Origin of the sequence: Geomonas propionica (assembly GCF_016458235.1) — a bacterium.
Lineage (GTDB): Bacteria > Desulfobacterota > Desulfuromonadia > Geobacterales > Geobacteraceae > Geomonas > Geomonas propionica.
This window is the reverse complement of record NZ_JAEMHK010000003.1, coordinates 230,687-288,357: the sequence shown is the minus strand read 5'-3', so window position 1 is coordinate 288,357 and position 57,671 is coordinate 230,687. Positions and strand designations below refer to the sequence as shown.

Below are 57,671 nucleotides of genomic sequence, written 5' to 3'. Positions count from 1 at the left end.
CGCCTGGTTGTAGAGGACGATGTCGGAAACGATGATCCTCGCCAGGCGCCTGGCCTTCACCTGCTCCTCGGGGAGCTGCGCCGGGGCAGCGGGCTGGGCAGGTGCTGCCGCAGCGGCGGGCGCAGTCGCGGCCTCCACGGGCGCCTCGACTGCCGCCGGAACGGGGGGCTCCGGTATCGCCGCGGCAGGTGCTTCGACCGCCTCGATGACGGGAACTTCCGCTGCGGCCACGACCGGTGCCGGTGCTTCGGGTGCCGGTGCTTGCGGCGCTTCGGCTGCCGCGACCACCGGGGTCTCCGGCGCCGGCGCGGGTGCCGCTACGGAGGGAGCGGCTTCCGGCATGGATGTCTCTTCGACCTCCACCTGCCTGATCTCGCTGCGGGTCTCCTCCTGGGCCGCCAGTTCGCTCTCGGTCGGGCGTACCACCGGGGGGACGTCGCCCGAGGTGAGACGGTAGATCATCGAGACCAGGGAGTCCGGGATGTGGTGCTTCTCAATATAGTCATCGGCTCCGTACAGCGAATTGGGGGAGCGCTTGTAGCGGGTCTTGTCGTAGATCGAGGCGATCAGGACGATCTTGGTCTTGGTGAGGGCGGGGTCCTGGCGCACCCGCTCGCAGACCTCGAACCCGAACATGGTCGGCAGCGCCACGTCCAGCAGCAACACGCCCGGCTGCACACGCTGCACGGTCTCGAGCGCCTCTTTGCCGTCGGTGCAGAGATAGAGCTCGAAGGGCTCGGCGGCGAGGACCTTCTCCACCGCCTTGCAGAAGGCGGCGCTCTCGTTGGCGACCACGACCTTTACCTTCGCCTGCGGCTCGGGCTGGCGCTCGCTCTTGCGCACCAACCGGAACACGGCCTTGCAGCTCGAGCAGCGCAGTTTCTTCGGCTCATCGGAGCTGCTGACGATAACATTGAATCTTTTCTTGCAGTTAGGACAGACTATCAGCATGCTGGGCTCTTTTTCGTCGTAGTAGTGGTCCCCTGGGGGGTAAGGTAGCCCAACTGGGCCTTCTCCTGGAACGTGAGCAGGGCGTCGATGTTGAGCAGCATAACGGGCACGTCACGCACCAGGCACAGCCCCACCATGTACTCCCCTCCCACGATCCGCACCCCGCGCGGCGGCGCTTTCAGATCCCGGAGCGGGATGGTGATCATCTCGGTCACCTCGTCGACCATCAGGGCCAGAGGCTGCCCCGAAATGGAGAGGATCAGAAGACGGGCGCTCTCCTTGTTCTCGGCGGCGGGAAGCCCGAAGCGTTTCCTCAGGTCGACCACCGGGATCACGGAGCCGCGCAGGTTGATCACCCCCTCCACGAAGGGGAGCGCGCGGGGGAGCGGGGCGAGCTTGGGTACCCTGATGATCTCCCTGATGCGCATGATGTCGACGGCGTAGAGCCCTTCATCCATGCGCAGGCAGGCCACCTGAATTTCCTGCAGTTCCTCCGTCATCAGACCGCGTCCCCCCCTGCTGCAGCGCTGTCGCCGAGGAGCCCTTCGATCACTTCGAGCACCTTGACCGATTTGAAGGGCTTGGTGATGTAGGCGTCGGCACCGACCTGCCGGCCGTGCTCGAGATCGCGACTGCTCTTCTTGGCGGTCAGCATCACCACCGGTATGGCCCGGGTGGCGGGGTTTTCCTTGATGCTGCGGCAGACCTCAAAGCCGTCCATGTCCGGAAGCATGAGGTCCAGGACCACGAGGTCCGGTGCATCCTGCGCAATCGCCTTGAGGGCGTCGTTTCCGCCGCGCACCCCGGTGACCTGGTACCCCTTGGAGGTGAAGAGGATGCTCTCCAGCTTCAGCAAGCTCTCTTCATCCTCGACCACGAGGATCCTGTTCTTCTCCATGCTCATCCCCCCTGCACCCCGGCGCTACAAAAGACCTACGTCCAATACCTTTTCCATGTCGAGCAGGATCAGCATCCTGCCGCCGACCCGGCCTATCCCCAGCACGAACTCGCGATCGATCCCCTCTAGGACCACCGGCGGCGGCTCGATGCCTCCCTCGGCGATGCGAACCACCTGCACCACCTCGTCCACCAGGACGCCGGCGTAGCCCTCCTGGCGCTTGACCACCACGATGCGTTCCCGGTCCGAGACCGCCCCGTCGGCGAGGCCGAGCCGGTTCTTCATGTCGAAGACCGGGATGATGTTGCCGCGCAGGGAGAGGATGCCGCGCACAAAGGAGGGAACCCGGGGGACCTCGGTCACCTCGCGCGGCTTGATGATCTCCTTGATGTCCATGATGCTGATGGCGTATTCTTCGCTCGCCACCCGGAAGCAGAGCAGTTCCACGCTGGCCGCTTCCACGACCTCCTGCTGCAGGCTCTCGCCATCGAAGGAGGCGGACTCGCGTCCCTTAAGGATGACCGCCACCGGATCGAACTCGTCCGGCTCGTCCTGGTACTGGTAGGGCGCGTCGAACTGCTCAGCCTGCCATGCGGGAGCCGAGGCGCGCGGCAGCGGGTCCGGGTCCACCGGTTCGGGCATGAAGGGCTGGGCAACGACGGGCTCGGGCGCGACCGGTTCGGCAGCGGACAGTTCCTCGGCGGCGAGGACCGCCTCGGCCTCAGCCGGCGTCGGCCACGACTCCGCCTGGGGCGCCTGCCCCCCCTGCTCCGGCGCCGTTGACCCTTGCGCCTCGCCGCGGGAAGCCTTCTTTCTGATCTCTGCAAGATTCATAAGACCTCAACATCCGTTCTACGTTGGTTAAGCCAGCAGCTCCGCCGCGGTTTCTTCGATTATGGCGGCGTCGATCAAGGTGGCATCCCTGCCGTAGCCGATCAAAAGCGCGTTGGTGGCCACCGCGTTGATGCGGCGCGGCACCCCACCGGAAAGCTCGTAGATCCTCTGCACCGCGTCCGGGGAGAAGAGGCCCGGCTCGCCTCCGGCCGCCACGATCCTGAAATCGAGGTATTCCAGCGTCTCCTCCAGCCCCAGCGGCGCCAGGTGGAAGTTGAGCGAGATGCGCTGCCGGAAGGGCTCGTACACCGGCGAGGCCAGCATCTCGCGCAGCTCGGGCTGCCCCATGATGATCACGCTGACCAGGTTGCGGTCGTCCAACTGGAAGTTGGTCAAAAGGCGCAGCTCGTCGAAGAGTTCCCGGTCCGGGATCATCTGCGCCTCGTCGATCACCACCACCGGGACTCGCCCCTCGCCGTGCAGCCGGTACAGCGCCGTGGTGATCTCCTTCAGGAGCAGGTCCTTCTGCAAGGAGGGCTCGTGCACCTGCAGACCGGAGGCGATCACCCGCAACAGCTCGTCGGCGGTCAGACGCGGGTTGAACACGAACATGAAGTGGTAACGATCCCCCATCCGGTCCATGAGGGCCCGCGAGATGGTGGTCTTGCCGCACCCGATATCGCCGGTCAGGAGGGCGATCTCGCTCTCCTCAACCGCGTACTCGAGCCGCGCCAGCGCCTCCTGGTGCCCCGAGCTCATGTAGAGGAAGCGGGGATCCGGGGTCTTGCTGAAGGGCTTCTCGGTGAGGCCGTAAAATTCCTTGTACATCAGGCACTCCCCCGGGTGGCCTCGGCGATGACGCTACCGACATCGAGGACCAGGATGGTGCGCTGATCCCCCAGGTCCGCGGCCCCGGAGATGCCCCGGAACCCGGCGAAGGTGTCGCCGATGGACTTGATGACGATGTCCTGCTGCCCCAAAAGGTCGTCGACCACGAGCCCCAGCCGCTTCTCAGCGACACCGACCACGACCACGTAGCAGCTTTCCGGCGCCGCCGCCCCCTTCAGTTCGAAGAGCTCGGAGAGGCGCAGCAGGGGGAGCGTGGTCTCGCGCAACTGGATCACTTCCTTGCGCTCGATGGTCTTGATCTCCTTCTGCTCCACGATGATGCTCTCGAGCACCGAGGTGATGGGGAGGGCGTAGGTGCGTCCTGCGGTGGAGATGATGAGCGCCTTGATGATGGCCAGCGTAATGGGGAGGGTGATGATGAAGCGCGCCCCCTGCCCCGGGAAGTTTTCGACGTCGATCATGCCGGAGAGCGCGGCGATGTTGGTGCGTACGACATCCATGCCCACGCCGCGCCCGGAGATCTCGCTCACGGTTTCGGTGGTGGAGAAGCCGGGGCGGAAGATGAAATCCAGCGCCTCGCGGTCACTCACCTCGTCCACCGAGCCGATGATGCCGAGCTTCACCGCCTTCTGCTTCACCCGCGCCACGTCGATGCCGCCGCCGTCGTCGTCGATCTGGATCACGACGTGGTTTCCCTTCTGGTAGGAGGAAAGGGTGATGTTCCCCTTCTCGTCCTTGCCCGCGGCCAGTCGCGCCTCAGGGGTTTCGATGCCGTGGTCGATGCAGTTTCTGACGATATGCATGACCGGGTCGGAGATGTCCTCGATGATCAGCTTGTCGAGTTCGGTGTCCACGCCATAGAGCTTCAGTTCGACCTTCTTCCCCTGCTCCCGGGCGATCTTCCTGATGATGCGGGTCATCTTGTCGAAGAGCTGCCCCACCGGGATCATCCTGATCTCCATGACCCCCTTCTGCAGTTCCGAGAGCTTCTTCTCCAGCCCCTTGGCCGCCTTGTTCAGGTCCTGGGAGGGGGCGATGAGTCCGTCGCGGCGCATGCGCGCGGCGACGTCGGCGATCATCGAGTGGGAGAGCACCAGCTCGCCGACGATGTTCATCAGGAGGTCGAGCTTGCCGATGTCCACGCGGACGGTCCGGCTCATGCTCTTGGCGCTGATGGCGCCGCCGTCGCCGGCCGCCGGGGCCAGGAACTCACCGTCGGCGCCGCCGGCTTCCCCGGCCGCGGCCACGGCCGCTACGCCGGGAGTCGGTGCCTGTTGCGCCGGTTCGCCGAAGGTGGTGATGTTCAAGTGCTCGCGGTCGATGATCGGGGTGAGTGCGCCCGCGGAGAGCTCGGAGCCGAACAGGATCTCGAAGTCGATGCCGGAGTCGAGCCCGCTGGAAGCGGAGGGGAGGGTGCTGATCACCTCGCCCGCCTGCTTCAGGGCGTCGGTCAGCTCCATGAGGTCCGAATCGAAGCTCGCCAGCAAGAGCGACACGCGGATGGAGTGGATGTGGCGTCCCTTCTTCACGTTTTCCAGCAGGCGGTGCTCTTCGTACTCGGTCATCGAGGAGAGCACCCGCTCGGGAATGTTCAGGCGGGCCAGGGGGGAATCCTGATTCGGCTTGGGACCGCGGGTCAGGCAGTCGTTGATGCGCTGCATGGCGCCGGAAAGGTCCGCCCCCTCGCCGCCGGTCGCGCTCGCGTTGCGCACGAGGTGCGCCAGCAATTCGGTTGATTCGAACAGGGTGCTCACCACGGCCTGGTCCAACTCCACCTTGCCCAGCCTCAGGGCGTCGAGCAGGTTCTCCAGGTGGTGGCCCAGCTCGGCGATGTCCGAGAGTCCGAACATCCCCGCCAGTCCCTTCAGGGAGTGCGCGCCGCGGAACACGGAGTTGACCAGGTCGGGGCTGCATTCCCCGCCGTCGGCGCAGTCACTCAACGAAACCAGGTCAAGGCTCAACTGGTCCAGAATCTCCTCGGCCTCGGCCAAGAAGTCCTTCAACGCTTTGCCAATGTTATCCTCAACGCTCATAGACTCTCTTTTTGAAGAAGACGTTCTACGTTCTAGTCACCCAGGTACTTGCAGACCAGTTCCTGCAGCTTCACCGGGTCGAAGGGCTTCACCAGGTACTCGTTGGCGCCCAGCGCGAGCCCCTTCTCCAGATCCTTCTCGCCGCTCTCGGTGGAAACGATGAACAGCGGAATGGACTGGTAATTGGGGTTGTTGCGCACGTAGCTGATCAGCTCCAGGCCGTTGATGTCGGGCATGTTGATGTCGGTGATGATCAGGTCCACCTGCTCACGCGGCAAAAGACGCAACGCCTCGAAGCCGCTGGCGGCCTCGACAATGGTATATTTTTCCAGCTCGTCTATGGTTGAAACCAGCATGGAACGCATGGTGTTGGAATCTTCCGCAATCAGTATCCTCTTCACGTCACATTTCTCCCCGTCCCTGATCCTGCAGCCTGCGCTGCAACAGGGCTTTTTCCATAGCTATGCCGGCCTGACTCAGGAATATCTCGAGCGAATCGGTGTCGCCGATCGGCTTGTCCTCGGGGAGGTTGTCCCCGTAGAGAATGGCGACCACCTTGCCTTCGCTCACTATCGGCCCCACGAAATACTCGGAGGGGCGTCCGCCCCCCAACTGCTCTAGGAAGTGGTGGGTCCACACCGAGGCGTCGGCCTCGCCGCGCACCGGAAAGCGCGTCTCGAGCACCTCCGTGAACAGCGACGGCTCTCCCCTGGGAATGGTGAGGTTGCGAACCCGCGCGTCGGCGCCGCCGTCCCGGTCCTGCAGCCCGAACTGCCCCAGCCCCTGGACGGTTTCCTTCTTGACCAGGAGCACCACGGCGCGGTTCACGAACTCGGCGGCGAAGCGCAGCACCAAGAGGATGATCCCTCCGCCAAGCTGCGGGTTGTTCAGTTCCTCGAGCATGCCGCGCAACTGCGAGATACCGGTGCTCTGGTTCAGCTGCGGGGCGTAAAGGGCCGGCTCCTCGCCCATCTCCAGCCTCAGCTCGTCGCCGATGTTGACGCTGGTAAAACCCGACTCGGCGCCGGCCGCCAGACTCTCCAGGGCCGCCGTGAGCCGCGGCGCGAAGGTCTCGCGGGATTCCTCGACTTCGCTCTTCAACGGCTTCATCAGCAGCCGAATGCCCAAGCCGCGCAACTTGCGCTGCGCCTCGTCGTTTTCAAAGTCGGAGACCCCCAAAAGCGGCAGCTCCGGGAAATTGTTGCGGACAAGCTCCATGAGCTCCAGGCCACCCAGTATGCCGGTGCCGTCCATGCGCGGCATGATCAGGTCGACCAGTACCGTCGGGCGCATGCCGTCGCGGTAGAGGGAATCGACCCGTATCAGCGCATCCTCTCCCCGCTCCATCGCCTCGACCCGGTAGCCAAGCTCCGCAAGGAGCCCAGTCATGACCGTAAGCGTCGCGGGGTCGTCGTCCACCAGCACCAACGGCTTGCCCTGCCCCAGGTCTGCGGGCGCGGCGCTCCAAACAGGGGCGGGCTCTGGCTTTGTTGGGGCGGTGGATGGGGGAGTTTCTGGCGTGGGGGATGGCGTGGCGGGAGCGGCAGCGGACGGCTCCTGCAGCAGGTCGAAGGCGAAGTCGACCGACTCGTCCTGGGGGGCGACATGGTCATCGTCACCCTCGCCTCGGTGGCGCTGTTCGTCGATGATGCGGGAACCTTCCATGGCCAGGTACTGCGGGTTGAGCCCCTGCTTCAGCATGAACTGCACCGGGTCCAGCCTGGTGTTATCGCCGTCCCCCACTTCCTGCAGTTCGAACTCGAAGGTCCCTTCGGCCCAGGCGAACAGCGAGTAGACCACGTTCTCGATCTGCTCGCGCACCACGGCCTCGATGGCGTCGGCGCTCACCCCGAAGCGCTCCACCATGATCACGCCCAGAAGCTGGGTGTACCCCTCGTCGGCCTGGATGCTGAGCGCGCGCTTCAGGATCCCCAGGTCGATGACTCCCTGCTGGATCAGCACCTCGCCCAGGTTCTGCTGGAAAGTCGTGGATGTGGCGCGGATCACCTGTCCGTTGCGGAAGATTACCCGCGCCTCCCGTCCCCTGCTTTGCAGGGCGAGCACGCCGGACCTCCTGCTCAGGCTTACGATCTGCAGGATCTCGCCTAAGCCGAGATCTTCCAAATTGCCGACTAGACTCATTGATGCCGCTCGCTGTTAGTAGGGGGTGGGTTAGAAATAGGCATCATACTAAACCATCGTATCGGCCAAGTAAAGAATGATTTAAGTATCTTTCTTGTCTCTGCCACGGAACATAAGCTTTAAAGGAGTTCCGCTGAAGCCGAATGCCTCTCTAAAACGGTTCATGATGTACCGCTCATAGGAAAAATGAATCCCCTCAGGACGGTTGGTGAAGATGACAAAGGAAGGAGGTTTGATCCCCACCTGGGTCGCATAGAAAAACTTGACCCGCCTGCCGCCGTCCAGCGGGGCGTGGTTCTCGTCCACCGCCTGGTTGAAGATGCGGTTCAACTCACCGGTGCTCACCCTCTTGCAGTACTGCTCCATCACCTGGTCCACCTCGGCGACGATCTTGCCGGTGCGCTGCCCGCTTTGCGCCGAGACGAACAGGATCGGGGCGAAGGGAAGGTACTTGAAGTTGCGGCGGATATCGTCGGTGAACTTACTTATGCTGGAGTTGTCCTTCAGCACCGTGTCCCACTTGTTCACCACGAAGATGCAACCGCGCCCGGCCTCGTAGGCGTAGCCGGCGATTTTGGTGTCCTGCTCGGTGACCCCCTCCTCGGCGTTCAGGACGATGAGCACCACGTCGGCGCGGTCGATGGAGCGCAGGGCATCCACCACCGAATACTTCTCGACCGCCTGCACCGTCTTTCCCTTCCTGCGGATGCCGGCGGTATCGATCAACAGGTAGGGCTTCTTGTTCACCATGAAGCGGGTATCGACCGAGTCGCGGGTGGTGCCGGCGGTGGGGTTGGCCACCACGCGCTCGTAGCCCAGAAGGCGGTTCACCAGGGTGGATTTGCCCACGTTGGGGCGGCCCACCACGGCGATCTTGGTGATCTCCTCCTCGTCGTCGGGGTCGCGGTTGTAGGGGAGCGCGCCCAGCACCTCGTCCATCAGGTCGCCCACGCCGCGGTTGTGCTCGGCGGAGATGGTGTGGATCTGGTCCACCCCGAGGGCGTAGAAGTCGCCCGCGTTGGCCTCCTGCTTGTCGCCGTCCACCTTGTTGATGATGTAGAAGACCGGCTTGTTGATGCGCCTGAGCATCAACACCACGTCGCGGTCGGCGGGGGTAAGCCCGTCGCGGGCGTCCATCAGGAAGAGGATGACATCGGCCTCCTCCATGGCGAAGCGGGACTGCTCGCGCATCTGCTGCAAAAGCTTGTCGGAGGTTTCCGGCTCGAAACCGCCGGTATCGACCAGGATGAAGGGGAGGTCGAAACGGTTCACCTCGGCGTAGTTGCGGTCCCGGGTCACCCCGGGCATATCGTGGACCATCGCCTTACGGCGCCCCACCAGCCTGTTGAAAAGGGTGGATTTCCCGACATTGGGGCGACCGACGATGGCAATAATAGGTTTCATGATTTTCCAGCGGGAAGGCGGCCAATGGTAACCAACTAAAATGGCGCAGCTTTCCGTTTTAATGTATTTGACAGCTAACCGGTATGTGTAACATTTTGCCGAGCAATACGCAACATATACAATATAGGCGGGATTTCCCGGGCAGAGCCGGAGGTTCCCGCCGATGGACGCAGCAGCGGCTGTGTGCCCCTCTCCCGCGCCGCCTGATCGCCTCATTTTGTGTTACAAAACCAGGACGTGAGAATTGACATCGACGGCGTAATCTGCTAGCTTGGCGATCCGCCTGCAGCAGGCTCGCGCACCGCGTGCACCTTCGCGTTGCGCCCCTTCCCCACCCCCTCCCCGCCGCACGCTGCCGGCAGAAAAAGCTTGAAACGGAGCCTACATGCACAAGAAGCTGTATATCCCCGGTCCGATAGAAGTGAGCCCGGAGATCCTAGAGGCCATGGCTACACCGATGATCGGCCACCGCATGCCGGAGTACGCGCGCCTGCACAAGGGCGTGACCGACAAGCTGAAGCGACTCATGTCCACCAAAGAGAAGGTGTTCCTCTCCACCTCGAGCGCCTTCGGCGCCATGGAAGGGGCGGTGCGCAACCTGGTCGGCAAACGCTGCGCCAACTTCTGCAACGGCGCCTTCTCCGACAAGTGGCACAACGTGACCCTCGCCTGCGGCAAGGAAGCCGACGCCTTCAAGGCGGAATGGGGCCAGCCCATCACCCCCGAGATGGTGGACGCGGCACTGGCCACCGGCAAGTACGACGCCATCACCCTGATCCACAACGAGACCTCCACCGGTACCATGAGCCCGCTTGCCGAGATCGGCCAGGTGCTCAAGAAGTACCCGGACGTGGTCTCCATCATAGATACCGTCTCCTCCATGAGCGCGCTCAACATCCCGATCGACGAAATCGGCATCGACTGCTGCGTTTTCGGGGTGCAGAAGGCGTTCGCGCTGCCGCCGGGCCTGGCCGTCTTCACCGCCAGCGAGAAGGCGCTCGAGCGCGCCAAGAGCGTCCCGGGGCGCGGCTACTACTTCGACTTCCTCGAATTCCTGGCTGCCGACGAGAAGGACAACACCCCGTCCACGCCGTGCATCTCGCTCATCTACGCCATGGACCTGCAGTTGGAGCGCATCTTCGCCGAGGGGCTCGAGCGGCGCTTCCAGCGTCACCAGGAGATGGCCGACTTCATGCGCGCCTGGGCAGTACAGCAGGGCTTCGGCATCCTGCCGGCCGAGCCGTACCGCTCGGTCACCCTCACCTGCGCCACCAACGAGCGCGGCGTGGACCTGGCACTGATCAAAAAACAGCTGGGGGAGCGCGGTATTGCGTTCGATGACGGCTACGGGAAGCTGAAAGGGAAGACCTTCCGCGTCGCGCACATGGGCGACATGAAGCTGGAAGATCTCAAACAGATCACAACCGAATTGGAGGGACTGCTGCAGGGTCTCTAAAGACGAAGGGGGGGAGCAGTTCAGCTCCCCCCCTTTTTACATGCCCTACTCCGGCTCGAAGGCCTCCTTGCCGACCCCGCAGATGGGGCAGACCCAATCATCGGGAAGGTCGGCGAAGGGGGTTCCGGGTGGCACCCCGTTCTCCGGGTCCCCCAGATAGGGGTCGTAGACGTATTGGCAGACGGTGCAGATGTAAGGCTCCATTGAATACCCCCTGTGGTGCATGGTGAGGCCGACCGGTTGGTCGGCGAAGCGTCACGACTGTCTAATGTTTGGCGGGACTGAGTCGGCGGGGACGACAGACAGCTTGAAGTCCGGCAAAAGTCTAACAGACTGAGACTGCGTGTCAATTGGGCCTCTGTATACATTTGCTCTTGCTTTTAAAAGTCCTTGTGTTATTTTATAATAATTAAAATACTGACTCAGAGAGGAGAGCGGACAGTCGTTCGATGACATCAGTTGGTGCATGTCTCTCACAGAACAAACGCCACGATCTCACAGAGCAAATCGTCAGTCAGGGCGAGGGCCTCACTTCCCAGCACCCCGCATACGACGTTCAAAAATCATAAGGCTCGGCAACATAAACCCATCTAACCGACGCTAACGAAACATCAACCGTAGGCCGGAACTGTCACACGCGGCCCTGCATGGGTCTGTATCGTTCCAGTTCCGGTCCACCGCCACCCGGCAGAGAGGACAACTATGGAAACCTGTGAGATTAGCAGCACCGCAGAGGGTTTGGTCTCTTCTAAAAATGTGATGAAGCAATACCCAAAGGAGGGAATATCCATGAATTACGAAGTAAAGAACAAGCAGTTGCTGGCCTGGGTCAAGGAAGTTGCCGAAATGTGCCAGCCGGACCAGATCCACTGGTGCGACGGGACCGAGGCGGAGTACGACAGCCTGTGCGAACTGCTGGTCAAAGGTGGCACCTTCCGTAAGCTGAACCCGGAGAAGCGCCCGAACAGCTACCTGGCCCTGTCCGATCCCGGCGACGTCGCCCGCGTCGAGGACCGCACCTTCATCTGCTCCATCGCCAAACAGGATGCCGGCCCGACCAACAACTGGGTGCATCCCAAGGAGATGAAGAAGACCCTGACCGGCCTCTTCACCGGCTGCATGAAGGGGCGCACCATGTACGTCATCCCCTTCTCCATGGGTCCCTTGGGTTCCAACATCGCCAAGATCGGCGTCGAGATCTCCGACTCCCCCTACGTCGCCGTCAACATGAAGATCATGACCCGCATGGGCAAGAAGGTGATCGACATCCTCGGCGAGAGCGGCGAGTTCGTCCCCTGCCTGCACTCGATCGGCGCACCGCTCGCCCCGGGCCAGAAAGATGTGCCCTGGCCGTGCAACAAGGAGAAGTACATCGTCCACTTCCCCGAGGAGCGCTCCATCTGGTCCTTCGGCTCCGGCTACGGCGGCAACGCGCTTCTGGGCAAAAAGTGCCTGGCACTCAGGATCGCCTCCAAGATCGCCAAAGACGAGGGGTGGCTGGCCGAGCACATGCTGATCCTCGGCATCGAGACCCCGGAAGGTGAGAAGACTTACCTGGGCGCCGCCTTCCCGAGCGCCTGCGGCAAGACCAACCTCTCCATGCTGGTCCCGCCCGACCACTTCAAGCAGAGCGGCTACAAGATCTCCACCGTGGGCGACGACATCGCCTGGATCAAGCCCGGCCCCGACGGCCAGCTCTACGCCATCAATCCGGAAGCGGGTTTCTTCGGCGTGGCCCCGGGCACCTCGTTCAAGTCCAACCCGAACGCGATGCACTCCTGCGCCAAGAACACCATCTTCACCAACGTGGCGCTCACCCCGGACGGCGACATCTGGTGGGAAGGGATGACCGACGAGCTTCCGGCGAAGCTGACCGACTGGCAGGGTAACGAGTGGACCCCGGGCTGCGGCCGCAACGCCGCGCACCCGAACTCCCGCTTCACCTCCCCGGCTTCGCAGTGCCCGTCCATCGACCCGGCCTGGGAAGACCCGAAGGGCGTGCCGATGAAGGCCTTCGTGTTCGGCGGCCGCCGCAACAACGTGATCCCGCTGGTGTACCAGTCCTTCAACTGGAGCTACGGCGTGTACCTGGCCGCCACCATGGGAAGCGAGACCACCGCGGCCGCAGTGGGCGCCATCGGCAACGTCCGTCGCGACCCGTTCGCGATGCTCCCCTTCACCGGCTACCACGTCGCCGACTACTTCAACCACTGGCTCCAGGTCGGGCGCACCACCCCGAACCCGCCGCGCATCTTCTCGGTCAACTGGTTCCGCAAAGACGCCAACGGCAAGTTCCTCTGGCCGGGCTTTGGCGAGAACATGCGCGTCCTGAAGTGGATCGCCGACCGCGCCAACGGCCGCGGCGCTTCCGTCGAGAGCCCGCTGGGCTGGATGCCGCGCTACGAGGACCTGGACTGGACCGGTCTCAACGAGGTTTCCCGCGACCAGTACCAGGAGCTCATGTCCATCGACCGCGACGTCTGGAAGGAAGAGATCCTCTCCCACGAGGAGCTGTTCGTGAAGATGTACGACCGTCTCCCGAAGGAGTTCCTCCACATCCGCGAAATGATCCTTTCCGGCCTGTGGCGCTCCCCGGAGCACTGGGAGCAGTACAACCCGGCTTCCGCCGAAGGGTTCAACGACTAGTAAGTCGCTGAAGTACCAATGAAACAAAGAAGGGCCCCGATCTTAATGATCGGGGCCCTTTTGCTTTGCCGCGCCGGTTGCAAAGCTACCCGCCCCTGCTATCTTTTAAGCTTGGCGCAGATCCAATGAGAGAGGGAGGGAGCAGTGAGATTAAACGATATCACCAGGGGCAACGGGCTGGAGCAGCATGGCATCAAGAACGCGAACCTGATCTACTGGACCTCCCCCACCTCTGTCCTCTACGAACAGGTGGTGCGCCGCGGCGAGGGGCTCATCTCGCACCTGGGTGCCCTCGCGGTGAAGACCGGCCACTACACCGGGCGGGCGGCCAACGACAAGTTCATCGTCGACGAGCCTTCCTCGAGCGCGCACATCAACTGGGGCAAGGTGAACCGCCCCTTCCCCCCGGACAAGTTCGATGCGCTCTACCAGAAGATGTGCAACTACATGCAGGGGCGCGACCTCTTCGTCCAGGACTGCTTCGCCGGGGCGAGCCCCGCCCACCGCATCCCGGTGCGCATCATAACCGAGCGCGCCTGGCACTCCCTGTTCGCCCGCAACATGTTCCTGCGCGCGACACCGGAGGAGCTCCTCTCCCACCAGACCCAGTTCACCGTCATCGACCTCCCCGCCTTCCACGCCCAGCCGAGCATCGACGGCACCAATTCGGAGGCCTTCATCATCATCAACTTTGCCAGGAAGATGGTGATTATCGGCGGCACCAGCTACGCCGGGGAGATCAAGAAGTCGATCTTCACCGTGCTCAACTACCTCTTGCCCCAAAAGAGCGTCATGTCCATGCACTGCTCCGCCAACACCGGCCCCGCGGGCGATGTCGCCATCTTCTTCGGCCTCTCCGGCACCGGCAAGACCACGCTCTCCGCGGCCCCGAACCGCCTCCTCATCGGCGACGACGAGCACGGCTGGGACGAGGAAGGGGTCTTCAACTTCGAGGGAGGGTGCTACGCCAAGGTGATCAACCTCTCCTCGGAGAGCGAGCCCGAGATCTACCAGTGCACCAGGAGGTTCGGCACCATCCTGGAGAACGTCGCCATCGACACCATCTCGCGCCGCATCGATCTCGACGACGCCTCGTTCACCGAGAACACCCGCGCCTCCTACCCGATCACCCACATCCCCAACATCATCCCGGCCGGGGCCGGAGGGCACCCGAGCAACGTGATCATGCTCACCTGCGACGCCTTCGGCGTGCTGCCGCCGATCGCACGGCTCACCCCGGCGCAGGCCATGTACCACTTCCTGTCCGGGTACACCGCCAAGGTGGCCGGGACCGAGGCGGGGGTCACCGAGCCGCAGGCCACCTTTTCCGCCTGTTTCGGCGCCCCCTTCATGGCGCTCAGGCCGTCCCTGTACGCCGACCTCCTCGGCAAGAAGATCGCGTCCGGCAAGGTCGACTGTTGGCTGGTGAACACCGGCTGGAGCGGCGGCGGCCCCGGCGTGGGTGCCAGGATGAAGATCGCCTACTCGCGGGCCCTCGTTAACGCCGCCCTGGACGGGAGCTTGAGTGGTGCAAGCTTCGTCAAGGACACGGTCTTCGGCCTGGACATCCCCGCAAGCTGCCCCGGGGTGCCGGCGGAGATACTGAACCCGAGAAACGCCTGGAGCGACAAGACCGCCTACGACGCCATGGCGCAGAAGCTGGTCGAGATGTTCCGCAAGAACTTCGAGCAGTTCAAGGACACCGCTTCGCCGGAGATCGCTTCGGTTCTCTAGTTGCGCCGCGAAACGGCGCTGCTATCATTAATGCAGAGCTCAGGAGGTTACCATGAAAAGGGTACATTCAGAGATATGTGACACGACCGAGAGGAAGGAGCAGCGGGTCCAGGTGAAGAACACCAAGACCGGCGAGATCGGCTTGAGCTACGGCTGCACCATCGAGGGGGACACCGTGCAGGTACAACTTCCCGACGGCAGCCTGGACAGCTGGCCCGAAGACGACTGCGAGATGATCTCGTAACCCATTGTCACGGGGGAGCCGGCACAAACGCGAAATCTTCGCCGACTCCGGCTCCCTCCGTGGCAGCAAGCATAAACAGGAAAGGCCGTCCTATGCTGGGCGGCCTTTTTGTTAGCGGCATATGACGCCGCGGGAGGCAATCCATGTCTAAGGCAATCTGCCTTGAAGAATTCGGCGGCCCCGAGGTACTGAAGTGGATGGATGTCTCTGTGCCGGAACCGGGACCGGGTGAGGTCCGGATACGCCACAGGGCGGTCGGGGTGAACTTCGTGGACGTGTACCAGCGCAGCGGCCTCTACAAGATGCCGCTGCCGGCCATCGCCGGCAACGAAGGGGCTGGCGTCGTCGAATCCGTCGGCGAGGGAGTGACCCTATTCCGGCCCGGAGACCGGGTTGCCTACGCGGGCACTTCCGGGGGCGGCTACTGCGAATCACGGATCATCAAGGCGGACCGGCTCTGCCTCCTCCCCGACGCCGTCTCCTTCGAACAAGCCGCCGGGATGATGCTCAAGGGACTTACCGTTCAATACCTGGTCCGCAGGACCTACCGGGTGCTGGCCGGAGACACCGTCGTGTTCCACGCCGCCGCCGGTGGTGTCGGCACCATCGCCTGCCAATGGCTGAGGGCTCTCGGGGCGAAGGTGATCGGCACGGCCGGTTCGGAAGAGAAGTGCGAGCTGGCGCGGCAACATGGCGCCGATTACTGCATCAACTACCGCACGGAAAACATAATGGAGAGGGTGAAGGAGATTACCGGCGGAGAGGGCGCCGCCGTGGTCTACGATTCGGTGGGGAAAGACACCTTTGAGACCTCCCTCAAGTGCCTGCGCCCCCGCGGCCTGATGGTAAGCTTCGGCAACGCTTCGGGTCCGGTGCCGCCGGTGGACCTCCTGCAGCTTTCGCAACTCGGCTCCCTATATCTCACCCGCACCGGGCTCGCCACCTACATCGCCAAGCGCTCCGAGTTGGAAGAGGCAGCCGCCGAACTGTTCGGGATGGTTACCTCGGGGAAGGTGAAGATAGAGATCAACCGGAGCTTCCCCCTGCAGGACGCGGCCCAGGCCCACCGTGAACTTGAGGCCCGCCAGACCACCGGCTCGACCATCCTCATTCCTGACTGACAGAACGAATTAGTGCCCCTAGCTTCAAAGGCTAGGGGCATCATTGACAAAGGGTATGAAACAGCATACATTCCGGGACCAGCAATACGGTTCTTTAGTGAAAGAGACTGCGGTGTTGCCAGGGAGCGGCCAAGTGCAAGATGACATTCGCTGGAAGCAGCGTTTTAATAATTTCAGCAAGGCCTTCGAAACATTGCGTCGCGCTGTCGAGCTTGCCGGGCAGCGAGACCTGACCGAACTGGAACAGCAGGGATTGGTGCAGGGATTTGAGTTCACTCACGAGTTGGCTTGGAATGTCTTGAAGGACTACCTTGAAGGGAAAGGCCTATCCGGCATTATCGGGTCAAAGGATGCAACCAGGGTTGCATTTAAAAATGACCTGATCGACGACGGTGAAGCCTGGATGGACATGATCAAAGCGCGCAACCTCAGCTCGCACACCTACAATCTGGAGACAGCCGAAGAGATCTGTCAGAATATCTTGAAGAGGTTTTACCCCGCGTTTGAGCAGATGCATCGGAAATTTAACGAACTGGCAGACCAGGGCGAGTGGGAGTAATGAACTGCGGGTTAAGTGACAGGACCATTGAGAGCATTCAAACCGTGCTGTCCCGCCATACGGCAGTAGAGAAGGCCGTGCTGTACGGTTCGCGAGCGAAAGGAAATTACAAGCCCGGCTCGGATATTGACCTTACCCTCCTCGGTGACAGCCTGACCTCTTCTGAACTAGGTACGATTGCGGAAGAACTGGACGACCTCTTGCTGCCTTATCAGATCGACCTCTCTATATTCACTCAGATCACCAGCGTCGAACTGCAGAAACACATTAAGCGTGTAGGATTAGTTTTCTTCGAACGATTCTAACTTCATCCGTGCATTGCCGCCTGACGAACTACCAAGCTCCCCTTGCCTCCCCTGAGTCCGACAGACATCGCAGAAAGGATCGAGCCATGCCCCCAACGGAGAACCTCACCCCCCTCGATAAAGCCATGGCGAAGGTATGCGAACTCTGCCCCGTGTGTCTTCATGCCCGCTATCACCAGAAGGGCCTCGTCTACGACTTCGTCAACAAGATCGAGGAAGACGTCTGCCCCTTCTGCCGAGCCTACGAACGGGTGCACGGGAAAAAAGCGCACGAAAGAAGATGAAAGGATGCGCGCAGTGTTGGCCCCCTCCCACCGCCACCTCCCTCTCTGGAAGTGCTCTCCAATCATGCTGCCGCAGTAGTGTGCATGTTGGCAATGAGATTCACCCGCAACCCGCTGGAATGACGCATCCCACATCCAAGTGATCTTCTCGCACTCGAAAATGACACGTCAGGTGACGACGTGAACTTCTCGCGTCCTGAAATGACACTTGGATGCACGAAGTGAACTTTTCGGGCCCGAAAATGACACTTGGAGGCACGAAGTGACATATTCCGGGCCGAAAGTGACACTTGGACGCTCGAAGTGTCACGTTCGCCTCCAGAAGTTCCACTTCGTGTATCGAAGTGACATTTTTATCGCCTGATTTCGTACTTCAGCTCACGAATGGGCTCGATGTTTTTACCGACCGACATGGCGGGAAAAGTCACAGAAACGCTCGCCCCCTCCGCGCAGTCGAGAGGGGGCGAGTGAGAATTTAGGCGGGATCGAGCTTAATGAAGTGAGACCAGGAGCCTACGGCATCTCCCCGTTTGCCCCTGATCCTCAGGAAGTTGGGGACCGACCGATCAAGACCGACGATGGGTATCTTTTTGCAACTGGTTGACCATACCAGAGACTTCCAATTGCTTTCGACGCTCGGGTCGCCAGCGCAGGCCCACACGTCGTATCCTTTTGCGCTTCCAAGTTTGGCCAAGGAAACATAGGGCTTTCCATTGCTATCGAAAAGGACTCTAAAATCAGAGACCTTCCCCACGCCCTTGGCGGTCCCAGCCGGCTTCTCGACGATATGACTGAGGCCGAGTTTTTCCAGAATGGTCGGATCTTTCCGGTTGGCCACTTTACCAAAACCGACGAGTAAGCCGATGGCGTGATTGAGAGCCTCACGGTCGGCCTCGCACTCCTTGACCTTCTCCGGGTCGTCGCCTGGTAGGGATGCGGTGAAGCTGGCTTGGTACTTTTGGTAGAGCTCGTTGATGCTCTGCGGGGTGGGAAAGATCGACACTAAGTATGCGTAAAATTCGGGGGTTAATGCCTGAACGACCGGCGCTGCCTTACCAATCATCTCGGGATGCGATACGTTGTTAAAAGGCATAGCAAGACCTCCTACGCGTGATTAGCAACAATTAATGCACTACCATACCACTGCCGGCCCCGTTGGCAAGCGCGATGCCGCTCCTTTCTCTCACCCATTTTGGTGAAAGCCTAACCTCCTTCGCACCATCGCCGCAGTCTTATATACCCATGCATGGTTCCTCCTGACGGTGCGTTGCCGGCTCTTGATTACTACCAGATAGTTGAGGGGAAGTTCTACGCGTGGGTGGTGCTATCGGTGAGTTGCCTTTCGGCAAAATAGAAAGGCACGTGTGCGGCAGAAGGAGGTCCTGGAAAATAAGCTGTAGGCCGTTTGAAGTCGTTACTGCGAACGGGCGTTCCTGACATCTTAGCCTTAGCCGGTTTCTAGTCCCAGCAAATGCCAAAACATCAAGAACGCCCCCTTGGTCCCCAGGCGTTCGCTAAAGTTAAGCTTGCAGGTAGACCGCCCCGCATTTGTGGCACATCCAACTTTCCAACCAACGTTGATAGAGAACCGGAAACTGTTCAGAGTTATATTTAATCTTCCTATATGCCGAGTACCCTGCAGCGCAAATTGTGATCAGAGCGATGACAATCCAGCCACCTCCGACCACGAACATGAGCAGCGCCCCCAACATCCAGTAAATTTCGACAAGCCGTTTTTTTGCGGGAGGTGCTGACTTTTGAGCCAACATGGACTGAGAAGTACCATTTGTGGTTGTCACGGCACTCCCGAAGCCCAGTCTCCCACCTCCACCGATACCGATGCCAGCTGTTTTACTCTCAGTATTGATGTTCTGTGTGCCCCCTTCAAAGATAACTTGCAAACGTTGTGTATTATCGGACCCGCAACTACTGCATACCATAACGTACTCCCCTTCTTTTGAATTTAGTACCAGATTTAAGCGCCACCTAGCTCTATTCGGCTACCTTGATAAGATTGAATAAAATTACTTGATGCCTCCATTAATGAGTCAAATCAAAATCCATAGGCACTACATCTGGTGTTTAATGCCCCGCCATCACCTCTATGACGTCAATGTGTTTGAAAAGAACCACCAGATTCTGTCTATCACAGCCTTTTTCCGATATTTCATCAACCTGTGCCAACAGTTTTTCAAGTTCAACTTCACAGCGGCAATAATGTGACAAGGGTGCGCCAGGGAACGAATTACGCACCAGAAGCTTCTTGATGTGGATCAGGCGCCCCTCTACTCGCAATTTGTCGGTAGTTCCCATGTCGCACAGCATCAAAACAGCGAGACATTTATTAATCATGCGATATGGCTTGTTCAACGCGCAGTCTTCCAACACTCTAGCCCTCATTCAGCTCGCTTTGATCAGGAGCGGCACAGCATCAGACTTACGGATGCCGGGCTCCCGCGGTATCCAGCTGCGCATCTGACATTCCCCCCTAATCAATATTAATGCCAAGCCTATAAGAGACAGAAAACCAATTGAGATACCATAACTTGCATCAACTACTCACCAACTAGCTATCGAATCAACTCAATTATACTTTTATTTTTTGAAATTAATTGTATTATTAAATGAAACTTCTCGCGCGGCTTTAATTGGACATCAAAATGAAATGCTTGCACATCCAATGTGATTTCTGGGAGCCCTCCGTGTCACGAGCCCTCCATGTGACAAGAAAACATCCCCACTATTCCATCAGAATTAATCATCTTTATCCCGGGAACTTCGTTGAAAGGCTAGAACAGCTATTTGGTGAAATGCGGGAAGGGGATGACGCTCTCATCGTACTTTTACACGCCGAAAAGAACGTACTGAGATCGGCAAGCAAATTGCTAACTGCTCAACCGCATACCGTCCTCGACAGAATCACCGTCTCCGCATCACAGTACGCACCAGATGTTCTGAAATGGGCACAATGTCATGGCCTTAAGTATGAGGTAAACGAGTACGAGACCGCACGGCGAACGTGGACGCCGCAGGATCCCGAGAACGGGACAACGTTGGAGGAGAGGCGGTGGATACAGTATCGGCTGATGAGGGTTCTGATTGCAGGGGAGTGCCCTGCGGAAGCATATCAGGCGATTATCAAGAAACTTCGCAACGCTAAGCTCTCGGATAGCGACAAAATGTTGTCCCAGCGATTCTACGAATACGAAGAACCTGACATGGCGGGCGGAAGCTATGCGGATAAGCGGCGGATAGATCCCAACGCCATCGACCTTTTGCGCGAACGCGCAGTTCAGGTGGGACGGTCCGGGCTCAACACCCTGCTCGTTGGCGAGACCGGGACAGGCAAGGAATCACTTGCGTGGTACTTACATGATTTTTCCACTCGGCACGAGAAGCCATTTCTGGCGCTGAACTGCGCCTTTTTCGAAGGCGAGCGTCTGGAGTCAGAACTATTCGGACACGAGCTTGGTGCGTTCACTGACGCCAAGCGCATGAAGAAGGGACTGGTGGAGGAGGCGGCTGGCGGCACACTGTTTTTGGACGAATTGCCGGAAATGTCTCCCCGCGTTCAGGCAAAACTGTTGCGGTTCCTTCAAGATGGCAGTTATACGAGGCTCGGCGGGACCCAGACGATGCGGTCTAATGTCCGCATCATTTCAGCAGCGCAACCGGGACGCCTTCGAACCTTGCGTGACGACCTTTACTATCGCGTCGCCGACGTTGAGTTGCACACCGTCCCCCTGCGGCAGATGCGGCCGCAGGACATAGGTAACATTGCCTGCAATCTCGCTTATCGCCTCATGTGGCGGCCGATCATCTCCGAGAGTGGGCATGCAGTCCTCACCCCAGACATGATCCGTGCAACATGGAACGAGCTGCTGCAGCCACACAACGTCGCAGTTCTTGCCGGATATGCTTGGCCAGGAAACATGAGGGAGCTTTCTACCTATATCAAGCGGCTTGTCCTCCTCGGAGATGATATCTTCAAGGAGATCATGGCGAAAAGAGTAGTAGTCACTCCGGCACTGCATGCAGCCTCTGATGAATGGCAACGCTTCCTACTCCCCGTGTCCAGTCTCAATGATCTCAGGACGAGACAGGTCTCACTGAAGGAACTGCAGTCTGCCTATGTGCGCCATGTAGTCGCAAGCCTCGGCGGCCGGGCTAAAATTCAGCCCACCAAGCTGGCTGAGGCCCTTGGCTGCACCTATAACACCCTGGTTGGTTGTCTTGCTGAAGAGGGAAGGAGGCTGTCTTGATTGAACAGGTTTTTCGCGGCGTCTTAGGCGTCATCGTACTGCTTGCCGTTGCAGTGTCTTTATCGCGGTCTAGGAAAGACATCCGTTGGACCCCAGTTCTCTATGCGCTGGCCTTCAACGTCGTTTTCGCCTACCTGGTTCTCCACACAGCGTTCGGAGTGACGGTATTCGAGACAGTCAGCGCGGGTCTGCTGAAGATCATGAAATTTGCAGACGAGGGCACCAAGTTCGTGTTCGGACCCCTTTTCGAGGGATTCAAAGGAATCCCCGGCTTCAAGGGCAGTTCCTACGTCTTTTTGCTGGACGCCCTGATGCAGATCATTTTTTTCGGCGCACTGATCAACATGCTCTATTATTGGGGAGTGATGCCGCGGGTTATCGGGGCCATGTCGCACGGCTTCAAGCGGCTGTTCGGTCTTACCGGTGCTGAAGCCACCGTAGTCGCCAGCAACATTTTTATCGGGCAGGTGCAGGGAGCCATGACCGTTGGTCCTTATATAAAGAGCTTGAGTGAGGCACAGCTGTTTCAGGTCATGGTAGTCGGCATGTCTACGGTCGGCGCCGGCATGCCGCTCGTATATGCAGGAATGGGAGCACGGATGGAATACGTCCTCGCCGCAAACATCATGGCAGCTCCGGCAGCCATCATCTTCGCGAAGCTGCTTGTTCCCGAAGGTGCGGGTGCCGCCGCAGATGAGCCGGTAGCGCACGCAAAACACGATGCGGGAGTCAACCTCTTGGATGCAGTGGGACGCGGCGCCATGGACGGATGGAAGGTTGTCGTGGCCATAAGCGTCATGCTGCTTGGCTTCATCCCGCTCATCCATCTGCTGAATTTCCTGGTTGTCACGGCCAGCAACAATAGTTCCGATCTTGAAACCGTGCTCGGGTGGCTCTTCGCCCCTGCAGCGTATGTCGTCGGTGCTCCATCTTCCGACGCGATGGGACTGGCCAAGTTACTCGGACAGAAGACGGCATTTAACGAGGTGATCGGGTTTGGGGGACTGCAACAAGCGCAATTGTCACCGAAGGGTTTTATGATTGCCTGTTTTGCCCTTACCGGGTTTGCCAATTTTACCTCGGTAGGGATTCAAATCGGCGGTCTGGGTGAACTTGCTCCATCCCGCAAAAGCGATGTCGCGCGGCTTGGTCTTCGGTGCGTCCTGGCTGCCAGCCTGGCAAACCTGCTTAACGCTGCCATCGCCGGGATTTTGTTTAGGCAATAAGGGCGTGCAATATAGCAAAACAAAAGCCGGTCCACCTTGCGGTGGCCGGCTTTTTGATTTTAGCTGCGCTTGAGTTCTAGATGATCTTGTTGAGCGAATACTCCACGATGCCTTCGGCTCCGAGTTTGATGAGTTCGGGGACGATGCGGCGGACTTCTTGTTCGGGCATGATGCTCTCGATGGAAACCCACTCGGAGTTGTAGTGATTAGCAACGGTCGGGCTCTTGAGACTGGGGATGACGGCGGTGATCTCCGCAACCTTCTCTTTCGGCGCGTTCATCTTCAGACCAACCATACCCTCCGCGCGCAGGGAGGATTGCAAAAGCGTCGCGATCTGCTCGATCTTGGCGCGCTTCCACGGATCTTCCCAGGCGGCCTTGTTGACGACCATGACGGGGACGGATTCCATCAACTCGGTGACGATCCTGAGACCGTTGGCCTTGATGGTGGAACCGGTCTCGGTGACTTCAACGATGGCGTCGCAGAGTCCCTCGACGACTTTCGCCTCGGTGGCGCCCCAGGAGAACTCGACGGTGACGGGGATGTTCCTCTCGGCGAAGTAGCGCTTGGTGAAACCGACGAGCTCGGTGGAGATGGTGGCGCCGTGGAGGTCTTCGGGGCCCTGGATCTTCGAGTTGCCGTTCACCACCAGCACCCAGCGGGCGGGGCGGCGGGAGACTTTGGAGTAGACCATCTCGCAGACTTCGATGACGTCCGACTCGTTCTCGCGGATCCAATCGCGGCCGGCGATGCCGACGTCGATGGTGCCGCGTTCGACGTACTTGCCCATCTCCTGCGGACGGATCAGGGAGCACTTGATCTCATCGTCATCGATACCGGGGAAGTAGCTGCGCGAAGAGATCGATATCTGCCAGCCGGCTTTCTTGAACAGGTCGACGGTGGCGTTTTCAAGGCTCCCCTTCGGGATGCCGAGCTTCAATTTTTCCATGTTATTCCCTCTCTGGACTCACATTTAGAATTGAGAAAAAAAAAGCCACGAAGCGGAAGCTCCGTGGCTGGTCATGTTATTTTTTGTACACGGTGTTGGGATCGAAGAGGGGGTTGGAATGCTCGACCCAGGTGTCGTTCTCGTATTTCACGTAGAAGCAACTCCGATTGCCGGTGTGGCAGGCGGCGGGGCCGTTCTGCTTCACCTTGATCACGACGGTGTCGGCATCGCAGTCGGTCAGCACCTCGACCACGTCCTGGGTGTTGCCAGACTCTTCACCCTTCATCCAGTACTTGTTCCTGGTGCGGCTGAAAAACCAGGTCTTGCCACTTTCCAGCGTCAGGTTCAGGGTCTTCTCGTCCATGAACGCGACCATCAATACTTCACCGCTCTCGTTGTCCTGGATAACAGCAGGGATCAGTCCACCCATCTTCTCGAAATCGATCTTTATCATGGCTTCTCTCAGTCCTTCTACTGGGTTTAGTGATAAAAAAGTGTCTTTTAATACACCTCACAGCAGAGATGTGTCAATCATTATGTATACCCGCCTTCCCACCTTCGCTAAAGCTACGGTGGGCAGGCTCCAACCTATACTGAAGCTACGGTGGGCAAGCTCCACCTTCCAAAGATTTCAACGCAAAGGCGCAGAGGCGCTAAGTCGCCAAGAACAGCAAAACCCGCACATCTTAATTACCCCAAAAGCGGTTGGTAACGCAAAGGCGCAAAGACGCTAGGAAACGCCACGCCGCAAAGGCGCTAAGAAAACGTTTGAGGGACTGCTGAACAGAGAAGACTGTGATTCGCCATCCCTTGCGTCTTTGCGGCTTTGCGTTAAATAAGCCTTCAGCCTTTAAACAAAAAGGCCCGGCAGGATCTCTCCGCCGGGCCTTCTGGTGTCTCTTCTTTGCCCGCAGATTAGTCTTCGGCGAGGAGGGTGCGGTCGTTCTCGAAGGTCTTGTGACGCAATTCGTGGAACTTCTGGATCAGTTTCTCCACGGTGAGCGCCTTCTTCTCTTCACCCTCGATGTCGAAGATGATCTCACCGCCGTCCATCATGAGCAGACGGTTGCCGAACTCGATGGCGTGAGTCATGTTGTGCGTGATCATCATGGCGGTCAGGTGGTACTCGCTGATGAACTTGTTGGTCAGCTCCAGCACGATCTCGGCGTTCTTCGGGTCGAGCGCCGCGGTGTGCTCGTCCAGAAGGATCAGGGATGGCTTGGAGAGGACCATCATGAGCAGGGTGAGCGCCTGGCGCTGTCCGCCGGAGAACATGACCAGATTCTCCTTCATGCGGTACTCGAGTCCCATCTTGAGCTGCACCAACTGCTGCCTGAACATCTCGCGGGTCTTGCTGTTAAGACTGCGGCGCAACCACTTCATCCCCTTTTTGTGGGTGATGGTCATGTTGTCTTCCAGACTCATGTTGCCGGCGGTGCCGAGCAGCGGGTTCTGGAAGATCCGGCCGATGTACTTCGCCCTCTTGTACTCCGGGTCGCGAGTCACGTTCTTATCGTTGGCAAAGATCTGCCCCTCGCTCGGGACATAGGTCCCGGCGATGGTGTTGAACAGGGTGGACTTGCCGGCGCCGTTGGAGCCGATGATGGTGATGAAGTCGCCTTCCTTCACCTTGAGGTTGATGTTGTTCAGGGCCTTGTTCTCGTTGACGGTCCCCTGGCCAAAGACGATGGAAACGTTTTTAAGCTCTATCATTTTGCCACCTTAAACGGGACCTTCAGTTTCTTGGCCTGGGTCGCGATGAGAAGGGCGATGATCAGCACCCCCTTGATCAGGTTCAGGTCGCTCGGGGTCATGTGGATCACGTAGCCGTAAAAGCGCCCGACGTACATGACCGCGTAGAAGCAGACCGAACCGGCGAGGGCACAGAGGGTGAGCACGCCGATGCGGTTACTCTTCAGCACCAGGAACTCGCCGATCATGACCGAAGCCAGGCCGGAGACGATGATTCCCTGGCCCAGCCCCACGTCGGCAAAGCCCAGGTACTGCGCGGCGAAAGCGCCGGAGATGGCGACCAGGCCGTTAGAGAGGCCGACGCCGATGGTCTTCAGTGTCTTTGGGTTGACGCCCTGCGAGATGACCATCTGCTCGTTGTTCCCCATGGCCCCCATGGTCATGCCGAGGTCGGTGCGGAAGAAGAGGTCGAGCAGCACCTTCACCACCAGGGCGACGATCACGAAGAACACCAGCAGGATGTAGTCATCCGGGATGATGCCGGTGAACTTCTCGGTGACCTGCTTCAGGATGGTCGACTGATCCAGGATGGGGACGTTGGCGCGGTTACCCAGGATGCGGATGTTGATCGAGTAGAGCATGGTCATGGTGAGGATACCGGCCAGCAGGTTCGGCACCCTCAGGTGGTTGTGGATGAGCGCGGTGACCACGCCGGCCAGCACGCCGCCGGCAAAGGCGACGAGGAGCGCGAGCCAACCGTTCATGCCTAAGAGGAGGCACTGCACCATGAGTGCGGCCCCCAGGGGGAAGGACCCATCAACCGTCAGGTCCGGAAAATCAAGAATCCTGAACGAGATGAACACGCCCAGGACCATGATGCCATAGATCAACCCTTCAACAAAAATACCTTCGATCATAAAACCCTTCTTAGAACCTTAGTCAGAAACCAATCAAACCATTGGCCACGGAGAAAATCGGAGAACTTCTGAGAAAGGCTGAAAACCATAGTCTTGGTTTTAAACCTTTAGTCTTTTAGGTTCTCTCAGATTTGCTCAGATTTTCTCCGTGGCCAATGGTTTACTGCTTTCGGTTTACCGCTTTTACTTACTTCTTGGTGGTCTTGCCGTTCTGACGGACGGTCTTGGCGGCTTTGACGATGTCGGCCGGGACAGTCAGGCCAAGCTTCTTGGCAACGTCCAGGTTGATCAGGAGATCGACGTCGCTAGCCTTGGTCATGAAACGGGCCGGCATCGACTCGGGCTTCTTGCCTTTCAGGATCTCGATCACCATCTTGCCGGTGGCGCGGCCCATCTTGTAGTAGTCGAAGCCCCAGGCGGCGAGAACGCCGTAGGTCTCGGAGGAGCTCGGGTCCGCGGACATGACCGGGATCTTGGCCTTGGCGGCGACATCGGCCACGGCACTCATGGCGGAGACGACGGTGTTGTCGGTGGAGATGTAGATGGCGTCAACACGGTTGGCGATGGTCTGGGCCGCCTGCTTCACCTCGGCGGACTTGGTGACGGTGGTCTCGACGAACTCGAGGTGCTTCTCCTTGCAGACCTGTTTCACCATGCCGGCCAGGACGACTGCGTTCTCCTCGGAGCTGGTGTAGATGTGGCCGATACGCTTGGTTTTCGGCTTGATCTTGAGCAGCATCTCGATCTGCTGCTTCACCGGGGTCATGTCGGAAACGCCGGTGACGTTCTTGCCGCCCTTGGTGAGGGAGGGAACCAGGCCAGCCTTGACCGGATCGGTGACCGCGGAGTAGACAATCGGGATCCCTTTCAGGGTGTTCACCAGCGCCTGGGCGGTCGGGGTGGCTACGCCTACGGCGAGATCGACCTTCTGGCTCTGGAACTTGTTGGCGATGGACGCCGCCGTGTTGATGTCACCGTTGGCGTTCTGTACGTCGAAGGTTGCGTTGATCTTGGAGTCCTTGAGTTCATCCTGGATACCTTTGACGACCGCATCCAGCGCCGGATGAGAGACGATCTTGGAGATGCCGATCGTCACCGGCTTTGCAGGAGCCGCAGCGAATGCGGTTGCCGCAGACAATACAGTCAAAGCGAGAGCCAACAGAATACCGATCTTCTTGCGCACAGATACCTCCGGTTTACATTGAATTGAATTTTTGCTGCGGTTGTTGCCAAAGCACTGATTATCGCTGCCGACAGGTGAAAAGGTCGGACCTATTTTCGACCGCCGAGCATACCACTGGCAAAGAGCTATCGTCAACGCCATAGTGGCGCTAAATAGGAACAATCCTTTGAAGAAACGAAAAAAAACGGTTCAAATGGTCAAAGCGCACAATAACTTAAAATTTTTCTCACCAAAACCGGCCACAGGTTGTTGACACCGCAAATGCAAAAAGGGTATAACTACGGGCGAGCTTGTCGGTTTTGTCACTGGTGTAAGGCTAAAGCCCGCCCCGATATCTCCCCAATAACCGCTAAAACCAGACTCCAAACAATCAGGAAATAAGCACGCCCGGCGCCGACCGCACCTCGTTGCCCGCAAAGGCCAAGGCCGGTCCAGGCTGCACCACCATAAGGAGAACTATCAACGTGAAGCACCTGTACCCGAACCATCACCCTGCCCTGCTGCTGATCGCCCTGCTGGCCCTGCCGCTGGCGCTCATGGGATGCAAGGATAAAAAGGCCGCCGCCACCACCCCGGCCGGCGCCGCAACCGTGCAAGGACAACCGACGTCGGCGCAGGCCACCCCGGCTGCTCCCCTCCCCGCGACCACCACACCCGCCACCGCCACACCCACCGCGCAGCCGACCGCCACGACACCGGCTGCCGCTGCCAAGTTCGACGCGCAGTCAAGCGCCGGGAAAAAAGGAAAGGGCAAGGGAGCCAAGGGCAAAGAGGCCGCCGGCCCCAAGGTGAGCTATCGCTCCGGTGAGGACCCCGATTTCGCAGCCAAGAAAGGTTGGCCGGTGAAATATCCCGCGCCGCTGCCGGGTTCCATCCTGCCCCAGAAGAGGATCGTCGCCTACTACGGCAACCCCCTCTCCAAGAGGATGGGCGCTCTGGGTGAGTACCAGAAAGACGACATGCTGCAGCGCCTGAAGCGTGAGGCGGCCAAGTGGCAGGCGGCCGACCCCAGCCACCCGGTACAGCCCGCGCTGCACCTCATCGCGGTCGTGGCCCAAGGGGAGCCGGGCAAGGCCGGCCTCTACCGCATGGTGATGCCGGACAAGATCATCAACGACGTCTACAGCTGGGCCAGGTCGATCAACGCCATCATGTTCATCGACATCCAGACTGGGCACGACAACATCCGCAACATACTGCCGCGCTTCGAGTGGATACTCAAGAACCCGGACGTGCATCTCGGAATCGACCCGGAGTTCAACCTGATCAAGAGCGGCAAGAAGCCGGGCACCAAGATCGGCACCTACGACGCGGCGGACATCAACTACGCCTCCAACTACCTGAAAGAGCTGGTGAAGAAATACAACCTGCCGCCGAAGGTGTTCATCGTGCACCGCTTCACCAGAAACGGCGTGACCAACTCCAAGAACATCCAACTGCGCCCCGAGGTGCAGATCGTGATGAACATGGACGGCTGGGGCGCTCCCTGGCTCAAGCGCGACTCCTACAAGGACTACGTCGTGGCCGAACCGGTCGAGTTCACCGGGTTCAAGCTCTTCTACCACAACGACACCAAGAAGGGCGATCCGCTGCTCACCCCGAAAGAGGTGCTCATGCTGAACCCGAAACCGCTGTACATCCAGTATCAGTAGTCTGCCGGTCTAGCGTGGGGCGAAGTTTAGGCGAATGATTATTCGCCCCTACAGGACTACCGCCGTGTGAAACAAAAGAAGGGGCGAACCAACATGGTTCGCCCCTTTTACGTTTCCAACTGCACAGCGCCCTCACCCCGACCCTCTTCCGGAGGGCGCCTGCGGGTGGGGGGGTAAGGAAGCTTGGGCGAATGATTATTCGCCCCTACAGGACCACCTATCCGCCGTGCCTCTCACCACTGGAATTGCGCCTGGCTCTCCTTTGCCACGCCCCCCTCGAAAGTGCGCTCGATGAAGGTCGCCTTTCCCTCGTGATCCACCAGCAGAACCGTCGAACAGCGGGTGCCATACTGGGCGCTCTTAATGAAGATGGGCGACAGCATCCGCTCCAACTCCAGCCCCACGCCGGTATCGGGCAACTCCTCATCCCGGGGGTGGGTCTCGTCGAAAAGGAGCGCGAACAGTTCCTCCGTTGTGAAATCTTCCCGCGACAGCACGCCGGCGAGGCAGTCCTTGCCGCGGCTCACCTTGGGCCAGGGGGTGTCCAACAGGTGGTTGCTGAGGCCGTGGATTCCCGGCTCGATGGGAAGCACCAAATCGCTCTTGTTGGAGTAGCAGGAAAGGCGCTCGCTGTCCCCGACCAGCAGGTTATAGCCGCCATAGGGGATGCCGGACTCGCGCAGTCCGGCCAGGTATTCATCGGCGTCAGCATCATCCGCCAGGAAACCGCTCACCAGCTGACCGCGCGACGAAGGGCCATGCCGGTGCAGATCGCTGGGGTCGCGGTAATTGGTGAGCGCGGCGATCCGGCCGGTCGCGGTCACGCCAAACCAGGTGCCGCCATGGACAAGGTCGCGCCCGGCGAAGATGTGCGGGGCATCGTCCCAGAAATGGGCGGGCAGTGTCGGGCGCTGGTAGTATTCATCGCGGTTGGCCGCCAGGACGAGACGGTAGCGGGAATGGGCTTGGTAGGCGAGCAGCAGCGTGCACATGCGGATTTCCTGAAAAATCGGGTCAGAGGTCCAGCAGCTTGGCGATCTCCTGCTCCTGCTTCTTGGTCAAGGATTCGAACATCACCCCTGCTCCGGGGATGCAGCGGGTCACTCCCCAAGGCTGGGACCAGCGCACGATGGCGCGGATGGGCGTCTGGTCAGCTAACTCCAGGAAGCGGATCCAGATGGTGTCACCCTGCAGGAAGTCGTGCATGGTGTGCAGGAACAGGCCATGGCTGCCGAGGTTGATGGTGAAGGATTTGTGGGTGTTCCCGGCGGGGAAGCCGGGGTCGGTGCTGTAGTAGAGGTTCAGGTTGATCTGCCGGCGCGGCGAGCGGCGCAACGAGCGCGCGGGGAAATTCCGGCAGCGGTTTTCGATGAAAAAGTGCAGAGCCGAACCGGTATCGGGGGAAAAGCTTTGTTCCAGCGGGCTCAGCTTTATCTTCTTCTGCCTCGCCTCCCACTTCACCCGCAGCACCGGGAAGAGGTTGATGCACTCATAGGCGATCACCTTCTCTTCCTTGCTGCAACGCACCAGGGTCAGAATGTCGACGAGGAAACCGTTGTAGCAGTTCTCGGTGGCCAGCTGCGACATCTCCGCGAACGACCGCGCCACGTCACAGGCCACCCCTATTTCCGTTACCGCATGGGAATAGGCGACACCTGCTTCTTCATCTTTCACCACTATGAGAATCTTGATGTCTGGCATGTATGCTTGGGACGGTCCTTCACTCAAGGGAGATCACTTCGGAGACGGGTCTGCTACACTATAACCGTTACCCAAAGAAGGTCAAACGCTTTTCAGTGACAGAACGGCCCCCTCTGACTGTGGGTCTACTCCGGTTTCTTCGATGTGATCGATATTATGGTAACGGTCAGGTCGCCAGCCGGCCTCTTGATGGTCACCTCGTCGTCGACCTTCTTGCCGAGCAGCGCCTTGCCGACCGGCGAGTCGATGCTGATCTTCCCCAGGCTCACGTCGAACTCGTCGGGCCCCACCAGTTGGTAGCAGCGCTCCTCCCCCTCTTCGTCCTCATAGGTGACCCAGCAGCCGAAGCTGACCGAGGTCGGGTTCAGCGGCGCGTAGACCACCTTGAGCACCTTGAGCCGGTCACCCAGGTGCTTCAGCTCGCGGTCGATCTCGCGCAGCCTCTTCTTCGAGTAGATGTATTCGGCGTTCTCGGAGCGGTCCCCTTCGGCGGCGGCGTCGGCCATGTTCTTCACCATGCGCGGCCGCTCGGTCTCCCAGAGCAGGTCGTAGCGTTCCTGCAATCGCCTGCGCCCTTCGGCGCTGATCATGTTGGTCATCTATGCTCCTCGCAATGCAATCCTTGGCCGACGGCAAGCGGGCTGCCGCGGAGGGGGCATCATAGTAGAGTTTGCACTCCAAGGCAACACGATAGCAGTCGGGTCAGGGCTGTTTGTCCAGGTGGCGGTACTTCCGGATGGATTCCTCGTAGGTTTTCTGGATCTCGTTTTCGGGGGGGGCTTTACTGTAGGAGATGAAGTAGCGGCCCAGGGCAAACGCCAAAAGCAGAAAAAGCAGCACCCAAAGGGCCCGTACCAGGTACTGCCTGCCGGTCAGCCGGGCCGCAGGGGAAGCATCGGCCTCGTTCATCTCACGCTTGTCGGAAACCTTGCGCAGGTGGGCTATCTGGACTGAGGAGATCTGTTTGAAGATCAGGTCGCGGTCCCGCTCGTCCAGGAAAAGAAATTCCATGCCGACGTCGTAGCGACTGGAGCCGTCACGCTGCACAAGGGGAGCCTTGACATGGATCACCTGTCCGACCGCATGTACCAGCCTCGGCGGCTCCAGCGGCAGGTACAGTTCCATGTTCACCAGCTGGTCCGCCCGCGCCGTGGTCGGCATGCGCAGGCAGATCCCGCCGCCCCCCAGATTCAACTGGGCTCGGAGCTGGTCCCGCCAGACGATGTCCTTGGCCGGTTGATAGCGCGCCATTTGGGCTGCGATGACGAAGTCGTCGTACCCCTGGAACTTCATCTGTTCGCGCTCCTTGCGCACCTCCCAGTCCCGTTCCACCTCTTTGCGGTTCGACTCGTCCACGACGTCATAGCGGACCTTCAAAGCCATGTCGGTTCGGAAGAACTGGCGCCGCTCGCGCAGGGTGAACCTGCCGAAAAGCCGGATCTGCAGCACCCGCTCGCCGAGCCGGTCCGTCACAATGCCGCTGCAGGTATAGCTGTCCTTGCCGAGCCAGACGCTGACGTCGAGGATGAAGCCCACATCCACCCGCACGTTGGCCGGCAGCACGTCGCGGGAGATCTGCAGCTGCAGCAGGTCTCCTCCCGATTCGCTGATGACGCCCCAGTCCCGGAACACGCCGCCACCGGAGAGCGGGATGCCGATCTCGATGCGCATGCCCGGCGCGAGGACCTGGCGGTATTCGCTATAATCGTCTTCCATGCTGAAATCCAGGTGGCTTTTAATAAGAGAATGATTGACCCTCACATTAAACTACAGCCGCGCCGACTTGCAAGTCCTTGAATGCGAAAGAGCGTTTCCCGTTTCACCCAATCGACGTGAGGAGGTGCCTTGACATCTGGGGGAGCTGTGCTATCACAGTAAGGGCTTTTTTACTAATGAATAAGGAGTAGCTATGAAAAGGATTGCGATAGCAGCGGCGGCGATGGCGGTGGTGATGATGGCGGCACAGGCAATGGCGGTTTCCGCCGGCAAGACCGTGGAATGGCCAACGTCGATGGGCAAAGTCACCTTCAAGGGGGACGACCATGCCGGCAAGGGGCTCAAGTGCAACGAGTGCCACACCAAGATCTTCAAGATGAAGAAAGGTTCCACCCAGATGAAGATGGCGGACATCAACGCCGGTAAGTACTGTGGCGAGTGCCACAACGGCAAGAAGGCCTTCAAACCCGCCGGCAACTGCGCCAAGTGCCACAAGAAGTAGCAGCACCGCCTTTACGGGCCGCGCTCCGTTTCGGGGCGCGGCCTTTTCCCTTCCTTTTCTGTTGATCTGTCCCCTCAAAAAACGATAAAAAGAAGCTGCCGCATCGTAGCAACAGCCCCCCTTGCCACAAAACGAGGAGTTCACAGATGAACGTCGTCACCAGGAGATCGGTCTGCCCCTTCGACTGCCCGGACACCTGCAGCATGCTGGTGCAGGTGGAAAACGGCAAGGCCATCGGCGTGCAGGGCGACCCCCTGCATCCCTTCAGCCGCGGCACCCTATGCCCCAAGATGCGCCACTATGAGAAAAGCGTCCATTCGCCGCTGCGCCTGACGACGCCGCTCAAGAGGACCGGCGCCAAGGGGAGCGGCGAGTTCACCGCCATCTCCTGGGACGAGGCCATCGCCACCATCGCCGACCGCTGGCGCGCCATCATCGCCGGCCACGGCCCTGAGGCGATCCTCCCCTACTCGTATGCGGGGACGATGGGCATCGTTCAGCGCAACGCGGGGCATCCCTTCTTCCATCGCATGGGGGCCTCCCGGCTGGACCGCACCATCTGCTCACCCGCCAAGGGTGCGGGGTGGGAGGCGGTGATGGGGAAGACGGCGACCCCGCCGCCGGAATCGGCCGGGAAAAGCGACCTGCTGATCCTGTGGGGGATCAACGCGGCGGCGACCAGCATCCACTTCCTGAACCAGGCGCACGAGGTGCGGCAACGGGGGGGGCAGATCTGGCTGATCGACACCTACGAGACCCCGACCGCTTCGGTTGCGGACCGCACCTTTCTGGTACGCCCGGGGAGCGACGGGGCCCTGGCCCTCGGCATGATGCACGTCATCGCGCGGGACGGGCTCGCCGACCGGGAGTTTATCGCGCAACAGGTGCTGGGTTTCGAGGAGCTGGCGACCGAGGTGCTCCCGGAGATGACTCCGGAGCGTTGCGCCGGGATTACCGGTCTGGAGCCTGAGGTGATCGTGGAGATGGCGCGCGCCTACGCGGCGGCCCGAGTGCCCTTCATTCGCCTGGGGAGCGGACTGTCGCGCTACGGCAACGGCTCAATGACGGTGCGCTCGATCTGCTGCCTGCCGGCGCTGGTCGGCGCCTACGGCAAGGAGGGCGCAGGATGCTTCCCGGACACCGCGACCGGGGGCGCGTTCCCGATGGAAATCCTGACCAGGGAGGACCTGATTCCGGGGCCGACGCGGCTCATCAACATGAACCAGTTAGGCGCCGCGCTGAACCAACTCGACGCTCCGCGGGTCATGGGGCTCTACGTGTACCACTCCAACCCGGCCGCGGTGACGCCGGACCAGAACGCGGTGCTCAAGGGGCTGTGCCGCGAGGACCTCTTCACCGTGGTGCACGAGCGTTTTATGACGGACACCGCGCGCTACGCCGACATCGTGCTCCCCGCCACCTCGTCGCTGGAACACAGCGACATCTACCGCTCCTACGGCACCTACTGCATCCAGCGCGCCCAGGCGGTGGTCGACCCGGTGGGGGAGAGCAAGTCCAACTGGGAGGTGTTTTCCCTTTTGGCCCAGGCCATGGGCTTCGAGGAGGAGATCTTCACCTTCAGCGCGGACCAGATGATCGACCGGCTCCTGGCGGTGCCCAAGCCGCTGCGGGAGGGAATCGACGAGGAGGCGCTCGCCGAGGGACGTCCGGTGTCCCTGGCGGGAAGGCCGGCCGGGATCCTGACCCCGTCCGGAAAGATCGAGATTCTGAACGAGAGGCTCGCGGAGCGGCTGCCGCGCTACCTCCCGACCCACGAGGAAAAGGGGAAGCTCCCTTTCCGGCTCATGACCGCGCCCAACCCGTACGCGCTGAACGCGACCTTCTACGAGCGGGAGGAGTTGCGGGAGAGCCAGGGGGGGATGCAGCTCAAGATGAACCCGCAGGACGCCGCGGAGAAGGGGCTTCACGACGGTGCGCAGGTGATCGCCTGGAACGAGTTGGGGGAGGTGACCTTTGCCCTGCAGGTAACGCCCAAGGTGCCGCGGGGCGTGGTGGTGGCCGAAGGGGTGTGGTGGCTCGCCTACGCGCCGGGAGAGCGCTCGGTAAACGCCCTCACCTCGCAGCGCCTGACCGATCAGGGCGGGGGAAGCACGTTCTACGACAACAGGGTAGATGTGCGCCCGGCATAACTGACAGGCGCCTCACGCAAAGACGCAAAGGCGCCAAGAAAGCACATCGAGAAGAAGTGCTTGGCGTCTTGGCGACTTGGCGTGAGCGGCAGATTTTGTCTCATGATTTCCCACCGGCTGCCGATGTAATGAGAAGCAACGGCATTAAACAATCGGGGGGCGTATGGAACCGAACAACAAGATTCTGCTGGAAAGCGGCACCAACGAACTGGAGATAGTCGAATTCAGGATCGACGAGGTGGACGGCAAAGGGAACGTGGTCCCCTGCTACTTCGGCGTGAACGTGGCCAAGGTCCGCGAGATCATCAGACTGCCCGAGACGCGCAAGGTGGTGAACTCCCACCCCTGCGTGAGCGGGATGATCAAACTGCGCGACCAGGTGATCACCCTGATCGACCTCTCCCGCTCGCTGAACAAGAACACGGACGGGATCCCGGCGGACCGCGTCATCGTGCTCGAGTTCAACAGAATCGTGGTCGGCATCCAGGTGCACTCGGTCTCCCGCATCTACCGCATCTTCTGGGAAAACGTGGAGCCGCCGGTCAAGGCGATCCACGACGCCAACATCACCGGCGTGGTGAAAATGGAGGACCGCATCATCCTCATCCTGGACTTCGAGAAGATCATCGGGGAACTCTCCTCGACCATGGCGCTGGCGGCCCCGGGCGAAGACCTGATGCAGGCCAACTCCGCCCTGAACCGCGGCACCCGGACCATACTCGTCGCCGACGATTCCGCCTTCATCAGAAGGACCATGTGCGGCTCCCTGCGGGAAGCGGGATACAAGGTGGTGGAAGCGGAGAACGGCGAGGAGGCGTGGGAACACGTGCAGGCGGTACGCCAGAAATGCGCGGAGAGCGGACAGCCGCTGAAGGATTTGCTGAGCCTCGTGATCACCGACATCGAAATGCCCCGCATGGACGGGCTGCACCTCACCGCGCTGATCAGGAAAGAGGCGGACCTGGGCGGGCTCCCCGTGGTCATCTTCTCTTCCCTGGCGAGCGACGACAACAAGCTGAAATGGCGCAACCTGGGCGCCAGCGACATCCTCACCAAGCCGGACCTCCCCAACCTGGTCGAGAAGGCGGATACCCTTGCCTTATGAGCCACGCCTCGAGCTGTCGGTCGTAGTGCCGATCTACAACGAGGAGGGGACCGTGGCTCCCTTCCTCACGGCACTCGCCCGGCAGCAGGGGATACGCCTGGAAGTGATCCTCTCCGACGGCGCTTCCAGCGACCGCAGCATCCAGGTCGCGCAGCAACTGCGCGCCGGGCTCCCCTTCCCGCTCACCATCGTCGAAGGTACCAAGGGGAGAGGGGGGCAGTTGAACCGGGGCGCCGACGCGGCCCGCGCCGAAACCCTCCTCTTCCTGCACATCGATTCCAGCTTCGTCGATCTGCTAGCCCTGAGAAAAGGGGTCGACTCATTAGGCGAGGCCCTGCGCGCCGGAGAACGGGTGGCGGGCCGCTTCGCCCTCCGTTTCGACTTTCCCGGCGCCGTGCCGCTGCCGTACCGTTTTTACGGCGCCAAGGCCGCCCTGGACCGCCCCGGATGCACCCACGGCGACCAGGGTTTCCTGATCCGGCGCGACTTCTTCGCGCAGATCGGCCCCTACGACACGGCGCGGCCGCTCATGGAGGACACCTTCCTGGCCGAGCGGGTGCGGCGTGAGGGGCGCTGGATCCTCCTTCCCGCCGACATCACCACGTCACCTCGGCGCTTTCTGTCCGAGGGGCTCCTCCCCAGACAAACGATCAACGCCATCCTGATGAACCTGGCCCATACCGGGCAGCTGTCCCTGGTCCGTTGCCTGCAGACGAGCTACCGCAGCCAGGACGCCACGGCGAAGTTGAGGCTCGCCCCCTTCCTGGTGCCGCTGCACCAGGCCATGGACGATCTCGAGCCCGGGCAACGACGCCAACTCTGGCGCCGCACCGGCGCCTACGTGCGGGGCAACGCCTGGCAGATTGCTTTCTTTTTCGACGTGTTGACCGGTGGGATACGGCAGGCAGGGAGGGGGGGAAGGTTTCTGGACCTTTACGACCGCTTTCTGGGGCGGCTCATCGACAACAAAGCGGGCGACCTGGGGGCCGCCCTGTTGACCTGGCTCTGGTTCCGGATGACGTTTTTGGCCGCGTCCCGGTCTTCAGAACCAGGTAGAGGTTAAGGTCAAGGTTGAGTACAGGACATTAACCGTTACATCAACCTCGCGCCGCCTTGATAAACCTCTTCAGCTCATCCTGTTGCCACTGCGCCGGCTCCACCCATTCGACCCCGAAGCCGGTGGGGAGGCCGGCGTGCACGCGCTTCCCCTCCTGGTTCACCCAGGCCACCCTCCCCTTCAGCTCCAATAGCGGCGCCTGCTCGGTCTCCAGAAAAAGGGCGAGCCTCAGCTCCTCGTTGGCGGGCACCTCTTCCCGGCTGGCAAGGAAGAGGCCGCCGTCGCCGATGTCGAGGGCATGCGCGGCCACGGGGCTGCCGTGCAGAAGGAACAGCACCGGGATCTGGCAGGGGATGCGCAGCTCGCGCCGGTCGACGGCGTCGGTGTATTTGCGGGCCATGTCGAGGAAAAGGCGGCGGTCGACGGGCTTGGTAAGGAAGTCGTCGCACCCTGCCTGCCGCGCCCGCTCACGGTCTTCGTCGTTGCCGGCGGTGGTGAGCATGACGACGGGGACGGCGGAGAGGAAGGGATCGCTCTTCAAGAGCCTGCAGCAGGTGATGCCGTCCATGAGCGGCATGTTCACATCCATGAAGACCAGGTCGGGGGGATCCTTGCGGACCAGTTCCAGCGCCTCGACACCGTCGCCGGCGGTGATGACGTCGACATGGGACGCCTTGAGAAAGCTCTTCTCCAACTCCAGAATCAGCTTGGTATCGTCCACCAACAGGATCTTAGGTCTAGTCACGCCACTCCCCCCACACTCAGGTATTCGTAGATGGTTTACGCGGGATGATGCAGAACGGGTTATGCGCCCATTTATCGATGATTCGCCTCGGCTTTGTCAATCGAAAAGTCCAGTATATCAGACCACCAGCCGCACCAGGTCCGGCACGGTCCGTACCGCTAGCGGCGTCGGGCAGACATAGTCCCCGTCCAGTTGCACGGCCTTCTCCCCGGTGATGTCGAGGGCCGCGGCGCTGAAGGAGGTGACGTGGCTGCTGAAGACGGCGGTTCCGTTCAAAAGCCCGAGGGCCACTCCAAGGTAGGCCAAGCGGCCGCCGGAGATGCAGAGCACCTGGAAGCCGGGGGCGAAGAGGTCGGCCTCCGGCGCCAGCACGAAGTTGCCGCCGTACTTGGAGGCGTTGCAGACAATCACGCCGTGGCAGGAGACGCTCCTCCCTCCGCCGGTCACCGTCAGTTGCGAGGAGTCCCAGTTCCAGAGGGTGCGCAGCGCCGACAGCAGGTAGGCCCCCTTCCCCAGGGCCCTTTTCTCGGAGAGGCGCACGTCGCGCACCACCGCCCCGTCCAGGCCGGCGCCGGCCATGAGCACGAACCGCCTGCGTTCCGCGCCACACTCGATTTCCCCGACCGATATGGGACGCGCCTCGCCGCGTGCCAGGCGGTCCAGGGCGTCGTCGACGGAGGCGATCTCCAGCTCGCGCGCGAGCACGTTGGAGGTGCCCAGTGGGACCACGCCGAGGGTGGCCGCTCCGGGCACCAGGCCGTTCAAGACGCCGTTGATGGTGCCGTCCCCTCCTGCCACTACGATCAGGGGATCGCTCTCTTCGGCGCAGATACGGGCGGCGAAGCGGGCGGGGTCGGCGGCGCTTTGGGTGGGAAGGAGTTCCGGTGCCAGGCCCCGTTCGGCGAGCCCGGTCATGATGCGTTCCACTTTTTGCTGCGAATAGGTCCCCGAGGTAGGGTTCACGATCAGGAAACAGCGTCTGGACAAGAGGTCACCTCGTTGCTGCGTGCGGAAATGGCAAGGGCCGCGGTCGCGGCCCCCGGAAGGTATCAAAAAGGTAACGAGGATACAACCGTTTTAGCACCGCCCTCCCTTTCGGCACGTCGAGGCGTCGGCATAGTGTTCCCCTCACCCGAAGGGGGAGGAGCTTGGTATTACTGCGGCAGCTGCACCGGCTCGTCCTTGACCTCTTGGACCTCCTTGGCGTCCTTGTCCTGCAGTTGCAGCCGGCGCATGTTATCGAGCATGGTCTTGAGCTTCTTCTGCACCAGGAAGTTGACCGTCCCCTCGGGATAGCGGCCGTCCTCACCCACGGTTCCGGCCGGCACGCCGGTGAGGATCTCGATCCCCTCCTCAACCTGCGATACGCTCCAGACGTGGAACATCCCGTCGGAGACCGCCTGCACCACCTCGTCGCTCAGCATCAGGTTGTGCTCGTTGATCTTCGGGATGATCACCCCCTGGTCCCCGGTCAGCCCCTTGGCCTTGCAGACGGCGAAGAACCCCTCGATCTTGTAGTTCACCCCGCCGATCGGCTGGATCTGCCCGAGCTGGTTGACGCTGCCGGTGACGGCGATCCCCTGCCGGACGGGAAGCCCCGAGAAGGCGGAGAGAAGCCCGTAGAGTTCAGCCGAAGAGGCGCTGTCCCCTTCGATGCCTTCGTAGGACTGTTCGAAGCAGACGTGTGCGGAGAAGGAGAGCGGCTGTTCCTGCCCGAACTTCCCGGCCAGGTAGCCGGTCAGGATCAGCACCCCCTTGTCGTGGATCGGGCCGGAGAGCTTCACCTCGCGCTCGATGTTGACCATGCCGGCGCGCCCCTGGGAGACGCGGATGGTGAGGCGGGAAGGCCTGCCGAAGGTGTAATCCCCCATGGTGATCACGGAGAGGCCGTTGATCTGCCCGACGACGCTCCCCTTGGTGTCGCACAGGATGACCCCCTGGGCCAGGTACTCGTGGATCCTCTCCTCGATGCGGTTGGAGCGGTAGGTCTTCTCTTGGATCGCCCGCTTGACCCAGCTGCGGTCCACCACCTGCGCGCCCCCCCGCGTCGCCCAGTAGCTCGACTCGCGGATCAGGTCTGAGAGCTCCATGAACTGGGAGGAGAGCCGGTCCTGGTCCTCGACCAGACGCGAGGCGTGCTCCAGAAGCGCCGCCACGCCGGTGGGATCGAAGGGGAGCAGCCCTTCCTTGCAGCAGTGGGCGGCGACGAACAGGGCGTAGTCCTGCATCACCTCGGGGGTACGGTTGATCTGGCTGTCGAAGTCGGCCTTGACCTTGAAGAACTTGCGGTAGTCGGGCTCCAGGTAGTAGAGCAGGTAGTAGATCCAGAGCGACCCGATCATGATGATCTTGGCGTTGAGAGGGATCGGCTCGGGCTTGAGCGAGACCACGGTCATGAAGCGGTACTGCTCCAGGACGTCCTCGATCTTGATCTCCATGTTCCTGATGCAGCGCTTGAGCGATTCCCAGGCGAAGGGGTTTATCATCACCTCGCGCGCGTCCAGGATCAGGTAGCCGCCGTTGGCGCGGTGCAGGGCGCCGGGCTTGATCAGGGTGAAATTGGTGCTGGCCACCCCTCCCATCTGCATGATGTTCTCGATGCGTCCGAACAGGTTGTTGTAGGTGGGGTTGGACTCGAAGACAATGGGGGCGCCGTTGTCCGGGTTGTTCTCCACCAGGACGTTCACCTCGTAGCGCTCGAAGGTCGGCTCCTGCTTGGGGATCTTGAGTCCCGGGATCTGCGGCGGGGCGACCTGCGGTTTGAAATCCTCCAGGTTCAGGAGCAGGTCCTCCTGGACGTCTTCCAGGTACTGCTGGATCTTGCCGAACCCCTGGTACTTCTCCTTGAGCGGGTTCAGGTGGTGCCCCACCGCCGAGAGCCCGAGCTCCCGGTCCAACTGGGCCAGGGCATCCCTGAGGGCCTTCTCGTTCTCGCGCACCTGGCGCAGCGCGTCGTTCAACTTCTCGGTCAGCTCGCGCCCCACCGTGTCCAGCTTGTCCCGCTCATCCTTCTCGAGCGCCTCGTACTCCTCCTGGGTGAAGTTGCGCCCTTCCTTCTGGGGCACGATGACCAGGCCCGACACGGTACGCTGCAGGGCGAAGCCTTTCTCCCCCGCATCCCGCTCTAAGTCGCTGAAGATGTCCCCGTTTTTCTCCTGGAACTGCTCGATAATGGAGACGCGGTTGGTCTCGTACTCCTTGCTCTCCAGGGCACTGGGGACGTTGGCGCGCATATAGTCCAAGAGCTCGCGCATGTCCGCCGCGAAGTCGCGCCCCATCCCTGCGGGGAGGGCGATGGCCAGGGGCGCGTCCGGGGCATGGAAATTGTTGACGTAACACCAGTCGCTGGGGGGACAGGTGCCCTTGACGAATTTTTTCAACATCTGCCGGATGGTGGAGGTCCTGCCGGTGCCGGGGTCGCCAGCCAGGTAGATGTTGAAGCCGTTGTTGGACATCCCCAGGCCGAACTCGATGGCTGCCAGGGGGCGGTCCTGTCTGATGCTCCCTTCCAGGCCGGCGATGTCTTGGGTGGTTTTGAAATTGAACAGGGCGGGATCGCAGACCCAGCGGAGCTTCTCAACGGGGACTCGGCAATCAGTTTCGGACATGGGAGCCTCCTTGCGAGCAACTACAACGGTTAACTGCGCGGCAGGTGCGATTCGAGCAGCGTTTCGAACCGTTCTGCGGCCAAGGCTTTCAGTTCCTTTACGGTGATCTCCTGCCGGCGCTCGAGGGTGAGCGAGGTGATGCGGCACTCGGGCATGCCACAGGGGTTGATATTACCAAAAGGTGACATGTCTGCAGCGGCGTTGAGCGAAAAGCCGTGCATCGAGACCCAGCGCCTGACGCCGACGCCGATGGCGGCGATCTTGCCACTGGACGTCCAGACGCCGGTCTTGCCCGGGATGGTGAAGCCCTGCACGCCGAGACCGCCGCACAGGTCGATCAAAAAGCACTCCAAAAAACGAAGGTAGCGGTGCAGGTCGCGCCCGCGCCGCCCCAGGTCGAGTATCGGGTATCCTACCAGCTGCCCAGGGCCGTGGTAGGTGACGTCGCCGCCCCGGTTGACCCGGTGCGCCTCGATGGAGGGATCGAGCACGTTGCTCTCGTCCCCTGCGGCGCCGATGGTATAGACGGGGTGATGCTCCACAAGGAGCAGCGTCTCCGCCCCCCCCTGTTGCACCTCGAGCACCAGGCTCTCCTGCAGCGTGAGCGCTTCCCGGTACTCGATCAATCCGGCATCGCGAACGACCATGTCAGCCGTGGATGGCGCGCTTGTCCAGGTCGAGCGCCGCCTCCTTTATCGCCTCGGAGAGGGTGGGATGGGCATGCATGGTGAGGGCGATGTCCTCGCCGCTGCCGCCAAAGGCCATTACCGTGACCGCTTCGGCGATCATGTCCGAGGCGCGCGGCCCTAGGATGTGCACGCCTAGCAGCCGCCCCCCTTCCGCCTCGGTGAGCAACTTGACGAACCCTTCGGTCTCGTCCATGCACTTGGCGCGGCCGTTGGCGATGAAGCTGAACTTGCCGGATTTGTAGGCGACCCCCTCTTCCTTAAGCGCCTCCTCGGTTTTCCCCACCGAGGCGGCCTCGGGCCAGGTGTAGCAGACGCCGGGGATGCAGCCGTAATCGACCTGGCTCGGCTCGCCGTGCATCCTTTCCACGCAGACCGCCCCTTCCTCCATCGCCTTGTGTGCCAGCATGGGGCCCGCGATCAGGTCGCCGATGGCGTAGATGCCGGGGACGTTGGTGGCGTAGTCGGCATCTACGCGGATGCGGCCGCCGTCCATGGCGATGCCCACCCCCTCGAGGTTCAGCCCCGCAGTGAGCGGCCTGCGCCCTACCGCCACGAGGACCTTGTCGCAGGAGATCTCCTGCGTTTCGCCCTCGCCCTCGACGCGCGCCAGGAGCTTGCCATCCTTCTTTGCCACCCCTGCCACCTTGGCGCCCAGCATGAAGGCCATCCCCTGCTTCTTCAGGGATCGCTGCAGCGCCTCGGCCACCTGTCCGTCGCTGCCGGCGACCAGCCGGGGGAGGAGTTCCACCACGGTCACCTTGGCGCCCAGGCGCAGCCAGACCGAGCCGAGCTCGAGGCCGATGTAGCCGCCACCCACCACCAGGAGGTGCTCCGGGACCGTTGGGAAGGAGAGCGCCTCGCGGGCACTGACCACAGACTCGCCGTCAAAGGGGAGCGTCGGGATCTGAACCGCTTCGCTGCCGGTGGCAAGTATCACCTTCTTGCCGCTAATGACCTTGGTCTCCTCGCCTTTGACTTCGACCCGGTGCGTGCCGTTCTCGGAGGAGAGCAGCGACGCGGTGCCGAGGAAGCTGACGACCTTGTTTTTCTTGAAGAGGAAGGCGATGCCGTCGGTGAGCTTTTTGACCACGTCGTCCTTGCGGGCCATCATCTGGCCGAGGTTGAGCGTGGGCGGTTGCACCTCGATGCCGTGGACGGCGAAGCGGTCCTTGGCCAGGTGGTACAGTTCGCTGGAGTCGAGGAGCGCCTTGCTGGGGATGCATCCTTCGTTCAGACAGACGCCCCCCAGTGAGCCGCGCTTTTCCACCACGGCCACCTTCATGCCCAGTTGCGCCCCCCTGATGGCGGCGACATAACCACCGGGGCCGGCCCCGATGACGATGAGATCGAATGTTTCTTCGGACATCTTTTCCCTCCATGCCAAATCTTCTGTGAGTCCCCCCACTCCTCGCGGGAGGGGGAGGCTACCCTGCGGCGGACACCGTTAGCACTCCAGCAACATCTCTTCCGGGTCCTCGATGTATTCCTTGACCCGCTTCAGGAAACCGACGGCGCCTTGGCCGTCGACGATGCGGTGATCGTAGGAAAGCGCGAGGTACATCATGGGACGGACCACGACCTGCCCCTCCACCACAACCGCGCGCTCCTGGATGTTGTGCATGCCGAGCACGCCGGACTGAGGCGGGTTGAGGATCGGGGTGGAAAGCATGGAGCCGTAAACGCCTCCGTTGGAGATGGTGAAGGTCCCCCCCTCGATATCGGCTAAGGCGATGCGGTTACTGCGCACCTTCTCCGCGAAGCCGGCGATGGTCTGCTCGATCTGCGCCAAGCTCAGCTTCTCCGCGCCCCGCAACACGGGCACCACCAGCCCGCGCTCGCTCCCCACCGCGACGCCGACGTCGCAGTAGTTGTGGTAGACGATATCGTCGCCGTCGATGCTCGCGTTGACGTCGGGGAACTCCTGCAAGGCGGCGCAGCAGGCGCGCACGAAGAGGGACATGAAACCGAGCTTCACGTTATGGCGCTGCTGGAAGTGCTCGCCGTGCTTTTTCCTGAGCTTCATTACCTCGCTCATGTCCACCTCGTTGAAGGTGGTGAGCATGGCGGTGTGCTGGCGCACCGAGACCAGGCGCTCGGCGATCCGCTTCCTGATCTGGGACATGGGCTTGCGCACCACGCGCCCGGACGGGTCACCCGCCGGAGCGGCAGGTGCGGCTGGCGCTGCAGGTTTGGGAGCCGCAGTGGGTGCAGCCGGAGCAACCGACGCGGCCGCAGCTTTCCCGGGCTCGGCAACCTCGGCGCGCGCCCCTTGGGCCTTGATCAAATCCTCGTTGGTGATGCGCCCACCGCGCCCGCTTCCCTGGACGGCGCCGGGCTCGACCCCCAGCTCGCGCGCGAGCTTTCTGCCCGAGGGTGACATGGGACCGGGTGTCCCCGGCTTGGCCTCAGGCTTAGCCTCAGGCTTAGCCTCAGGCTTAGCCTCGGGCTTGGCGGCAGGCTTGCCGGCAGGTTTAGCGGCAGCCGCGCTCTCGGCACCACCCTGTGCGGGTTCGGCACCCGGGCTGCGGGCGTCGATACTGCCGATGACAGCGCCGATCTTGACCGTCTCTCCCTCGGCGGCCGTGATGCTCAGTACGCCGTCCGCCTCCGCGGTGACTTCGAGGGTGATCTTGTCGGTCTCGATCTCGCAGAGGGCTTCGTCCTTGGCGACCACGTCCCCCGCCTTCTTGAACCACCTGGCGATCACCGCCTCGTACACCGACTCGCCAACCGCCGGTACCTTGATATCCATGCGCTTCTCCCCTTTAACAGCCGTTCAACGTTCAACGTTCGACGTTCAACGTTCAAGTTGGCTCTCCCCTCCGTTCCGCCTTCTCCCAACTTGTTGCATCAGGAAGGGGGCGCCGTAACGAAGGGGCAGGCCCCTGCCCCCATCGGGTAACGTTGGACGTTGAACCTTGAACGTGTTTTCAGATTTTCAGAGCTTCGTCTACGATGCGCTCCTGCTCGACGCGGTCCAGGCGGTGCGAGCCGGAGGCGGGCGCTGCGGCATCGGGACGACCGACGTACCTCGGCACCGTCCCCAAAAGCTCGATGAGGGGCTCGTGAATGAAACGCCACGCCCCCATGTTGCGCGGTTCCTCCTGGACCCAGCTGTAGCGGGCGCCGGATGGATATCGCTGCAGCTCGTCCCGCAACTGCTCCACGGGAAGAGGATAGAGCTGCTCTATCCGCAACAGCGCATGCCCCTGCAACTGGTCCTTCCTGATCCGCCCCAACAGGTCGTAATAGATCTTGCCGGTGCAGAGGATTACCTGGCGCACCGACTCGCCCACGGCAGGCTCGGCGATCACCTCGCGGAAGGTGCCGGAGCTCAACTCCTCCAGCCGCGAGACGCAGTCGGGATGGCGCAACAGGCTCTTCGGGGTGAAGAGCACCAGCGGCTTGCGGAAGGGGTGCAGCATCTGCCGGCGCAGCACGTGGAAAAGCTGTGCCGGCGTGGTGGGATAGACCACCTGGATGTTCCCCGCGGCGGCCAGTTCCAGGAAACGTTCGATGCGCGCGCTGGAATGCTCCGCCCCCTGCCCTTCGTAGCCGTGCGGCAGCATCAGGACCAGGCCGTTGGAACGCTCCCACTTGGCCTCACCGCTCACCAGGAACTGGTCGATGATGACCTGCGCGCCGTTGACGAAGTCGCCGTACTGGGCCTCCCAGATGGTGAGCGCGTCGGGCGCCTCCAGCGAGTAGCCGTACTCGAAACCGAGCACGGAGAATTCGGCCAGCATGCTGTCGAAGGCGCAAAAGCGCGCACCCTTGTCCAGCACGCTGCAAAGCGGCAGGTAGGTTTCCCCGGTCTGCTGGTCGAAGAGGGTGGAGTGACGGTGGCTGAAGGTGCCGCGGCGCACGTCCTGGCCGGAAAGCCGGATCGAGACGCCGGTGGAAAGGAGCGAGGCGTAGGCGAGGGTCTCGACGTTGCCCCAGTCGAGCGGTCCCCCCTTGATGACGGAGTCGCGGCGCTTTTGCAGCACGGCGGCCACCTTGGGGTGCGGCTGGAACCCTTCGGGGATGCGGGACAGTTGTTCGGAGAGTTCCAGGAGGGTTGCTGAGGCAACGGCGGTCGGGACCACGACCTTGGCGACGCCCGGCTTCATCCCGCTCCAGCGTGCCAGAAACGCCGATTCGACCGGTGCGGCCTGCCGCTCACCCGCCTGCGTCAGGCGCTGCACCACCTCGTTCTCGATCGCCTTCAGCTCCTCCTCGGGGACCCCCTCGGCGAGGAGTTCCATCTCGTAGAGGGCGTGCAGTTGCGGGCGGAGCTTGATCTGCTGGTACATGAGCGGCTGGGTGAAGTAGGGCTCATCCCCCTCGTTGTGCCCGTGCCTGCGGTAGCAGATCACCTCGACCACCACATCCTTGCGGAAGCGATCCCGGTAGGCGACCGCCAGCTCGGTGACATGGACCACGGCCTCGGCATCGTCACCGTAGACGTGGAACACCGGCGCCTGGACCATCTTGGCAACGTCGGTGGCATAGTGGCTGGAGCGGGCATCGGCGGCGCTGGTGGTGAAGCCGATCTGGTTGTTGAGCACGATATGGAGGGTGCCGCCGGTCCGGTAGCCGGCCAGCTGCGAGAGGTTCAGCGTCTCGGCGACCACCCCCTGGCCGGAGAAGGCGGCATCGCCGTGGATCAGAAGCGGCAGCACCCGCGCCTCCCCTTGCTCGCCGATACGGTCCTGCCGGGCGCGGCATTTCCCCTGCACCACCGGGTCGATTGCCTCGAGGTGACTCGGGTTGGAGGTGAGGGTCAGATGCACTGAACCGCCCCCTTCGGCGGGGAGATCGACCGAGAAGCCCTTGTGGTACTTGACGTCCCCCTCGCCCACCACGCCGTACTCGGCGTTATCGGCGAACTCCGCGAACATGTTCTCGTACGGCATCCCGAAGATGTTGCAAAGGACGTTCAAGCGGCCGCGATGCGGCATCCCGAAGACGACGTCGGTGACGCCCAGCGCAGCGGCCTTGGTGACGGCGGCGTCCAGCATGGGAATCAGGATGTCGCCCCCCTCCAATGAGAAGCGGGTCTGCCCCGGGAACCTCTTGTGCAGCTCGCGCTCGAAAAGGGCGGCTTCCTTGAGCTTTTTCAGCAGTAGCAGCCGCTGCTCCGGGGTGAAGAAGCCGCGGTTGCCGCCAGGTTCCATGCGGTCGATGAGCCATTGGCGCTCGTCCGGGTCCTGCAGGTACATGAATTCGACACCGACCGAGCCGCAGTAGGTGCTGCGCAGCACCTGCAGGATCTCCCTCAGGGTCGCGCTGCGTCTCATGAAGCGCCTGGTGACGAAGGTCTTGTCGAGGTCGGCGGGTTCCAGCCCGAAGGCGGAAAGGGACAGCAGAGGATGTTCGATCTGGCAGGGGGAAAGGGGATCGGTGCAGGCGAGGAGGTGCCCGATGTCCCGGTAACGATATATGAGTGACTGGACTCCCGATTGTTTCAGCGCCTCGTCGCCCCCAGCGGCTACCGCAGCGCCTGCGGGACGCCCCTCCGCCAGTTCAAAACCGGTGAAGAAGGCGCGCCATTCTTCTGAGAGTTGCTGCGGGTCCTGTTGCCACAGCTCGTACTGGCTCTCGATCCACTGGGGGGTCAGGTTTTCTAATATGCCCATCTATCCGCTCCTTTTCATGAACAAGGTGAGAGTGTAGCAGATGGGTTCTTCGTTTCAAGCCGTGCGCTTCTTGGCGTAGCGCCAGACCTGTACCTTCTCCAGGGTTATCATGCCGCCGTCCATCATCTCCTCCACGGTGGGAAGAGCCGCCTCAACGCGCGTCCTCTCGTCGACCACCTCGATCACCATGGGCAGGTCGGTGGAGAGCCGCAGCAGGCGGTCGGTATGGTACATACTGTGCGCGCCGAACCCGGCCACGCCGCGCAAGACGGTGGCGCCGGCGAAGCCCTTGGTGCGGAACAGTTCCACCAGCGCCTCGTAGAGCGGGATGTGCTTGTACTTGTCCCGTTCTCCAATGAAGATCCTCAGCAGCACCTGCTCACCGAGCATCCCTTTTCTGTCACTCTCCAGGCTCATGTCCCTGTCCTTCATATGTCGCTCCTTGGGGGAAATTACTTGTCAGTTAATGCGGCGCGCCCTTCTCGACCTCGGCCTACAGCCAACGCGCCACCATGATGCCGAGCCAGGTGCAGCCAAGACAGGAGACGACGCTCAACAGGATGTTGGCGAATGCCAGTAGCAGCGCTCCCTCCTCGATGAGGCGGAAGGTTTCCAGGCTGAAGGTGGAGAAGGTGGTAAGCCCGCCGAGAAAGCCTACGGTGAGGGCGAAACGTAGCGTGGGGGGGACGAGGGCGCTCCTGATGGAGAACTCCATGATGAGCCCGATCAGGAAGGCCCCAATGACGTTGACGGCAAGGGTGCCATAGGGGAAGGCGTTGCCGCAGACCCGGTACACGAAGCCGGAGAGAAAATAGCGCGACAAACAGCCCAGGGCGCCCAGAAGGGCTATGTAGATCGCCTGCTCCATTGAAAAACCGTAGTGCGGAGGTTAGAAGGTCCAGCCGACCCTCATCCCGAAGATGTCGGAGGAGGAATCAGGCTGGAAGTAAGCGGTCCCCTGGACCATCTTGAGATCGGACTGGTGGAAACGGAACCCCTCGTAATAAAGGGACATGCTCAGGGAGCGATAGCCGGCGCCGGCCTCGGCAAACCCGCTCCACCTCCCCTTGGGACGGAAGGTGGTCTCGCCGCTGCCGGCGAAATCGACGGTGTTGCCGACGTAGAAGGGGTACTTGGCGCCGCCACAGGCCGTGAGCTTCACCCCCGCCGAAGAAGTCGCGGCGCGTGCGCCCACCCGGCCGTACCCCATGGTCCAAGCCTCGGTGTAGCCGTAGACCCGGGTGCCGTCGGGGGCGCTGCTGTCTTGCAGGTCTCTGAGCCAATAGCGATAGCCGATACCGCCGAAAGGCTCGAGGACGAGGGCTTCGGAGCGCAGGCGGTAGCCCAGGTCAACTTCGCCGGTCGTGCCGAGGTAGGTGACCCGGGTACGTACCGGCGCCGGGTCGGCGCCTTGCGTCTCGCCGCGGTAGCCGACCTCGCCCCCGAACAGTTCCCCTTTTGCTTTCAGTGTGAAGACGGTATCGGTGACGGCACCGACCCGGACCCCCGCGGCAAAGAGGGGGCCTTCTTCCTTCAGCAGCCTCCTGCCGTCGATACGCTCCTGCCAGGTGAAGTACTGGGTGGAAAAATAGGGCGTCAGTTCTTCCAGCGTTCCCGCCGCGGCAGGGAGGGCACAGCAAAGGACCAGGACGGTGAACAAAAGTGTCCTCATGGCATCCTCACGATCAGGCGGAAGTCTCTTCTTTCTTCTTACGAGGAGCCCGCGGCTTCTTGGGCTTCTCCTCGACCGGTGCGGCAGGCGGAGCCGTTTTCCTGGTGCGCTTGGCGGGAGCCTTCTCCAGCTCCGGCGCCGCTGCGGCAGGCTTCGCCTCGGTCGCCTTGGCCGCCTTGGCCGCCTTGGTCGCCTTTTTCGGCTTCGGCTCCTTGACGGTCGTGGCCTTTTGGGGCTCCGCAGGCGCCTTGGCCGCTTGCGGCTCGACGGCCGGTGCGGGGGCTTTTGCTGCCTTGGGGTTGCGGGGGGCTTTGGCGGCCTTGGGCAGGGCGGCCGACGCTTCGGTGACTGTGGCCACGGCCGGCGCCGCTACCGGCGCCTCTGCTGCCGCAGGCTTCGCGCTCTTTCTCTTTTTCGCCTGCGCCGGTTTATCCTGCGCTGCGGCAGGCTCGACAGCCGGCGCGGCAGCGGGTGCCGTTGATGCAGCGGCGGCCTCAACGGCAGCCTTGGCTTTGCGCGGTGTACGTCCCTTCCGCTCTGGTTTCACCGCCTCGGCGGGCGCAGCATCGGTCGGCAGCGAGTGCTGCACTGCTGGCGCCTCGGCCGCGGCAGTGTGAGCCGCCGCACTTGCGACGACCGCCTCGGGCGCGCCCTCGGCTGCGCCTCCCTTGCCGCGTCCCCTTCTCTTGTGCGCGGGTTTCTTCTCGACTCCCTCGCCAGCAGCGGCAGCGCTCTCGGCAACCGGCGCGGCCTGCACCGCTACCGCAGCTGACTCGCCGGTGCCCTCGCTGGACTCGCCCGGCTTGTGCTCGCCGGCGGCAAGGCCGTCATGGCCACCCTTACCGCGCCGTCTCTTGCGGCGGCGTTTCTTCTTCACCTCTTCGCCTTCAGGGTGCGCCTGCTCGGCGCCATGCTCCACGTCGTGTTCCTCGACGGCACCCGGTGCGGCGAGTTCGGCCGGAGTTGCCCCGGCAAGTTCCACCATGTCCTCGGCTGCGTGCTCCGCGCCACCCTCGGCGGCGCCCCCCTTGCCGCGCTTGCGCTTGCGCCGGCGCTTCTTCTTGTGCTCCTCGGGCTCCGCCTCCAGCGCCACCACGTGCGCCTCGCCGGCAGGCTCCTCGACCTGCGCGACCGGCACCGCTTCGATGGGGTGGCTCGCGGCTTCCGGCTCCTGGGCCTTCTTCCCTCTCTTCTTTTTCTTGCGCCCGTCGGCAGACTCGGCGGTGGCATGTTCTTCCTTGGCCGTCTTCGCCTGGAACGATCTTTCCTGCGGCAGCTCCTCCTGCGGCAGTTTCTCCCGCTTGACCAGTTCGAGCTCCATCTGGTTCAGCAGGTAAGAGGGTTTCCCCTTCACCGTGACCTCGATGTCGTAGTCGTTCTCGATCTGGGAGAGCTCATGGCGCTTGCGGTTCAAGAGGTAGTAGGCCACTTCGAGCGGCAGGCTGCCCACCACCTCGCCGACGGTCCCCTTGGCGGCGGCGGCATGCACCTTCCTCAGGAAGGAAAGGGCCATCGCCTCGACCGACTTCACCTTGCCCCTGCCGTCACAGTGGGGGCACTCGAGGCTGCTGGCTTGGTTCAAGGTCTGGCGGATACGCTGGCGGGACATCTCCAGGAGCCCGAACTCCGAGATGCGCGCCACGTTCACGCGCGCCTTGTCCGCTTTGAGCGCGCTCTTGAGGGTCTTCTCGACCTCGGCGTTGTGCTTTCTGTCGCGCATGTCGATGAAGTCGATGACGATGAGCCCGCCCAGGTCGCGCAGCCGCAACTGGCGCGCAGCCTCCTCGGCGGCTTCCATGTTGGTCTTGAACGCGGTGTCCTCGACCCCCTTCTCGCCGGTGGACTTGCCCGAGTTGACATCGATGGAGACCAGCGCCTCGGTGGGCTCGATGAAGATGGAGCCACCGGATTTGAGCGGCACCTTCTTCTCGTAGATCAGGTCGATCTGCTCCTCCAGCTGGTAGCGGGAGAAGATGGGACGCTTTTCCTGGTGCATCTTGACCAGCTTCTCGAACGCCGGATCGATCTCCTTGAGAGCCTCGCGCACGTCCGTGAAGACGTCCTTGCTGTCGACCAGCACCTCGTCGATGTCGGCGGAGAAGTAGTCGCGGATGGTGCGGATGATCAGGGCGGATTCCTGGTAGACCATGCCAGCCCCCTTCATCACCGCCCCTTTATCCCTGATCCCTTCGTACATCGCTACCAGACTGTCGAGGTCCTTCTGCAGCTCGTCGCGGGTGCGCCCCATGGCCTCGGTCCGGATGATGTAGCCGTACCCTTCCGGGATGGTCATGTCGGCGATGATTTCCTTGAGCTTCTTGCGCTCCCCCTCCGCTTCCACCTTGCGGGAGATCCCGGCGGAGTCGCTCCCCGGCATCAACACCATGTAGCGCCCCGGCAGCGAAACGTAGGTGGTGAGGGCCGAGCCCTTGTTGTCGCGCTCCCCCTTCTCCACCTGGACCAGCAACTCCTGGCCCCTTCTCAGCACCTCCTGGATGCGCGGACGGCGGTGGCGCTGCTCCTCGGGGATGTCCTCACGCCATTTCCAGTTCTCCGGGTGCAGCTCGCCCATCTGCAAAAAGCCCAGCTTCTTCAGGCCGATATCCACGAAGGCGGCCTGCAGTCCCTGCTCCACCCGGACCACGACGCCTTTATAGATATTGCCGCGCGTCTGTTCGTTGCCGGCAATCTCGACATCCAGGTCCACCAGGCGGCCGTCCTCGACGATCGCCACCCGCGCCTCTTCAGCATGGAGCGCATTAATCAGCATCTTCTTTGACATATGTACGTTGTTCCCTTTCCTTTAGGGGCTGCGGGGCCGGTCATCTCGGGACCAGGGCGCCCATCAAGCCCAGTTTGTGGTCACGCCGGCCGGGCCGGTCGTGTTTGCTCTTATATGCATCCCCGATAAGGAGCCGGGGCTGGCAAGATTAATGAAAACCGAGTGATTATAGCAGAGTTTTTTTCTCCCGCACCATAAAAAAGCATAGTGACCACGCGGCATTGTGCAGCGCGAGATTCTCACTGTGCGCCTTGGCGCCGTGTCGGGATGCTGCACATGAGGACAACCCGGCCACAAGACACATGAATAGCTGCGGATATTCAGACAGTTACCGCGGCACACCCCGCAGCGTCGCCCCGTCCGTCGCGGGCGACGGCTCGCACGGACGTTGCCCCGGGCAGCGCAGGAAAATGCAGGGGACATCCGCAGGCGCCACCTCGACTCGCCCCCAGACACCGACCCGCAACGCGGCTTCTTCACGCAATTACCTGTTTATGGCGCTCAAGAATTGTGCTATGGATTCATGACCCGGCCGCTTCCGGCCGGAGCACTCCAGAAGGTACTGCCATGCAGGAAACCAGAATCGACGTCACAGCACTGAACCCCATCTACCTGGAGATGGGAGCTGCGGTCCAGGACTGCCAGCGAATCGAGCTGTACATCTCCTTCATCGTGACGCTCCTGATCGACCTGAGCGACGGCGACCTGAGCGAGGAGGCGTTCCGGGGCTCCATGGAGTCGTTGGGGGCACAGACCATGGGGCGCCTCATGGAGGAGATCAAGCTGAAGGTGGGCTTCACCGACGAGTCGGTGCACGCGCTGAGAAAGGCGCTCAAGGCCAGGAACTTCCTGATCCACCGTTTCTACAACGAGCGTTCCGACCTGCTGCTGACCAACGAGGGGCGCGAGAAGGCGCTCCGCGAAATCCGCGCGAAAAGGGCGACACTGATCACCGCCAGCGCCATGCTCGATCCCGTGATGAAGGACCTGATCAGGTTGAAGGGGATCGACATGGACCAGTTCAGGGCGGAACTCGAACAACGCTTCGAAACATGAACAGGATCCACAAGGAGAAATAGATAGATGCTGCGCGATTCCCAGACCATCGGCACCATGGCCCACGTCATCCAGCTCTCGGTCGCCCCCGTCTTCCTGCTTACCGCCATCGGCACCATGCTGAGCGTGATGACCAACCGGCTGGCGCGCGTCATCGACCGCGCCCGCTTCCACGAGGGCAAACTGGAGCACGCCGAACCGGAGGCGGTACCCCGGCTGCACCTCGCCCTCGCCGTACTCAAGCGCCGCGCCGACCTGATCGGGCACGCCATCTTTTTGTGCACCGCCACCGCGGTCCTCGTCTGCACCGTGATCGCCATGCTCTTCATAGGCGACTACCTGCGCTACGACATCTCGCTCCCGGTCGCCCTTTTGTTCATCGTTGGTATGATCCTCATGGTGTCGGGGCTGATCTGCTTTTTGCGCGAGATCTTCATCGCCAAGGCGAGCCTCCAGATCGGGCCGAACCAGGACCTCGACCGGCGCCACTGACCGACCCAGGAGGTAGCAGATGGACCTTCCCGTCTTCGACAGCCACTTCCACATCATCGACCGTCGCTTTCCCTTGGTGGAAAACGAGGGCTACCTCCCCGACGATTTCACCTGCCATGACTACTTGCGGCGCACCGCGGACATGAACCTCGCCGGCGGCGCCATCGTCTCCGGTTCCTTCCAGGCCCTGGACCAGTCCTACCTGGAGGACGCCCTCACCACCCTTGGCCCCCGCTTCGTGGGGGTGACCCAGCTTTCCGCCGGGGTGAGCAACGACGAGGTGCTGCGACTGGACCGGCTCGGGGTGCGCGCGGTGCGCTTCAACATCAAGCGCGGCGGATCCGAAAAGGTGGAACACCTGGACCGGATGGCGCGCCGGGTCCACGAACTGGCGGGGTGGCACGTTGAGCTCTACGTCGATTCCCGCGCGCTCCCTGAGCTCGCTCCCGTCCTGGCCGGACTCCCTGCGGTCAGCATCGACCACCTCGGACTCTCCCGGGCAGGGCTGCCCGCCCTGCTGTCGCTGGTGGAGCGCGGGGTGCGCGTGAAAGCGACCGGCTTCGGCAGGGTCGACTTCGACGTGGCCGGCGCCATACGGGATATCTGCCGCGCCAACCCCGATGCCCTCATGTTCGGCACCGACCTCCCTTCCACCCGCGCCCCGCGCCCCTACGCGGACCAGGACCTCCGTCTCATACTCGACACGCTCGACCTCGACCTGGCCGGCAAAGTTCTCTATAAAAATGCCATAGAGTTTTATCGCCCGGCATCCTGCAAACCTGCCGACTAATGAACACTTGCTCAAGGTATTAATCTAAAATAATTTTGACGTTTGCATCTTTTTATATTAAAAACAAACAGCGTCCTACACTTCAGATTCAGGCGGTACCGGTACATATAACTTCACGGACAGGATTAACTCACCTCATTCAGAAGTAATGGGTATGGAATGGCTGAGATCTTCTTCATTACCAGTGATGAACGTGCACTCGATCTTATCGAGAGCCTGCGCATCCAGTCTCCGAAAAGCCTGACCTTCGAGACGGACCTCCCCAGTGCCGTCAGGAGATTGGCCAAGGAGCAGCCGCGCTACGTCTTCATCCAGAGCAGCCTGGATGGCATCCCGGCAGAGGAGATCGCCACCCGGACCAGGGAACTGGTTGCGGATCCTGCCTTGCAGTTGGTCCTGCTTGCCGACGGTGAGGTGCCCCCCCCGGCGGGCTTCGACGGCTCCTTCAGCCTCGCCCTTCCCACTGCGCGCCTGAGCAGCGAGGTGATGCAGTTCCTGGCCACGGAAGTTGTTGCCGGGGTACCCCCAAAGGCCCCAGCCGATTTTTCCGACCTCTCCGACGTTGGCAAGCTTCCCGACCTTTTCACCCTGGATGACCAGTCCGACTACGAAATCCCCGACTTTGACGATGCGGCTTTCGAACCGCACCTCGCCCCGTTGTGGCAGGACCAGGTCGAAGAGGATTCCGCGGCGGGGAAAAGAACCGCGCCGGTCCTGTCTGCGGCCGAAGAGGTCGAAAACGGGTTCATAGAGGAGATCGGCTTTTTCGTCACTGGCGAGGAGCCGTCATCCCCCTATAGCCCAAGGCCCGCGTTCGAGCCCGCAGTGCTGTCCCCCCCGGTGGTCGAACTGGCCCCAGTCCAGGAGTCCGCGCAGGCGGCGCCCGCCCCGGTAGGCCAGGAGCCAGCGCAGGCAGTGCCTGCCACTTCAGACTCCCAGTCGCCGCCGGCAAAGCCCGCGCGGAGTGCGCCCAAGTCCCTGTACCCGACTCCGGATCAGATCTACCGGAAACCGCCCGAACTGTGCGGGGTGGACCCGGACGAAGATGACTCGGCGCACACCCCAGAGCCTGCCGGCAGCGGAAAGAGCAAAAGGCTCACCGCGGGGCTCGCAGCATTGGGCGTAGTGGTGCTGGCACTGGGTATCGTGCTCTGGCAGAGACCGAAGCCGGCGCCCTCCGCGCTGCGCTCCCTGGGCGCCCCGGCCGCCTCGACACCCGCCCCGGCCGCCCCCCAGGCCGCGCCGGCAATGGAGCAGGGTGCCGGGAACCTGCCAGCGTTCATCCCCAAGGTCCCCGCGGACGCCGCCTATGCTGCGGCACATCCGGGCTGGGAGCTCTATCATGGTGATCGCAAAGAGTTCAGGATCTTCCGCGAGCAGGGGAAGGTCAGGGCGATCCAGGTAGTGGGAGACGGTACGGTCGACCTGACCGAGGGGCTGCTCGGGCGCTACTTCAAGGAAGCAACCGGTGCCGACCTCCCGGTTGACGGCGAGACCAGGGCACAAAACGGCCTTGCCGTCGAGACCAGGAAGGCCAAGAACGGCGCCGAAATCGCGATCTACCGCACCTCGGACCCGCGCATCGTGGGGATCGTGTTGCAACTGCCCGTCCAGGGACACAAGTAAGGCACCGCCACGTCATCCATGAATACTGTTCTTTTCATGCCGTCGCACAACGCGTTAACTATTTTTTTTGGGAGTTTGCATGCTGGTTAGTATCGACAAGAAGCAACTGGGCCTGGCCCTTATCCTGCTGGGCGCTTTTCCGTTAACGTCTTTTGCCATCGACAAGAAGTTCGAGATTGAACCAGCCGTCCTTGCCAAGAAATACCCCATGCCGGCTCCGGCCCCGAAGCAGGCTCCGGCCCCGAAAGCGAAGCCAGCTGCCAAGGCGTCCGGTACGGTGACCTACAAGGTGAAGCGGGGCGATTTCCTGTACCGGGTGCTGGCCAGGGAGTACGGCATCACCGGCGACCGGGCCGACGCGGTGGCCCACAGAGTGAAATCGGCCAATCATCTGGCCGACATCCGCCGGCTGCAGGTGGGAAGCACGCTTCTCATCCCGATCGAAGCCGGCGAGCACGTCGCCAGGCAGAAGCCGCGCCGCGCCGTCAAGGTCGCAGCCGCCAAAACTGGCAGAACCGCCCCGGCCGAGGCCAAGGGGCACACCATGATGTTCCTGAGGGCCCCGACGGCGCAGCAGTCGGGCGCGCAGTCGGCTGCCCGCAACCCCGAGGCGGTGCAGGACGCAGCACAGGTCTGGCCGCAACTGGTCCCCAACGCCCCCTCCAGCAAGGCCCAGCTCGATTATCTCTCCAGCGCTTTCTCGCTCTCGCTTGACCCGCAGCGCTACCCGGTGCTGGCCGCCCAGGACGGGGGCACCATCCTGGTCGACGCGGACGCCTCGCTCCCGCCGCTGGTCAAGTCGCTGCTTCAGGAGAAGAACCAGCAGTTGAGCGTGGTTTCCGAGCGCCCCGACAACACCCGGGCCTTTTACCGCGCCCTGCTGACTGCCGCTCGCTTCTATTCTTTCGAAGAGGACTTCCTGGTCGACTTCGGCAGCGACTGCAAGGTGGTCGTCCAGGCGGACTTCAAGATCGAGAAGAGCCAGGACAGCCTGCTGCGCCAGGACATTACCCTGCTC

Annotated in this window: 52 protein-coding genes (2 of these 52 running past the window's edge); 20 read left to right on the top strand and 32 right to left on the bottom strand. The window is 61.7% G+C overall.

Annotated features, from left to right (window positions below; all coding sequences use genetic code 11):
• From JFN90_RS05955 to der, 9 genes are all read right to left on the bottom strand, one after another.
• Positions 1–951: the 5' portion of a response regulator gene (locus JFN90_RS05955; RefSeq protein ID WP_199394180.1), read on the bottom strand. Its footprint begins 177 nt before the window's first position; only the first 951 of its 1,128 coding nucleotides appear in the window; the start codon lies at positions 949–951; its stop codon lies beyond the left edge, outside the window.
• Positions 945–1,451, bottom strand: coding sequence for a chemotaxis protein CheW (locus JFN90_RS05950; protein ID WP_199394179.1), 507 nt, complete (start codon positions 1,449–1,451; stop codon positions 945–947). Before JFN90_RS05950 ends, JFN90_RS05955 begins: the two co-directional genes overlap by 7 nt.
• Positions 1,451–1,849 carry a response regulator transcription factor gene (locus JFN90_RS05945; protein WP_199394178.1) on the bottom strand — a complete coding sequence of 133 codons (399 nt, stop codon included), beginning with the start codon at positions 1,847–1,849 and terminating at the stop codon, positions 1,451–1,453. Before JFN90_RS05945 ends, JFN90_RS05950 begins: the two co-directional genes overlap by 1 nt.
• Positions 1,850–1,873: 24 nt before the next feature.
• On the bottom strand, positions 1,874–2,683 hold the full coding sequence (locus JFN90_RS05940; RefSeq protein WP_199394177.1) for a chemotaxis protein CheW: 810 nt from the start codon (positions 2,681–2,683) through the stop codon (positions 1,874–1,876).
• A gap of 27 nt (positions 2,684–2,710) precedes the next feature.
• Positions 2,711–3,511: an ExeA family protein gene (locus JFN90_RS05935; protein WP_199394176.1), complete on the bottom strand. Its 801-nt coding sequence runs from the start codon at positions 3,509–3,511 to the stop codon at positions 2,711–2,713.
• Positions 3,511–5,565: a chemotaxis protein CheA gene (locus tag JFN90_RS05930; RefSeq protein ID WP_199394175.1), complete on the bottom strand. Its 2,055-nt coding sequence runs from the start codon at positions 5,563–5,565 to the stop codon at positions 3,511–3,513. The genes JFN90_RS05935 and JFN90_RS05930 overlap by 1 nt, the downstream gene beginning before the upstream one ends.
• A gap of 32 nt (positions 5,566–5,597) precedes the next feature.
• The gene (locus JFN90_RS05925) at positions 5,598–5,966 is read right to left on the bottom strand and encodes a response regulator (protein WP_199389425.1); all 369 of its coding nucleotides are present in this window, start codon (positions 5,964–5,966) and stop codon (positions 5,598–5,600) included.
• Between the two features lies 1 nt (position 5,967).
• Positions 5,968–7,707, bottom strand: a complete 1,740-nt coding sequence (locus JFN90_RS05920; RefSeq protein ID WP_199394174.1) for a response regulator — start codon at positions 7,705–7,707, stop codon at positions 5,968–5,970.
• Between the two features lie 81 nt (positions 7,708–7,788).
• Entirely contained in the window at positions 7,789–9,111 is a 1,323-nt protein-coding gene (gene der, locus JFN90_RS05915; protein ID WP_199394173.1) for a ribosome biogenesis GTPase Der, read from the bottom strand.
• A gap of 385 nt (positions 9,112–9,496) precedes the next feature.
• Here der and JFN90_RS05910 point away from each other — a divergent pair, with 385 nt between their 5' ends.
• On the top strand, positions 9,497–10,567 hold the full coding sequence (locus tag JFN90_RS05910) for a pyridoxal-phosphate-dependent aminotransferase family protein (protein WP_199394172.1): 1,071 nt from the start codon (positions 9,497–9,499) through the stop codon (positions 10,565–10,567).
• A gap of 45 nt (positions 10,568–10,612) precedes the next feature.
• On the opposite strand, the gene rd is transcribed toward JFN90_RS05910, so the two are convergent.
• The gene (rd, locus tag JFN90_RS05905; RefSeq protein WP_199394171.1) at positions 10,613–10,771 is read right to left on the bottom strand and encodes a rubredoxin; all 159 of its coding nucleotides are present in this window, start codon (positions 10,769–10,771) and stop codon (positions 10,613–10,615) included.
• 555 nt (positions 10,772–11,326) lie between these two features.
• On the opposite strand from rd, the gene JFN90_RS05900 reads away from it, so the two are divergent.
• The 7 genes from JFN90_RS05900 to JFN90_RS05870 all read left to right on the top strand — a co-directional run bounded on the left by JFN90_RS05900 (position 11,327) and on the right by JFN90_RS05870 (position 17,460).
• The gene (locus tag JFN90_RS05900; RefSeq protein ID WP_199394170.1) at positions 11,327–13,213 is read left to right on the top strand and encodes a phosphoenolpyruvate carboxykinase (GTP); all 1,887 of its coding nucleotides are present in this window, start codon (positions 11,327–11,329) and stop codon (positions 13,211–13,213) included.
• A 144-nt stretch (positions 13,214–13,357) separates the two neighbouring features.
• Positions 13,358–14,947, top strand: coding sequence for a phosphoenolpyruvate carboxykinase (ATP) (pckA, locus tag JFN90_RS05895; protein WP_199394169.1), 1,590 nt, complete (start codon positions 13,358–13,360; stop codon positions 14,945–14,947).
• A gap of 52 nt (positions 14,948–14,999) precedes the next feature.
• The gene (locus JFN90_RS05890) at positions 15,000–15,191 is read left to right on the top strand and encodes a hypothetical protein (protein WP_199394168.1); all 192 of its coding nucleotides are present in this window, start codon (positions 15,000–15,002) and stop codon (positions 15,189–15,191) included.
• Positions 15,192–15,334: 143 nt separating this feature from the next.
• Positions 15,335–16,312 (top strand): quinone oxidoreductase family protein, encoded by a 978-nt coding sequence (locus JFN90_RS05885; protein ID WP_199394167.1) that lies wholly within the window; start codon positions 15,335–15,337, stop codon positions 16,310–16,312.
• A gap of 43 nt (positions 16,313–16,355) precedes the next feature.
• Positions 16,356–16,871, top strand: a complete 516-nt coding sequence (locus tag JFN90_RS05880) for a nucleotidyltransferase substrate binding protein (protein ID WP_236018887.1) — start codon at positions 16,356–16,358, stop codon at positions 16,869–16,871.
• Positions 16,871–17,176, top strand: a complete 306-nt coding sequence (locus JFN90_RS05875; protein WP_199394303.1) for a nucleotidyltransferase domain-containing protein — start codon at positions 16,871–16,873, stop codon at positions 17,174–17,176. Before JFN90_RS05880 ends, JFN90_RS05875 begins: the two co-directional genes overlap by 1 nt.
• Positions 17,177–17,262: 86 nt before the next feature.
• A complete protein-coding gene (locus JFN90_RS05870) occupies positions 17,263–17,460 on the top strand; it encodes a hypothetical protein (protein ID WP_199394166.1) in 198 nt (65 codons plus the stop codon).
• A gap of 475 nt (positions 17,461–17,935) precedes the next feature.
• On the opposite strand, the gene JFN90_RS05865 is transcribed toward JFN90_RS05870, so the two are convergent.
• Positions 17,936–18,553, bottom strand: coding sequence for a hypothetical protein (locus JFN90_RS05865; RefSeq protein WP_199394165.1), 618 nt, complete (start codon positions 18,551–18,553; stop codon positions 17,936–17,938).
• 989 nt (positions 18,554–19,542) lie between these two features.
• Positions 19,543–19,848, bottom strand: a complete 306-nt coding sequence (locus JFN90_RS05860; protein WP_199394164.1) for a hypothetical protein — start codon at positions 19,846–19,848, stop codon at positions 19,543–19,545.
• Positions 19,849–20,162: 314 nt separating this feature from the next.
• On the opposite strand from JFN90_RS05860, the gene JFN90_RS05855 reads away from it, so the two are divergent.
• On the top strand, positions 20,163–21,722 hold the full coding sequence (locus tag JFN90_RS05855) for a sigma-54-dependent transcriptional regulator (RefSeq protein ID WP_199394163.1): 1,560 nt from the start codon (positions 20,163–20,165) through the stop codon (positions 21,720–21,722).
• Positions 21,719–22,948 (top strand): NupC/NupG family nucleoside CNT transporter, encoded by a 1,230-nt coding sequence (locus tag JFN90_RS05850; protein ID WP_199394162.1) that lies wholly within the window; start codon positions 21,719–21,721, stop codon positions 22,946–22,948. Before JFN90_RS05855 ends, JFN90_RS05850 begins: the two co-directional genes overlap by 4 nt.
• Before the next feature lie 76 nt (positions 22,949–23,024).
• Here JFN90_RS05850 and hisG read toward each other — a convergent pair whose 3' ends face one another.
• The 5 genes from hisG to JFN90_RS05825 form a co-directional block, all read right to left on the bottom strand.
• A complete protein-coding gene (gene hisG / locus JFN90_RS05845; protein WP_199394161.1) occupies positions 23,025–23,897 on the bottom strand; it encodes an ATP phosphoribosyltransferase in 873 nt (290 codons plus the stop codon).
• Positions 23,898–23,973: 76 nt separating this feature from the next.
• Positions 23,974–24,351, bottom strand: coding sequence for a phosphoribosyl-AMP cyclohydrolase (hisI, locus tag JFN90_RS05840; protein WP_199394160.1), 378 nt, complete (start codon positions 24,349–24,351; stop codon positions 23,974–23,976).
• Between the two features lie 461 nt (positions 24,352–24,812).
• Positions 24,813–25,610 carry an ABC transporter ATP-binding protein gene (locus JFN90_RS05835; protein ID WP_199394159.1) on the bottom strand — a complete coding sequence of 266 codons (798 nt, stop codon included), beginning with the start codon at positions 25,608–25,610 and terminating at the stop codon, positions 24,813–24,815.
• Complete coding sequence (locus JFN90_RS05830) at positions 25,607–26,506, bottom strand: ABC transporter permease (RefSeq protein ID WP_199394158.1); 900 nt, start codon at positions 26,504–26,506, stop codon at positions 25,607–25,609. The genes JFN90_RS05835 and JFN90_RS05830 overlap by 4 nt, the downstream gene beginning before the upstream one ends.
• 187 nt (positions 26,507–26,693) lie before the next feature.
• A complete protein-coding gene (locus JFN90_RS05825) occupies positions 26,694–27,689 on the bottom strand; it encodes an ABC transporter substrate-binding protein (protein ID WP_199394157.1) in 996 nt (331 codons plus the stop codon).
• Between the two features lie 464 nt (positions 27,690–28,153).
• On the opposite strand from JFN90_RS05825, the gene JFN90_RS05820 reads away from it, so the two are divergent.
• A complete protein-coding gene (locus tag JFN90_RS05820; protein WP_407931917.1) occupies positions 28,154–29,341 on the top strand; it encodes a hypothetical protein in 1,188 nt (395 codons plus the stop codon).
• Between the two features lie 233 nt (positions 29,342–29,574).
• On the opposite strand, the gene JFN90_RS05815 is transcribed toward JFN90_RS05820, so the two are convergent.
• The 4 genes from JFN90_RS05815 to JFN90_RS05800 form a co-directional block, all read right to left on the bottom strand.
• Positions 29,575–30,333 carry an NRDE family protein gene (locus tag JFN90_RS05815; RefSeq protein WP_199394156.1) on the bottom strand — a complete coding sequence of 253 codons (759 nt, stop codon included), beginning with the start codon at positions 30,331–30,333 and terminating at the stop codon, positions 29,575–29,577.
• 22 nt (positions 30,334–30,355) lie between these two features.
• Positions 30,356–31,042 (bottom strand): PilZ domain-containing protein, encoded by a 687-nt coding sequence (locus JFN90_RS05810; protein WP_199394155.1) that lies wholly within the window; start codon positions 31,040–31,042, stop codon positions 30,356–30,358.
• A 125-nt stretch (positions 31,043–31,167) separates the two neighbouring features.
• The gene (locus JFN90_RS05805; RefSeq protein ID WP_199394154.1) at positions 31,168–31,641 is read right to left on the bottom strand and encodes a GreA/GreB family elongation factor; all 474 of its coding nucleotides are present in this window, start codon (positions 31,639–31,641) and stop codon (positions 31,168–31,170) included.
• Positions 31,642–31,744: 103 nt separating this feature from the next.
• Positions 31,745–32,758, bottom strand: coding sequence for a PilZ-like domain-containing protein (locus JFN90_RS05800; RefSeq protein WP_199394153.1), 1,014 nt, complete (start codon positions 32,756–32,758; stop codon positions 31,745–31,747).
• 193 nt (positions 32,759–32,951) lie between these two features.
• On the opposite strand from JFN90_RS05800, the gene JFN90_RS05795 reads away from it, so the two are divergent.
• From JFN90_RS05795 to JFN90_RS05780, 4 genes are all read left to right on the top strand, one after another.
• A complete protein-coding gene (locus JFN90_RS05795) occupies positions 32,952–33,260 on the top strand; it encodes a cytochrome c3 family protein (protein ID WP_199394152.1) in 309 nt (102 codons plus the stop codon).
• Between the two features lie 146 nt (positions 33,261–33,406).
• Complete coding sequence (locus tag JFN90_RS05790) at positions 33,407–35,410, top strand: molybdopterin oxidoreductase family protein (protein WP_199394151.1); 2,004 nt, start codon at positions 33,407–33,409, stop codon at positions 35,408–35,410.
• Between the two features lie 163 nt (positions 35,411–35,573).
• The gene (locus JFN90_RS05785; RefSeq protein WP_199394150.1) at positions 35,574–36,515 is read left to right on the top strand and encodes a chemotaxis protein CheV; all 942 of its coding nucleotides are present in this window, start codon (positions 35,574–35,576) and stop codon (positions 36,513–36,515) included.
• Complete coding sequence (locus tag JFN90_RS05780; RefSeq protein ID WP_215906707.1) at positions 36,505–37,578, top strand: TIGR04283 family arsenosugar biosynthesis glycosyltransferase; 1,074 nt, start codon at positions 36,505–36,507, stop codon at positions 37,576–37,578. Before JFN90_RS05785 ends, JFN90_RS05780 begins: the two co-directional genes overlap by 11 nt.
• A 34-nt stretch (positions 37,579–37,612) precedes the next feature.
• Here the strand turns inward: JFN90_RS05780 and JFN90_RS05775 are convergent, their stop codons facing one another.
• The 11 genes from JFN90_RS05775 to JFN90_RS05725 form a co-directional block, all read right to left on the bottom strand.
• Positions 37,613–38,317 (bottom strand): response regulator, encoded by a 705-nt coding sequence (locus JFN90_RS05775; RefSeq protein WP_199394149.1) that lies wholly within the window; start codon positions 38,315–38,317, stop codon positions 37,613–37,615.
• A 117-nt stretch (positions 38,318–38,434) separates the two neighbouring features.
• Positions 38,435–39,304, bottom strand: a complete 870-nt coding sequence (locus tag JFN90_RS05770; protein ID WP_199394148.1) for a diacylglycerol/lipid kinase family protein — start codon at positions 39,302–39,304, stop codon at positions 38,435–38,437.
• 167 nt (positions 39,305–39,471) lie between these two features.
• Positions 39,472–41,925, bottom strand: coding sequence for a Lon protease family protein (locus JFN90_RS05765; RefSeq protein WP_199394147.1), 2,454 nt, complete (start codon positions 41,923–41,925; stop codon positions 39,472–39,474).
• A 29-nt stretch (positions 41,926–41,954) separates the two neighbouring features.
• Entirely contained in the window at positions 41,955–42,572 is a 618-nt protein-coding gene (lipB, locus tag JFN90_RS05760) for a lipoyl(octanoyl) transferase LipB (protein ID WP_199394146.1), read from the bottom strand.
• Between the two features lies 1 nt (position 42,573).
• The gene (lpdA, locus tag JFN90_RS05755) at positions 42,574–43,980 is read right to left on the bottom strand and encodes a dihydrolipoyl dehydrogenase (RefSeq protein ID WP_199394145.1); all 1,407 of its coding nucleotides are present in this window, start codon (positions 43,978–43,980) and stop codon (positions 42,574–42,576) included.
• Positions 43,981–44,058: 78 nt separating this feature from the next.
• Positions 44,059–45,366, bottom strand: coding sequence for a 2-oxoglutarate dehydrogenase complex dihydrolipoyllysine-residue succinyltransferase (gene odhB, locus JFN90_RS05750; protein ID WP_199394144.1), 1,308 nt, complete (start codon positions 45,364–45,366; stop codon positions 44,059–44,061).
• 178 nt (positions 45,367–45,544) lie between these two features.
• Positions 45,545–48,235: a 2-oxoglutarate dehydrogenase E1 component gene (locus JFN90_RS05745; RefSeq protein WP_199394143.1), complete on the bottom strand. Its 2,691-nt coding sequence runs from the start codon at positions 48,233–48,235 to the stop codon at positions 45,545–45,547.
• A gap of 54 nt (positions 48,236–48,289) precedes the next feature.
• A complete protein-coding gene (locus JFN90_RS05740; RefSeq protein ID WP_199394142.1) occupies positions 48,290–48,667 on the bottom strand; it encodes a DUF190 domain-containing protein in 378 nt (125 codons plus the stop codon).
• Positions 48,668–48,728: 61 nt separating this feature from the next.
• On the bottom strand, positions 48,729–49,103 hold the full coding sequence (gene crcB / locus JFN90_RS05735) for a fluoride efflux transporter CrcB (protein ID WP_199394141.1): 375 nt from the start codon (positions 49,101–49,103) through the stop codon (positions 48,729–48,731).
• 21 nt (positions 49,104–49,124) lie between these two features.
• Positions 49,125–49,907 carry a hypothetical protein gene (locus JFN90_RS05730; protein WP_199394140.1) on the bottom strand — a complete coding sequence of 261 codons (783 nt, stop codon included), beginning with the start codon at positions 49,905–49,907 and terminating at the stop codon, positions 49,125–49,127.
• Between the two features lie 13 nt (positions 49,908–49,920).
• A complete protein-coding gene (locus JFN90_RS05725; protein WP_199394139.1) occupies positions 49,921–52,689 on the bottom strand; it encodes an Rne/Rng family ribonuclease in 2,769 nt (922 codons plus the stop codon).
• A gap of 567 nt (positions 52,690–53,256) precedes the next feature.
• On the opposite strand from JFN90_RS05725, the gene JFN90_RS05720 reads away from it, so the two are divergent.
• The 5 genes from JFN90_RS05720 to JFN90_RS05700 all read left to right on the top strand — a co-directional run.
• Positions 53,257–53,745, top strand: coding sequence for a hypothetical protein (locus JFN90_RS05720; protein ID WP_199394138.1), 489 nt, complete (start codon positions 53,257–53,259; stop codon positions 53,743–53,745).
• Positions 53,746–53,772: 27 nt separating this feature from the next.
• Positions 53,773–54,237 carry a DUF2721 domain-containing protein gene (locus JFN90_RS05715; RefSeq protein WP_199394137.1) on the top strand — a complete coding sequence of 155 codons (465 nt, stop codon included), beginning with the start codon at positions 53,773–53,775 and terminating at the stop codon, positions 54,235–54,237.
• Positions 54,238–54,256: 19 nt separating this feature from the next.
• Positions 54,257–55,027 carry an amidohydrolase family protein gene (locus JFN90_RS05710; protein WP_199394136.1) on the top strand — a complete coding sequence of 257 codons (771 nt, stop codon included), beginning with the start codon at positions 54,257–54,259 and terminating at the stop codon, positions 55,025–55,027.
• Positions 55,028–55,186: 159 nt separating this feature from the next.
• Positions 55,187–56,653, top strand: coding sequence for a hypothetical protein (locus tag JFN90_RS05705; RefSeq protein WP_199394135.1), 1,467 nt, complete (start codon positions 55,187–55,189; stop codon positions 56,651–56,653).
• Positions 56,654–56,732: 79 nt separating this feature from the next.
• A protein-coding gene (locus JFN90_RS05700) for a LysM peptidoglycan-binding domain-containing protein (protein WP_199394134.1) crosses the window boundary here: on the top strand, positions 56,733–57,671 show its 5' portion. The gene runs 618 nt beyond the window's last position; the window shows 939 of its 1,557 coding nt (coding positions 1–939); it begins with the start codon at positions 56,733–56,735; its stop codon lies beyond the right edge, outside the window.

What these genes read in the sequence shown, in the direction of transcription:
- JFN90_RS05950 (WP_199394179.1), bottom strand. Translation starts at nt 1,451, where the DNA reads ATGACGGAGGAACTGCAGGAAATTCAGGTGGCCTGCCTGCGCATGGAT.
- JFN90_RS05945 (WP_199394178.1), bottom strand. Translation starts at nt 1,849, where the DNA reads ATGGAGAAGAACAGGATCCTCGTGGTCGAGGATGAAGAGAGCTTGCTG.
- JFN90_RS05940 (WP_199394177.1), bottom strand. Translation starts at nt 2,683, where the DNA reads ATGAATCTTGCAGAGATCAGAAAGAAGGCTTCCCGCGGCGAGGCGCAA.
- JFN90_RS05935 (WP_199394176.1), bottom strand. Translation starts at nt 3,511, where the DNA reads ATGTACAAGGAATTTTACGGCCTCACCGAGAAGCCCTTCAGCAAGACC.
- JFN90_RS05930 (WP_199394175.1), bottom strand. Translation starts at nt 5,565, where the DNA reads ATGAGCGTTGAGGATAACATTGGCAAAGCGTTGAAGGACTTCTTGGCC.
- JFN90_RS05920 (WP_199394174.1), bottom strand. Translation starts at nt 7,707, where the DNA reads ATGAGTCTAGTCGGCAATTTGGAAGATCTCGGCTTAGGCGAGATCCTG.
- der (WP_199394173.1), bottom strand. Translation starts at nt 9,111, where the DNA reads ATGAAACCTATTATTGCCATCGTCGGTCGCCCCAATGTCGGGAAATCC.
- JFN90_RS05910 (WP_199394172.1), top strand. Translation starts at nt 9,497, where the DNA reads ATGCACAAGAAGCTGTATATCCCCGGTCCGATAGAAGTGAGCCCGGAG.
- rd (WP_199394171.1), bottom strand. Translation starts at nt 10,771, where the DNA reads ATGGAGCCTTACATCTGCACCGTCTGCCAATACGTCTACGACCCCTAT.
- JFN90_RS05900 (WP_199394170.1), top strand. Translation starts at nt 11,327, where the DNA reads ATGAAGCAATACCCAAAGGAGGGAATATCCATGAATTACGAAGTAAAG.
- JFN90_RS05890 (WP_199394168.1), top strand. Translation starts at nt 15,000, where the DNA reads ATGAAAAGGGTACATTCAGAGATATGTGACACGACCGAGAGGAAGGAG.
- JFN90_RS05885 (WP_199394167.1), top strand. Translation starts at nt 15,335, where the DNA reads ATGTCTAAGGCAATCTGCCTTGAAGAATTCGGCGGCCCCGAGGTACTG.
- JFN90_RS05875 (WP_199394303.1), top strand. Translation starts at nt 16,871, where the DNA reads ATGAACTGCGGGTTAAGTGACAGGACCATTGAGAGCATTCAAACCGTG.
- JFN90_RS05870 (WP_199394166.1), top strand. Translation starts at nt 17,263, where the DNA reads ATGCCCCCAACGGAGAACCTCACCCCCCTCGATAAAGCCATGGCGAAG.
- JFN90_RS05865 (WP_199394165.1), bottom strand. Translation starts at nt 18,553, where the DNA reads ATGCCTTTTAACAACGTATCGCATCCCGAGATGATTGGTAAGGCAGCG.
- hisG (WP_199394161.1), bottom strand. Translation starts at nt 23,897, where the DNA reads ATGGAAAAATTGAAGCTCGGCATCCCGAAGGGGAGCCTTGAAAACGCC.
- hisI (WP_199394160.1), bottom strand. Translation starts at nt 24,351, where the DNA reads ATGATAAAGATCGATTTCGAGAAGATGGGTGGACTGATCCCTGCTGTT.
- JFN90_RS05835 (WP_199394159.1), bottom strand. Translation starts at nt 25,610, where the DNA reads ATGATAGAGCTTAAAAACGTTTCCATCGTCTTTGGCCAGGGGACCGTC.
- JFN90_RS05830 (WP_199394158.1), bottom strand. Translation starts at nt 26,506, where the DNA reads ATGATCGAAGGTATTTTTGTTGAAGGGTTGATCTATGGCATCATGGTC.
- JFN90_RS05815 (WP_199394156.1), bottom strand. Translation starts at nt 30,333, where the DNA reads ATGTGCACGCTGCTGCTCGCCTACCAAGCCCATTCCCGCTACCGTCTC.
- JFN90_RS05810 (WP_199394155.1), bottom strand. Translation starts at nt 31,042, where the DNA reads ATGCCAGACATCAAGATTCTCATAGTGGTGAAAGATGAAGAAGCAGGT.
- JFN90_RS05805 (WP_199394154.1), bottom strand. Translation starts at nt 31,641, where the DNA reads ATGACCAACATGATCAGCGCCGAAGGGCGCAGGCGATTGCAGGAACGC.
- JFN90_RS05800 (WP_199394153.1), bottom strand. Translation starts at nt 32,758, where the DNA reads ATGGAAGACGATTATAGCGAATACCGCCAGGTCCTCGCGCCGGGCATG.
- JFN90_RS05795 (WP_199394152.1), top strand. Translation starts at nt 32,952, where the DNA reads ATGAAAAGGATTGCGATAGCAGCGGCGGCGATGGCGGTGGTGATGATG.
- JFN90_RS05790 (WP_199394151.1), top strand. Translation starts at nt 33,407, where the DNA reads ATGAACGTCGTCACCAGGAGATCGGTCTGCCCCTTCGACTGCCCGGAC.
- JFN90_RS05785 (WP_199394150.1), top strand. Translation starts at nt 35,574, where the DNA reads ATGGAACCGAACAACAAGATTCTGCTGGAAAGCGGCACCAACGAACTG.
- JFN90_RS05765 (WP_199394147.1), bottom strand. Translation starts at nt 41,925, where the DNA reads ATGTCCGAAACTGATTGCCGAGTCCCCGTTGAGAAGCTCCGCTGGGTC.
- lipB (WP_199394146.1), bottom strand. Translation starts at nt 42,572, where the DNA reads ATGGTCGTTCGCGATGCCGGATTGATCGAGTACCGGGAAGCGCTCACG.
- lpdA (WP_199394145.1), bottom strand. Translation starts at nt 43,980, where the DNA reads ATGTCCGAAGAAACATTCGATCTCATCGTCATCGGGGCCGGCCCCGGT.
- odhB (WP_199394144.1), bottom strand. Translation starts at nt 45,366, where the DNA reads ATGGATATCAAGGTACCGGCGGTTGGCGAGTCGGTGTACGAGGCGGTG.
- JFN90_RS05745 (WP_199394143.1), bottom strand. Translation starts at nt 48,235, where the DNA reads ATGGGCATATTAGAAAACCTGACCCCCCAGTGGATCGAGAGCCAGTAC.
- JFN90_RS05740 (WP_199394142.1), bottom strand. Translation starts at nt 48,667, where the DNA reads ATGAAGGACAGGGACATGAGCCTGGAGAGTGACAGAAAAGGGATGCTC.
- crcB (WP_199394141.1), bottom strand. Translation starts at nt 49,103, where the DNA reads ATGGAGCAGGCGATCTACATAGCCCTTCTGGGCGCCCTGGGCTGTTTG.
- JFN90_RS05730 (WP_199394140.1), bottom strand. Translation starts at nt 49,907, where the DNA reads ATGAGGACACTTTTGTTCACCGTCCTGGTCCTTTGCTGTGCCCTCCCT.
- JFN90_RS05725 (WP_199394139.1), bottom strand. Translation starts at nt 52,689, where the DNA reads ATGTCAAAGAAGATGCTGATTAATGCGCTCCATGCTGAAGAGGCGCGG.
- JFN90_RS05720 (WP_199394138.1), top strand. Translation starts at nt 53,257, where the DNA reads ATGCAGGAAACCAGAATCGACGTCACAGCACTGAACCCCATCTACCTG.
- JFN90_RS05715 (WP_199394137.1), top strand. Translation starts at nt 53,773, where the DNA reads ATGCTGCGCGATTCCCAGACCATCGGCACCATGGCCCACGTCATCCAG.
- JFN90_RS05710 (WP_199394136.1), top strand. Translation starts at nt 54,257, where the DNA reads ATGGACCTTCCCGTCTTCGACAGCCACTTCCACATCATCGACCGTCGC.
- JFN90_RS05705 (WP_199394135.1), top strand. Translation starts at nt 55,187, where the DNA reads ATGGCTGAGATCTTCTTCATTACCAGTGATGAACGTGCACTCGATCTT.